Raw genomic sequence first — 56421 nt, forward strand, 5'->3', positions numbered from 1 at the left:
AAAACTCCCTCTCTGCGCATCTTTGAGAATTGCGCACACCGCTGCATTCTGAAATTTGGCTCATTGCTTCCCTTAGCTGCGCCGGGCGCTAAAGTCCGCGGGCGGCCCGAAGCCGGCATTGTGTTCTGCACGAAGTTGGCCGCTACGCGGACTCTGTTGCGGTTAGCCAATTGGCTAACGGCCTCGCGGGATTTCCGTTTTCAGGGCAGTTCCCAAGCCTCTGGTATATCGGGAAAGTGTCCCCAGTGACTCCAATTGCCCTTGCTTTGTGAACTAGGTCGGGACGCAAGACCCCATTCTGGTGGATCAGGAAAACCAAAATATAAATTTTGTATAAGTATCAGGTCTTCTCTCCCCAGTGACGCAACATAAGCGACGTCATGCGATTGAAACCAAGCCTTTTTCTCGCCAAATATGCCTTCTTCTGGAAAACTCTCCCAGTGCAGAGGCTTCCATCGAATGGAATATTCTGCTCGTTCCAAGAAACCACGTTTTTGCTTCTCGGCAGCCTTCAGTTCCATCCGCCACGGGGCAGGCTCCCAATCAGGAAGTACCTCTGTTGGGTATCTTCTTGCAAAAAGCCGTTTCAATACCATACGGAGTTCTATCGACATCAATAGTCGTATTTCAAGCGTCACTATGGCCTCAAACCAGCCTTTAACCCATTCTCAACAAACGACCGCCGTGCGCTCCATTAACGAGCAAAATCGGCATCGATGTACGTACAGGTTCTGTACGGCTTCTGTACGGCAGAAAACACCTTATTTGCTTTTGTTAGTGCGTCATTCTGCACCTCATCCCAGGCGACACGTTCGGGGCGTTGCGTCCTTCCCCTTCCCAAACCCCCCAAACTGCGTTATGGCGCGCAAATCTTGAGAGACCGGCGCCCGCATCCCAGCGCCTGACAAAGAAGATACCGGGATGAGGGGGAATACGCCCCCTACGCAAATGGGCCCAAGGCCCTGTTAGGAAAACATGATGTTCAACGAAGTGAAAAAATCGATGCAGTGGGGGCAGGAGACGCTCACACTGGAAACGGGCAAGGTTGCCCGCCAGGCCGACGGCACCGTCATCGCCACTGTGGGCGAGACATCCGTGATGGCCAACGTGACCTTTGCGAAGGCACAAAAACCGGGTCAGGACTTCTTTCCCCTGACCGTCCACTACCAGGAAAAATACTATGCCGCCGGGAAAGTCCCAGGCGGCTTTTTCAAGCGCGAGGCGCGTCCGACCGAGAAAGAGACGCTGACCGCCCGTTTGATCGACCGCCCGATCCGTCCGCTGTTTGTTCCGGGCTTCAAAAACGAAGTGCTGGTGATGTGCACGGTGCTGTCGCATGATCTGGTCAACGATCCCGACATCGTCGCGATGATCGCCGCCTCTGCGGCGCTGACAATCTCTGGTGCGCCGTTCATGGGTCCGATTGCCGCCGCGCGTGTTGGTTTTGTGGATGGGGACTATGTCCTCAACCCTGAAATCGACGACATGCACAATCTGCGCATGAACCCAGAACAGCGTCTCGATCTTGTTGTCGCGGGCACCAAAGACGCCGTGATGATGGTTGAATCCGAGGCCTATGAATTGTCTGAGGATGAAATGCTGGGTGCGGTGACCTTCGCGCATGAGCAGATCCAGCCTGTGATTGATCTGATCATCGATCTGGCGGAGGAAGCCGCAAAAGAGCCGTTTGAGTTCACGCCCCCCGACTACGCGGACCTCTACGACTCAGTCAAAGCGGCTGGTGAAGACAAGATGCGCGCTGCCTATGCGATCACCGACAAGCAAGAGCGCACGACCGCCGTGTCGGACGCCAAGGCAGAGATCGTCGCCGCACTGACCGAAGAGCAACAGGAAGACGAAAATCTTGGCCCGGCGATGAAAAAGCTGGAATCCAACGTGCTGCGCGGCGATGTCGTCAAGAACAGCCGCCGGATTGACGGTCGTGCGCTGGATGAGATCCGCCCCATCGTGTCCGAGACTGGCGTGTTGCCCCGAACCCACGGGTCGGCCCTATTCACACGCGGCGAAACCCAAGGTTTGGTGGTCACCACGCTCGGCACTGGTGACGATGAGCAGATGATCGATGCGCTCACCGGCGTCTACAAATCCAACTTCATGCTGCACTACAATTTCCCGCCCTATTCGGTCGGTGAAGTGGGCCGCGTCGGTTCGCCCGGTCGGCGCGAGATTGGTCACGGTAAGCTCGCTTGGCGCGCTTTGCAGGCCGTTCTGCCCGCACCGACTGACTTCCCGTACACCGTGCGGGTCGTCTCTGAGATTACTGAGTCCAACGGTTCATCCTCAATGGCGTCCGTCTGTGGCGGGTCGCTGTCGATGATGGATGCTGGTGTGCCTCTGAAGGCACCCGTTGCTGGTGTCGCCATGGGTCTCGTGATGGAAGAAGATGGCTCTTACGCCGTTCTGTCCGACATTCTGGGTGACGAGGATCACTTGGGCGATATGGACTTCAAGGTTGCCGGAACTGAAAACGGCATCACCTCACTGCAGATGGACATCAAGATCGCCGGCATCACACCTGAGATCATGAAAAAGGCACTCGAGCAGGCGAAAGCCGGGCGGATGCATATCCTGGGTGAGATGAACAAGGCGATTTCCGGTGCGCAGGAGTTCAGCGTCCATGCGCCGAAAATCGAAACGATGACTATCCCCGTCGATAAGATTCGCGAAGTGATCGGCTCGGGCGGAAAGGTCATTCGCGAGATTGTGGAAACATCCGGCGCCAAGGTCGACATCAACGATGATGGCGTGATCAAGCTGGCCTCAAACGATGCCGAGGCGATCAAGAAGGCCTACGACATGATCGATTCGATCGTGGCCGAGCCGGAAGAGGGCGTGATCTATAAAGGGACCGTGGTGAAACTGGTCGACTTTGGTGCGTTCGTGAACTTCTTCGGCAAGCGCGACGGTCTGGTGCATGTCAGCCAGATCGAGAATCGCCGTTTGAATCACCCATCCGATGTTCTGAAAGAAGGTCAGGAAGTTTGGGTCAAACTGCTGGGCTTCGATGATCGTGGCAAGGTGCGTCTGGCCATGAAGATGGTCGATCAGAACACTGGCGAAGAGATCAAAAAGGAAGAAGCTGCAGAGGGTTAAGCCCAAAACAGTTCACCTATGGGAAGGCCCGGCTCGTTGTAGCTGGGCCTTTGTCGTTCTTGCGCGTGGTTAAGACCTTCGAAAGGAACAGTGCGTATCTTCAATACTCGATTTCAGTTGGAGATTCCCATGATGCGTCCTGTCTTCACAGCAGCATTTGTCTTGATGGCGTCCAATGCATCAGCGCAGGAGCAGCCGGTCACAACCAATTCCGTCCTCAATGCCTCGCCCATGGAAGAGGTGGTTGTTGGGTTTGGTGCATCGACTTTGGGCGCGAATATCGAAACGGCCTATCGGATCAATCCAAACTATCGGGTGCGCGGCATCCTGATGGGGGGCATTGATGCGGATTTTGAAGAAACCGACGAAGATGGCGATTTCAGTGGCAACGTGACATTGGGTGGCGTTGCTATCATGGGCGACTTTTATCCGCTGCAATCAGGTTGGCGCGTTTCTGGGGGATTGCTTTTCTCCAACACCGAACTCTCCGGAACCGGTACTGCCGACGTTGAAGGAGTAGCGACCAGTGTGGATGCGGACGTTGCGGCACAGTTTTCGGGTGACATCACCCCGATGCTGACAACGGGCTATGACCTTGGCTTGGGCGGCGGATGGTCGTTGAATACCGAGGCTGGCGTCATCTTTACCGGCGGTATCGACGTTACTTTCACTGCCGAAGACCCCGCGCTACAGGCGGAATTGGACAACGATCCCGAACTGCAGGAGATCGTCGAAGATGCGAGCGAAATTCCGGTCTATCCTTATGCGAGTGTCACGGTATCATTTCGGTTCTGAGCCATCCGGCAACTTGTCAATCACCCGCGTACAAGGGTGATACTAAAGTCGCCCAACAGTGTTCGTCTCGTTGATTATTAAACATATCAATCCGACCACAGCCCAATCCTTCTCGCGGCGTCTCCGGCATATGGCGGCAAAAGCAGCACCAATGCCGCCAATTCGTGTGACGCATAGGCAAAGTTGATACATTCAGCGAATAACTTCACCGGTAACGTTGGTTCAAGCGCCAACGGATACTACTAACGAGTAGCGTAGTCTTTCCTGCGCGGATGTCCGAGAAAGGAACGGTTTATGATTCTGAGAGCCCTCATTGCAACCACAGCCCTGGCGACGTTCGCCACCACCGCGTTTTCCCAAGATGCTGGCGACATTGCCGTCGGCCTGGGCACGACGAACTTTGGCCTGTCTTTGGAAGGCGAATACACGATCAATCCACAGGTCCGGGTGCGTGGCTTGATCATGGGTGGGTTGACCATTGAGGACGAGTTTGAGGTCGAAGATGCCACCGTCGACGGTGAGGCAGAGTTTGGTGGCTTTGCGCTGATCGGCGATTACTACCCGCTTGGCAATGCATGGCGGATTTCTGGTGGCTTGTTCGTTTCAAACACCGAAATCACGGGTCTGGTTGAGGATGAAGGGCTCGAATACGAGGGCACTGTGGAGTTCGCAAACTCCGTCGCTCCAATGGTGGCGACCGGGTTCAGCACATCCTTCGCGCCCGGTTGGGCTGTCTCCGGTGATCTCGGGGTCATTATCTCGTCGCTGGAGGTATCATCCGACGACGTCAATCCGCTCGTGCAGGCCGATGTCGATGAATTGAACGACGATCTGGAAGACATCCCCGTTTATCCATTCGCCGGCGTGACGGTCAGCTACGTATTCTGATCAAGTAAGACGAAATTGGGCCCCGGAGAAATCCGGAGCCGTTTTAGAAGCTGTCACCTAGTCCTTAAGCTGCGTTGTCCGCAGATAGGGCAGAACAGTCGTGAAGTCGCCAAACTTCTCCTTCGCATCGGCATCGCTGACCGTTGCGGGGATGATGACATCGTCGCCCACGTTCCAGTTGGCCGGCGTAGCCACACCTTTGCCAGTTGATGTTTGCAGCCCGTCAAGGGCGCGCAAGACCTCGGCAAAGTTCCGGCCCACGGTCATCGGATAGGTCATCGACAGTTTCAACTGCTTGTCGGGCCCGATGATAAAGACAGACCGCACCGTGGCACTGTCAGCCGGGGTGCGCCCATCGGGCAGATAGGCCTCAGCGGGGAGCATGTCGAAAGCTTTCGACACTTCCAGTTTGTCGTCGGCAATAATCGGGAAACCGGCGGGCACTCCACCCACCTTTTCAATATCGCCCTTCCACTTCTTGTGGTCTTCTACGCCGTCGACGCTGACGCCAATCACCTTGGTGCCGCGCTTTTCCCATTCGGCGGCCAATTGGGCGACAGCGCCAAATTCTGTCGTGCAAACGGGCGTAAAGTCCTTGGGATGCGAAAACAGGATTGCCCAGCTATCGCCGATCCATTCGTGCAAGGAAAAGGTGCCCTGATCGGTTTCAACCGTCAAATCGGGGATCGTATCATTGATGCGCAGACTCATCTGTCATGCTCCTTGGTTACCGTGCAGCGCCGAGTATAATTCCCTCGCGTGGCAAGTGCCATGCTTGGCTTGCCATCGCACGGGACCAGTGCCAAAGATTGCGTCGGATCAACGGGGAGCGAAGCGATGATCGAGAACCGCAATTTCTATATCAACGGGCGGTGGGTGCCACCTGTTCAGGCGCGTGACTATCAGGTGATTGACCCTTCGACAGAAGAGCCATGCGCTATCATTTCCCTTGGCGATCAGGCAGATACCAATGCCGCTGTCGTTGCGGCAAGTGCCGCTTTCCCAGCATGGGCCGCCACACCACCGGCGAAGCGCGCCGAATATGTAAAGGCGATCCTCAAGCAATACGAGGCCCGTGTTGAGGAGATGGCGGAAGCCATCAGTCTCGAAATGGGTGCCCCCATCGACATGGCCCGCAGCAGCCAGGCGCCTTGCCTGCCATGGCATTTGGAAGGGTTCCTTGAGGCATTTGACGAAGTGGAGTGGATTCGCGAACTTGGCCCGCATGCCCCCAATGACCGCATCGCGATGGAGCCGATCGGTGTGGTTGGCCTGATCACCCCATGGAACTGGCCGATGAATCAGGTGACGCTCAAGGTCATTCCGGCCCTGCTCGCAGGCTGCACGATGGTGCTGAAGCCTTCGGAGGAGGCGCCGCTGTCCTCGCTTCTCTTTGCAGAATTCGTGCATGATGCCGGTGTCCCAGCTGGCGTGTTCAACCTCGTCAACGGTGACGGTGTTGGCGTCGGTAGCCAGCTTTCGCGGCACGAGGATGTGGCGATGATCAGTTTCACCGGATCAACGCGCGCGGGCAAGGCGATCTCTGCCGCCGCCGCAGAGACGCTCAAACGCGTGACGCTCGAATTGGGCGGTAAGGGTGCGAATGTCATCTTTGCCGACGCGGATGAGAAGGCGGTCAAGCGCGGTGTCCTTCACTGCATGAACAACTCCGGCCAGTCCTGCAACGCGCCAACCCGGATGCTGGTCGAACGTCCGATCTATGACCAAGCGGTTGAAACAGCAGCAGAAGTGGCAAGCAATATGGGCGTCGGACCGGCCTCCGAACCGGGCCGCCATATCGGCCCAGTCGTAAACCGGTCGCAGTGGGAAAAGATCCAAGACATGATCCAGGTTGGCATCGATGAAGGTGCCCGTCTTGTCGCAGGCGGTCCGGGTCTGCCTGAAGGTGTGAACCGCGGCTTTTTCGTGCGTCCGACAGTGTTCGCCGACGTCAACAACGACATGCGCATCGCTCGTGAAGAGATCTTTGGCCCGGTCCTGTCGATCATCCCGTTCGAAACTGAGGATGAGGCAGTCGAAATCGCCAACGATACGCCCTACGGCCTGACAAACTACGTCCAAAGTCAGGACGGCGCAAAACGCAACCGCATGGCGCGCGTCTTGCGCTCCGGCATGGTCGAGATGAACGGCCAGCCCCGTGCCCAGGGCTCACCCTTCGGCGGGGTCAAGATGTCGGGCCGCGCGCGCGAAGGCGGCGTCTGGGGCATCGAGGAATTCCTTGAGGCCAAGGCCATCTCGGGCTGGGCAGCTGAGTAATCTCATGTGCGCGCACGCACTAAATCCGTGCGCGCGCGTTACTTAAGTGCGCTGAAGAAAATGATATCTCTCCCTCAAATGATGATGAGGAGAGATACAATGCTCAATCAAGTAAAAGGACTGCACCACGTCACCTCGCTCGCCAGCAGCGCGCGCGAAAACAACGCCTTCTTCACAAACGTGCTTGGCCTGCGCAGGGTCAAGAAAACCGTGAACTTCGACGCACCTGACGTCTATCACCTCTATTATGGTGATGCCGCGGGTACGCCGGGAACCGTGATGACCTATTTCCCGTTCCCCAATGCCGCACCCGGTCGTCCCGGAGTGGGCGAGGTCGGGCGCACATCGTTCAGCATTCCTACAGGGTCGTCGCAGGCCTGGCTGGATCGCTTCAAGACCTTTGAGATCAAAGGTGTGTCAACCGATGAACGGTTTGGCCAGAAGCGGGTGCTGTTCGAAGGCCCCGATGGCGATCTGTTCGCGCTCGTTGAAAGCGATGATGACCGCGCGCCATGGACAGGAAATGGTGTGAGCGAGGCGATGGCCATCCGCGGTTTTCATTCCGCCGACATGCGGCTGCGCGACACGACTGCAAGTGCCGAATTGCTCCGCTTCATGGGTTATGAGCATCTTGACACACAAGGGGATGTCAGCCGCTACATCGTGCCCAATGGCGGTACGGCCAACATAATCGATCTTGAAGCTTTGCCAGACGCCCCTTACGCCGCGCAAGGTGCCGGATCGGTGCATCACATCGCCTTTGCGGTTGAGAATCGCGCGCGCCAGCTTGAAGTGCGCGAGGCGCTGCTCGACACCGGATATCAGGTGACACCTGTGATCGACCGGGACTACTTCTATGCGATCTACTTCCGTACGCCAGGCGGCGTGCTGTTTGAGGTCGCAACGAATGAACCAGGATTTGACCGCGATGAAGATACTGCCCATCTGGGCGAAGCGCTGAAGCTGCCTAGCCAGCACGAGCATCTGCGCGCCCGGCTGGAAGGTCTGCTAGAGCCGCTGAGCTAAATGCCATGGCTTATCATGCAAAACGCACCAAGGGGACGGCGGGCCAACCGCTGTTCCTGACCTTCCATGGCACAGGCGGGACCGAGGATCAGTTTCACGGATTTGCCCAGCAGCTTCGGCCAAGTGCTCATATCACGTCGCCGCGCGGTGACGTTTCAGAACATGGCGCGCTGCGGTTCTTCAAGCGTACGGGGGAGGGTGTGTATGACATGGCCGACCTTGCGGTGCGGACCGAAGCGATGGCCGCGTTTATCGCGGCTGAGCAAGCAGCAGTTGGTGCGTCGCGCACGATGGCTTTGGGCTATTCCAACGGTGCTAACATTCTCGCAGCGGTCGCGTTGGAGCATCCCGATCTGGTCGATGACATGGTCCTGTTGCATCCGCTGATTCCATGGAAGCCAACGCGACAGCCTGGTCTGGCAGGGCGACGCATTCTGATCACCGCGGGTGAGCGTGATCCGATCTGTCCTGCCCCGATGACAACTGCCTTTGCCGAGTATCTGCAAGGGCAAGGCGCCGAAGTAACGCTACATTGGCATCCCGGTGGCCACGAGATTGCGCAATCAGAGATCGATGCGGTGGCTGGTTTTGTCGGGTCTTAGAAAGGGCATTTCGCAGTGATACGCATGCCTTGACCACCATCGGGATGGCGAAACTGTAGCGTTTCAGAATGCAGCATCAGGCGAGGGTGGTCGCGTGCCACTCCCGTCGCATAAAATGGATCGCCCAGGATAGGATGTCGGATCGCCTGCATATGCACCCGCAACTGATGCGACCGGCCCGTGCGGGGCATCAGCCGCACTCGCGTCTCGGCCTCCGATGAGCGGACAACCCGCCAATCTGTCACTGCGTCCTTGCCGTTCTCATGGTCGACCATCTGCTTTGGCCGGTTCGGCCAGTCCACGATCAGCGGCAGATCTACGGTGCCGGTCTTTGGCGAAAGCATCCCCCAGACACGCGCAACATAGGTCTTCTTGGTCTGCCGCTTCTCAAACTGCAAACCCAAGTGACGCTGGGCGTGCGGGGTCAAGGCAAAGATCATCACGCCGGACGTGTCCCGATCCAACCTGTGCACCAAAAGCGCCGTGGGAAAAACATCCTGTACGCGCGCCAAAAGGCAGTCGGATAGATCCTTGCCTTTACCTGGCACCGACAAAAGCCCGCTTGGTTTATCGACCAGCAGCACCTCATGATCGTCATGAAGGATGGCAAGCGGATCTTGGGGCGGATTGTAGGCGTCGCTCACCCGTAATCCCGTTCGCCGAAAATGGCAGAGCCAACGCGAATATGCGTCGCACCAAGCGCGATTGCACGTTCAAAGTCGCCACTCATGCCCATGGACAGCCCCTGCAGCCCATTACGCGCCGCGATCTTGGCCAAGAGCGCGAAATGTAGCGACGGTTCCTCATCCACAGGCGGAATGCACATCAGACCGACAAGAGGCAGATCAAGTTCACGGACTTCGGCGATGAACTCATCCGCTTCGGTGGGCAATATCCCTGATTTCTGCGGTTCTTCACCCGTATTCACCTGAACGAAGAGGTCGGGGCAACTGCCCAGCTCCTGTGCCAACCGCGCAATGGTTGTGGCCAGTTTCAGCCGGTCGACCGTATGAATGGCTTGCGCCAGGTGCATGGCCTGACGCGCCTTGTTGGTTTGCAAGGGACCGATCAGATGCAGTTCGATATTCTCGTAGGTCTCGCGGAACATGGGCCACTTTGCGGCGGCTTCCTGCACCTTGTTCTCACCAAAAATGCGATGTCCCTCATCCAGCACAGACGCGACACGTTCGTTCGGCTGCACCTTGGAAACAGCGATGAGAGACAAGTCATCCATCGACCGACCAGCTTGATCAGCGGCTTTGGCCATGCGGGCTGTGACTTCGGACAGGGACATGTGTACCTCCTCTTTGCCGATCACTTGCAACACGGACGCACAAAAGAAAAGAGCGGACGAAACCGCCCGCTCTTTCAACTCGAATTCACGTAAGTGAATTAGAAGTCCATTGTGATGCCGAAGTCAGCCACGGCGTAGCTGTCGCCAGGGGTGTCTTCGTCGGATTGGCCAACACCACCTGCGAGCGCAACACCGCCGCCAAGGTCGTATTCAAAGCCAACACCGAAATCGACTTCATCGTCTTCGAGGTCAGTCGCACCAACGGTACCGATTACGGAAACATCGCCGAACGGATATACAACTGATGCACCGAAGCCAGCAACGCCCTCATCACCGTCACCGGGATCAACGAAATCTTGGTTCTGGTGGTAGAACAGTGCAATGTCAGCACCGCCTGCGGTCACTTCTGCACCGAGAGCGAAAACTTCATCTTCATTCAGTTCATAGTAAGCCGCACCAACGGAGAACGCACCTGCATCGTAGCTTGCGCCGACTGCATAATCGTCATCGGCTTCAGTGTCGTTCTCAGCAAGGTTGCCGGATGCAGCAAGCGTTACGGCACCGAGTTCGGCTTTGATTTGAACGTTTGCCGTACCGTCGTCCCAGAAAGTGGTCGCTTGGTCATCAATGCCGATCCCGTCGAAGCCAGGATCTTCCAGACCACCAATAACAACACCGTCTGCGCTGCCAACAGCACCAACGGTAACTGTTACGCCACCGGCAGAAATGAAGACTTCTGGATCATCAATGAAGTCCGACTGATTGCCTGTGTCCAGGTCGAAATCAAGCGATGCGCCAACTTCGATGCCACCATCAGTAGTGGTCGAACCAGCAATACCAAAGTCGAGCTCATAAAACAGCTCAGTGCTTTCAGAGTTGACTGCTTCATCAGCGTCCGAAAACTTCAGACCAGCGTTTGCGCTACCCGACACAGTGACTTCAGCAGCAGCGTAGCTTGATGCGAAAACCAGTGCGGTTGTAGCAAGGAGAACCTTTTTCATGGTTTAATTCCCTCGTGTTTATATTTGACTCAACCCGAGCCATCCCGAATTGATTGACAGTGGTTTCTGCCCGTTGATCGTCGATTGCAAGGCGCAGAGGTGCTGAGGGGGTATGGCAAACGGATTCTGGTGCAGCTTTGCCACAGTGGTTCGGGGTCCGGCATCGGGCTTCTGTCAGGGGAAACCGCTTGTGGACCAAAAGCCCAGTTGATAGGTAAACCCAACGCTTTATCCATCAGGGCCATGACAGTGACGAAACGAGTGCGATCCCTTGTTGCAGCGATCCTCATCGGGTCTTTGGCGGCCTGCGGTGGTGGACCGCCACCCACCCCATCTGGGGCGGAAAATGTTGCCGTGAATCGCTATCTTTGGGCTGCGTCCCTCGATGTGCTTAGCTTTCTGCCCGTGCAATCCGCAGATCCTTTCACAGGTGTGATCACAACCGGATTTGGCACCCCGCCGGGCGGCGGTCGCGCCTATCGCGCGACGATCCAGGTGAGCGATCCGGCGATGGATGCGCGGTCACTGAACCTGGCATTGCAAACTCGCAATGGCCCTGTGGCCGTTGAGACGCAGCGCGCTGTGGAAGATGCGATTCTATCGCGTGCGCGTCAGCTTCGCATTGCCGACGGCGCCCTATAGCCTTACGCAACCTGCCCGATTAAGAATAGCGCCGGGCCCCTAGCCCGGCGTTTGCATGTGAGACCTGATCCATGACCACTTACACACCCGCCGCGATTGAGCCGAAATGGCAATCCGCCTGGGCCGAGGCCGACACGTTCAAAGCTGTGCGCAGCGCGGACAAGCCCAAGTATTACGTGCTTGAGATGTTCCCCTATCCGTCGGGCCGCATCCATATCGGGCATGTGCGGAACTATACGATGGGTGACGTGATCGCCCGCTACAAGCTGGCAACGGGTCACAATGTCCTGCACCCGATGGGCTGGGACGCGTTTGGCATGCCGGCCGAGAATGCGGCCATGGCGTCTGGCGGGCATCCCAAGGATTGGACCTATCAGAACATCGCCGACATGAAGGCGCAGATGAAGCCGATTGGGTTGTCGATTGACTGGTCCCGTGAATTTGCCACCTGCGATCCGGAATATTACGGCCAGCAGCAGGCGCTCTTTATTGACTTTCTGGAAAAAGGGCTGATCTACCGGAAGAAAGCGGTCGTGAACTGGGACCCGGTCGATATGACCGTGCTCGCCAACGAACAGGTGATCGACGGCAAAGGCTGGCGGTCCGGAGCCGAGGTTGAGCGGCGCGAATTGGTCCAATGGTTCTTTAAGATCAGCGATTACTCCGAAGAGTTGCTGGACGCGATTGACGGCCTTGATAACTGGCCGGCCAAGGTCAAGCTCATGCAGGCCAATTGGATCGGGAGGTCGCGCGGTATCGAAATCCCTTTTGCGCGCACTGACGGTGGCAATCCGATTGTCTGCTATTCAACGCGGCCCGACACGATGCGCGGTGCGAGCTTCATCGCCATCTCTGCTGAACATCCGGTGTCACGCGCTATCGCTGATACCACCCCCGCCTTGGCCGATTTCATTGCCGAAACCCGCAAGATGGACACAACTGAAGCGGCAATGGAAAAGGCGGAAAAGAAGGGAATTGATACCGGCATCCGCGTCAAACACCCTGTCTATCCAGATCAAGAGCTGCCGGTCTGGGTGGGGAACTTTGTGCTGATGGATTATGGCACTGGTGCTGTCTTTGGCTGCCCGGCGCATGACCAGCGTGACCTGGATTTTGCGCGCAAGTATGATCTGCCAGTGCGGAATGCATTCTACATGCCCGGCGAAGAAGTCGAGGTTGAGAACACGGCTTTGGTCCCCACCAAGACGGAAAAGGTCGCCTACATCGACCATTTCGCGGGCGTGGGTGAAGTCACGAGTCAGGAAGGCATCGACGCGACCATCGACTATTTCGAGGCGAAGGGTCTAGGTAAGGGGCAGGTCAAATACCGCCTGCGCGATTGGGGGCTGAGTCGCCAGCGTTACTGGGGCTGTCCAATTCCCATCGTCCATTGTGACGATTGCGGTGCCGTTCCGGAAAAGAAAGAAAACCTGCCGATTGAGCTACCTTACGATGTCAGCTTTGACATTCCCGGCAATCCGCTCGACCGTCATCCGACATGGCGCGACTGCCCGTGCCCTGCTTGCGGCAAGCCCGCCAAGCGGGAGACCGACACGATGGACACATTTGTCGATTCGTCATGGTATTTTGCCCGGTTCACGGCACCAAAGGCGGCCACACCGACCGATCTGGAAGACGCGTCCTATTGGATGAATGTCGACCAGTATATCGGCGGGATTGAGCATGCGATCCTGCATCTGCTTTACAGTCGCTTCTTTGCGCGGGCGATGAACATCACGGGCCATTTGCCGCAAGGCACCCAAGAGCCGTTCAACGCGCTTTTCACCCAAGGCATGGTGACGCACGAAATCTACGTGACGCGTGATGAAAAGGACCGTCCCGTCTATCATCTGCCAGAGGATATCGAATGGACCGAAAGCGGCGCTCGTCTTGGCGCGACGGGTGAAGAGGTCGAGGTGATTCCATCGGCCAAGATGTCCAAATCCAAAAAGAATGTGGTTGATCCGGATGATATCCTTGTCCGTTATGGCGCGGATACGGCGCGCTGGTTCGTCCTATCCGACAGTCCGCCTGAGCGTGATGTGGAATGGACGGCAGCGGGGGCTGAGGCGACATACAAGCACCTGGCTCGGGTCCATCGCATCTGCACTGATATCGCGGCGATGGATGATGACACGGGGCCGGGTGACGAGGATCTGTTGCGGGCAATGCACAAAGCGGTTCACGACGTCACGATGGGGATTGAGACCTTTGGCTTTAACGCCGCCATCGCCAAGCTCTACGCCTTCACCAATGTCCTGGCAAAATCAAAGGCCGGTGGTAGGGCCAAACGTCAGGCCGCGCGCATTCTGGCACAATTGATGTCGCCCATGACGCCGCATCTGTCCGAAGAGAGCTGGCATATGTTGGGCGGAGAGGGGCTGATCGCAAATGCGCGTTGGCCCGTTGCGGATGAGGCGATGCTGGTTGAGGATACCCTGACCATGCCGATCCAGATCAATGGTAAGCGCCGGGCCGAGATTCAGGTCGCTGCCGATGCGCCGAAGGAAGATGTTGAAGCGATGGCTTTGGCGTTGGATGTGGTCCAGACCGCGCTGGCAGGCGCTGCGCCGAAGAAGCTGATCGTTGTGCCGGGGCGGATTGTGAACATTGTCATCTGACCGCATCTCTCGCCGTACCGCCTTTTTGGGCCTTATGGCCCTTGGCGGGTGCGGCTTTGCACCGGTTTATGGCGAAGACAATGCCTTGCGCAATCAGATCTCGTTCCGCACGCAAGATAGCGTGGCCGGGTTCGAACTGCGCGGTCGACTGGAAGAACGGCTGGGCGTCGCTTCGTCGCCCAGGTATGTCCTGTCGGTAAGGCAATCCAGTCGTCGTCGGACCGCCGCGATCACCGACGATGGGGACATAACGCGGTTTAACCTTCTTGGGACGGCCAATTGGGTTCTGTCTGACAGGAGCACCGGCACCAGAATCAAAGCGGGGCAAGTCCAGACCTTCACCGGTTATTCAGCGACCGGTGCGACAAGTGCGACGCAGGCTGCGGAGGATGATGCCGTGCGCCGACTGTCGGTTGCGCTGGCTGATTTGATCGTTACGCGGCTGCTTCTTCTCTCGTCTGAGCTTGAAGCATGAAACTCACCGGGGGCGCCGCGCAGGCGTATCTGCGTAAACCTGATCCGACTCATGCGGGCCTGCTTATTTTTGGCGCCGATCCGATGCGGGTCGCGACGCACAGGCAGGCTGTTATCTCTGCACTTGTTGGTCCGCGGGGCGAAGACGAGATGCGTCTGACCCGCATCGCCGCTTCAGACCTGCGCAAAGATCCCGCGCTTCTGGATGACGCGATCAAGGCACAGGGGTTCTTTCCGGGACACCGTGTGGCCTTTGTCGAAGATGCAGGCGACGGTCTTGCCAAAGTCGCCGCAGCCGCTTTGGAAGACTGGCAGCCCGGCGATGCACAGATTGTCGTCACCGCGGGGCAGCTGACGGCAAAGTCTGCACTTCGTAAAGTGTTTGAAGGACATCAGCAGACCGTCGCTATCGGGATCTATGATGATCCGCCAACGCTGTCTGACATCGAAGAGAGCCTTGCGGCCGCAGGCATCGGTCGACCGGAGCGGGACGTGATGGATACGCTCATGGTCCTTGCCAGCAACCTTGAACCGGGTGATTTCAGGCAGACGATTGAAAAGGTCAGCCTCTACAAACTTGGCGATGCGGCGCCGCTGACCATCGCGGATGTGATGGCAAATGCCCCGCAATCGGCAGAGGTTGATGTGGATGATGTGTTAGACGTAGTGGCGTCAGGGCGCGCCAACGACCTTGGGCCGGTTTTGCGCAACCTCTATGCGCAAGGTGTGACGCCGGTGACGCTTTCAATTGGGGCGATGCGCCACTTCCGCCGCCTGCATGTCGTGGCAAGTGATCCTGGCGGTGCCTCGGCAGGTGTCGCGAAACTGCGCCCGCCGGTTTTCGGCCCCCGACGTAACAAGATTGAGCAGCAGGCAAGTCAGTGGGGCCGTGCTCGACTAGAACGCGCGCTGACCGCATTGACGGACACCGACCTGCAGCTGCGCTCAGCTACCAAAGCACCGCAAACGGCGTTGCTCGAACGCACGCTCATACGTTTGGCCATGATGGCACGGAATTAGCCAAGGTGGATCATAATCCACCTTGTTCATGTTTAGCTTTAAGAGTGATGATTAGAGCAACGAAGCAGTGGGGGTGTCGTCGCTATCATCATCATCGTCGTCATCATCATTTAGCGCGGCGGCCAAAAGCAGGGCAGCGAGTACACCGATGATCACGAAGGTGGGATTGATGGACGTACCGGCAGGTGCCACTTCAGGCTCAACTGCCGCGACGGGGGCTTCCATGATTTCGTCCGACAGGCCACCTGCATGGACGACAAGGGCGGGGGCAGCACAAAGGGCAGCGGCTGCGAGTGTTGTTGTAAAGCGCATATCAGCATTCCAATTCTGTTGTCTTCACGCGGTTCTATAAAGCCACGCAGCTTTGACGTTAGGGCAATTTGCGCCGTCAGGCTAGAACCTTAACAAAAGGTAAACGTGGTATTTTGCGTGTTAACTGGCCACTGCAGCACAGTGGCAACAAAAAACAAGGCAGGCCAGTGGCCTGCCTTGTTTCTAGGTAAAACCACAAAAGCGGCTTTGCGCTTTAGTCGTCGTTCACCGCAGCTGCGATCAGCAATGCTGCCAGAACGCCGAGGATCACGAATGTCGGGCTGATGGATGTGCCAGCAGGTGCGGGCTCAGGCTCAACTGCAACAACGGGTGCTTCCATCACTTCATCAGACAGGCCGCCAGCATTGGCAGCGAAACCAGAAACGGCCAGTGCGGCCGAAGCTGCAAGTGTAGTTGTAAGGCGCATGTCGGTACTCCAATTAATGCACGTTCAGGCGGTAACCGAGCGGCCCGCCTCAGTTTTTCTTAAATCAGGGTCGCTCGAAAAAACCAAGAGGGCCAAATTAAGATCAAAAAACGTCGATTTGCAGGTATCCGGCCTCTGGCGAAATGGCCTGAAGGCTGCGCAAAAGCCGCCCATTGCGATTTATCCAATAAATATTGGTCAATTGGAGCCCTTCGCCCGCACATTTTTCCTCGAAACGCCTTGAATCAAGCGTCTGGCCCAGCCTTTGCACGATGTCAGGACCTTTCGGGGCGATGCTGCATTGCAACAGTTGTTGTGAAATTTGGTCGTCATCACCCAGGAATTCATGGATTCTTTGCGCATTTCCGCCGCCTGCGCGGATTGCTGCCCAAACCTGCCCGACATCAGCCCCCATGAGGTCGCGTGGCAGGCCCCTGGTCGCGACAACGATCCCGTTTTCAAGAGTGATCGTGTTGTTTTCGGTATCGACCCAGGTGATCCGTCGGCCGTTCTGTGCGGCCTGCGCCATCGTATCCCAGCGGTCCAGATCGCGGATATTGACACGCATATACTGGCCGGGATTGTTTAGGATTTCGTCTTGTGGCACGGCGATTGTGGCAGGCGCCGCGGCACCTGTTCGTGCGGTGATCAGCTCGGTCGCAAGGGCGCCGATCTGATTGCCAGTGCCCTCTTCCTCTATTGAGCCGCAGGCGGATAGCAGTGCTCCGACAATGCCCAACACCAGATACCGGATGTGATGTCTCATCGCCAGAACCGCCCCCATGTATCTGTCAGATCGCCCTGATGCGCGTCGCGCACGAACCCGTAAAGCCTGCCTCCGACATTGAGCCGTGCACCGCCATCGCCGACCCGTGTCCGGATCGTTGTACCATAGCTGCCGCGATTGGGCTGCCCGGTGATGAAGTCCTGCGGGATCGAGATTTGAACCCCTTTATTGAAAGACCCATCACCGAAATCGTCGTAAGAGATCTCGGTCTGCGTGACGTAGGCGCCGACCCGCACCCCGTTTTCATATTCACGGTCAATCGAGAGCGTTGCCCCCCAATCGCCTGCCAGATACCGCCCGACATCCAACTGCGTGTGATACCCATTTCCAAGATCGTAATAGGCCGAGACGTGACCGGTCACCACGTCGTAGTCAAACTCGTCAAACCCGAAAGCCATATCGCTGTCGCGCTGGACGGCATAGTTCAGTTCTGCCCCAAGCCCTAATCGGCTGTCGACCGGTTTCCATAAGAGTTCGGTCGACACACCGCCATACATCCGTTCCAGGTAACCTACGGTGACGCGGCTATAGAGATCTGTTGCTGGCCTTCCATAACTGGCAAGTGTCAGGCGTTGCAGGACGGGAACGCCGTCATCACCATAGGCACCGCCATCGGTACGGACATTGGGAATATCGTCCGTATCAGGTGACGGGTCATCCTTGTCCGCGGGCAGGACGCTCTGCGTAATGACGCCGCTCAAAACCGTGCGCGGCGTAATGGTGTAACTCGCCGAAAGACTGAGCCCGGCATCTACAGCAATTGAACCGTCGCTGCTGAAGGGATCGATTGTCAGATAAGGGCCCAATCCCCAGCGAAACCGTTCTTCAACGGCAATGCGGTTCTGTATCGGACCGCGCATCGCCGCGTCCTCGATCTCAACGCTGTTCAGAAGTTGTTCAGCCGCGCCGGGGCGGTTCTCAAGTCGCTCAAGATCACTGCGGCGTATGGTGACCGATGACAGTGGAATGCCGCGTGCCTCGGGTTCCAGAATGAATGTCTCAACTGAAGGTGGCATGACTTGTGTCATCATCCTCGCGACGCGCCCCATGGCCTGCGCATGCGATCGGTAGCGGCTGTTTGAATACCGGATCCGCGCCGTGCTGTCGGTAACGTCCAAACCGCGCAATGTCAGGCCCTCGATATCAAGCAACGCTTCCATAGCGGCACGGAGCCCGGCCGGCGGTGCCGTATCACGGTCCCAGGTGTCTTCACGCAATTGCGCGGCGCTGCGTGCATTGACGGGCGCGGGCGCCTTCTCCAACCCGCTCATTGCCGGGCGGTCATTTGCATTGAGCGTGAAGGTCCCCGAAAGGGCAATCTCACTGCCGTAAAGCGAAGCAAGTGACAATTGTGTGCCGGGGCGCGGGCGGTAGGTGACGCCAAAGTTATAAGGCGAATCCGCCTCCAGCGCCGGGCGACCGGTCGCGACAGGATAGTCAATTGAAGAATACTCTGCGACCAAACCCCATTTGTCGTTGATCTGATAACTTAACCCGCCAAAGGCTGCCGCATCGCCGCGGAACCAGAGATCAGAGCCCAGTTGCCCCTCACTTTCCGCATCATCGAAAACGGGGCGGTCGCCCAGATCCGAAAACGGATTGTCAAACCCATCGCGCAAACCCATCGCACCCCAGCCGATCCCGCCGGTGACGATTAGGTTGTCGCCGATGCTTTTGGAGGCGACGATGTATTCCGACGCAAAACGGCCCGGCGTAAAGGCATCACGGATCCCGATGGCAAAGGCGGGCAGATAGGTCCCTTCGTTGTTTAGCCGGTATTGCAGGTCAAAGCTGCGTTCAAATGCGCCTTCATCGATCTCGGTCGTGGGGCTGTCGTAGAGATCAACGATGGAATAGCGCGCGCTGGCCGACAGGCGCGGCGTGAGTTGAAAGGTCGCCGTCGCGCGGAAAAGCCCGTCCTGATAAGCAAGGCTACCCGCCAAGGTGCCCTCGGGTGCGCTTTGTGCTGTGGGCATCTCAAGCAACCCGGGCGTTCCAAACAGCGAATAATTGGTGAGGGCGTCCTGGGCCGACCCGATATTGCCGGCCATCAGCGCAAGCGCGGATGTCGTCGCGAGGATGACGCGTTGCAAATTCTTGTTCTCCACACTTCCCGTCAGCGATGTCTAACCTGCCGGGAAGGGCTTGAAAATGGTTGAAAACTTCCGCGTGGATGGATTTGCATGAATGCACGCTATACGTGTCAACCAATTGTTAACCTTAATCATACAGGTTGCGATTATGTTAGTGTCACATCGTTACCAGTTCATCGTTTTCCCCGATCCTTTGGGCGCATGCCCCTGGATTTCGCGCGCGCTACAGCCCTGGCTGGATCAGCCGATTGTCGGCATGCGCGGCGCCATGCCCCAATCAAATTTCTTTCGGGATATGTCCCCGGCAGAGGCAGAGCTTGCCTTTGATCTGGCGGGATTTGCATTTCGCAAATATACGCGCATCGCCGTCATCCGGCATCCGGCCCAGAAGATGGTGCAGCTTTATGACCGGATTTCGAAGACCAACAAAATCTGGCGCATGCGACGCAGTGTAGGTGTTGGTGATCCGGGCTTCACGCGCTGGCTGGCGTCGACCCGCCCCAACGGATATGGTGCCGCTCCCTTCGGTGGGCCGCGCTGGCGACGCTTTGGCGCCTGGTCGGGTGAGGCTTGGTGCGGCGACTATGTTTCTCATGTCGTGCGGGCGGAAAATGCGGAAGAGGAACTGAGCGAGATTTTCCATCAGATTGGCATCTCACCCAGCTTTGGCGGTCATTCCCTCGATACGTTGACGCTGATGAAACCGACGCAGTCGCGCTACAATGCCGAGGCGCGCACGATCCTGCGCAATCGCTATGCTTGGGATCTGAACCTCTATGGCCATGAGGCTAAAAACCTGCAGTTGGTGGCTTAACGAAGCCTTTGGCCCGCGGAACGGGCGGCAGCGTCTTTGCGCTCCGGTCAGGATGAGTTCATGACCCCGGGGCCATCAGTCTCGCGGATCGATATCCTTGGCAAAGTCCAAGGCGGCATGCGCAGCATGTCTGCCCGTGGCAAGGCAACCGGTGATCAGATAGCCGCCCGTCGGCGCCTCCCAATCGAGCATTTCGCCGGCGCAAAACACGCCGGGCATGTCGCGTAGCATCAGGCCATCGGTCAGTTTGTCGAACATGATGCCGCCCGCAGTTGAGATCGCCTCATCCATTGGGCGGGGGCCAAGATGGCGTATGGGCAGGGCCTTGATCAAAGGCGCGAGATTATCGGGGTAGGGGCGCCCAAACTCCGCCAGCAGCGCCAGCCGCACCGGATCAAGCCGCAGCACCTTGCGCAGATGATTGGACAGGCTGGCTTTGCCACGCGGTTTGGCGAGGGCCTCCGCAATACGCTGCTCTGACCAGTCCGGCAACAGATCAAGCGTGAGCGCAGCACCTTCGCGCATCGCTCGCGACACTGCATAGACCCCGCCACCTTCGATGCCTTTTTCCGAGATCACGCATTCGCCCCGCGAGACCTGATCCCCAGCCCGCAAAGCGACAGACTTGATCGGCGCGCCGAAATGGCGGGCCATGTGGTCGCTCCACGCCACGCGAAATCCCATATTTGCGGGTGCAAAGGGCGCGACAGCGCCTTCGAAATGCCGTGCCCAATGCCCATTCGCACCCAGCCGTGCCCAACTGGCACCGCCTAGGGCAAGAACGGTCACATGAGGGCGCAACAATCGGCGGCCATCGATAGTGTCAAATGCCAGCGCATCACCGTCCCACCCATCCCAGCGCCAACGCGTCCCGATGCTCACACCCAAATCCGCCAGCCGGGCTAACCACGCACGCAGCAAAGGCGATGCTTTCATCACGGTCGGAAAAACGCGGCCAGTGGACCCGATGAATAATTGTTGGCCCAACCCTTCGGCCCACGCGATGACCTCATTCGGGCCAAATTCGCTCAAGGCTTTCTGCATGGCTGGCGGTAAGGGGCCAAAGGCCGCGAGAAATTCGGCTTCAGGCTCCACCTTCGTCAGGTTCAGCCCGGATTTGCCTGCCATCAGGAACTTGCGACCGACCGATGGCATCGCATCAGTCAGGATCACCCGAAAACCGCCGCTTGCCAGTACATCGGCCGCCATCAGCCCAGCGGGCCCCGCGCCAATCACGACCGCATCCGCCATCTGCGGCACCTCTTCGCCGGGGTTCAGTGCAAGTCCGCCATATGCTTGATGGCCGCCACATGGCCGAGATCGGCTTTCAGGACATCTGCAGCGAGTTCTCTGGCGCGGTTCATCAGGGCGTCGGGTTCGACGATCTCGTCAATCAACCCCCAAGCCAGCGCATCCTGTGCTGTCACCTTTTGCCCGGCCATGAGGATCATCTTGGACCGCGACGCACCTGCCAGCCGGGTCAGCCGCACCGGGTCAGACGGCTGCGGCAAAAACCCCAGCTTCATGACCGGATAGAAGAACTTTGCACCTGGCACAGCGATGCGCAGATCACAGGCCAGCATCATCCCAAACGCCCCACCCGCAGCCGTCCCGTTAAGTGCCGCAATGGTGAGACCGGGCAAGGCTGCAACCGCCCCCGATAACCGCTCCCATGCCGGATCAGTGGCCAAACCGGCCTTCGCCGCATCAAGGTCGGCACCTGCGCTAAAGACCTTGCCGCTGCCGGTCAGGATCACCGCCTTCGCCTCTTGCGCGGCAGCCGCATGATCGGCCAAGGCGTTGAGCATATCCGCCGTCAGGGCACCAGCCTTATCGGGCCGGTCAATTGTGAGGGTCCACAGATCGCCGTCCTTGTCACAGCGGATCATGTCAGGCCGACCTTGGCGCGAACATCCTCGTCGCGCAGGCTCACGTCGGTTCCGAGGTATTCGTCGGCTTCTGGCGTGCACATCCACAAAAGCGCCTGCGCTGGCCATTCAGGTGGGATATGCACCGACCAGTCCAACTGGCTGACAGGGTTGATCCCGGATTCCTTGATGTCGCGTTGCATCTGTGTGGCAACGGTGCCGGGCGACAGCCCCAATATACGCAGCCCCTTTTCACGCGCCTCTTTGTCGGCGGCACGGGTCAGCATGTACGCCCCCGCCTTGGAACTGCAATAGGCGGTCCACCCTTCAACAGGTCCATGGGCTGCGCCGGATGAGATATTGATGATCGTGCCATGCCCCTGTGCAATCATGCCGGGCATGGCGGCCCGCATCCCATACATCACGCCTTTGAGGTTGATATCAATGACACGTCCCCACGCCTCCGGATCGGTCTCGACCAGATGCCCAATCGGATCGATGGCACCGGCATTATTGATCAGCACATCAAGCCCGCCAAACGTGTTGGCCGTCGCCGCGACAGCCATCTCAACCTCGGTATGGCGCGAGACATCACAAGGAATTGCCAGCGCCTGATCACCAATCTCGCCCGCGATTTCAGCGATAGCGTCGGTGCTGCGCGCCACAAGTGCCACATTGGCACCAGCATCAGCAAAGGCCCGCGCCGCCGCCGCACCAATCCCGCGACTGGCCCCGGTCACCAGCACGGTTTTTCCGGCCATGTTGATGTTTTTCACACTGATCCCTTTCGATTTGGTCCCTGGGTGGCTACTTAGTGAATCGCAACATTCGTCCCGGCCCGTATACTACGAACGCTCGGCGCGGTTCGAAAGACAAGACTGAAGAAAGGGATTTGGGATGAAGACGACCACAAAACTGCAGAGTGCGGTTTGCCTCGCAGCGTTGGTAGCTGGCGGCGCGGCGCAGGCCGATGTGACCGCAGCGCAAGTGTGGGAAGACTGGAAATCGCAGATGACGCTTTACGGCGACGACAGCGTTTCCATCGGTGGCGAAGAGGTGTCCGGCGGCACAGTTACTGTACGCGATCTTGCCGTGAGCATCGACGATCCCGAACTCGCGATGAGCGCCGAGATCGGAGACCTTGTTTTCGAAGAACAGCGCAATGGCACCGTCCTTGTGACCATGGAAGAAAGCTATCCCATCACGCTCACCGGGGCGGACGGCGTTGTAGTCAGTCTGACCGTTGCGCAAGACGCGCTTGAGATGATCGTCAGCGGTGATCCTGGCGCGATGAACTACGAGATCAATGCCAATAGCTACAGCATTGCGCTGGACGAAGTGGTTGACGGTGACATCACCTTTACCGGTGATGCACAGATCGTGGCTAACGATCTGAACAGTGTTTACAACACAACCACGTCTGATCTGCGCGAAATCGCCTATGAGGGCAGTGTCAGTTCAATCGACCTGCTGGTTGATATTCAGATCCCCGGTGGTGAGGGTGAATACATCACGGGTGGTGGCAAGATCGAAAACATGGCGCTGAATGGCAACATGTCCGTGCCCATGGATGCGAATTTTGACGATCCCGACACGATGATGGTTGACGGGTTCAGCTTTGCTGGTGGCTACAGCCTCGACAATTCTGCTTACATTTTCGATATCAATGCAGAGGGCGATCAGGCATCCGGTTCGGTCAGTACTGGCCCGACGTCGTTGGAAGCTGAACTGAATGCCGATGTCGTTTCCTACAACACCAGCACGACGGATCTTGCGGCCAATATCTCGGCTAGCGAGTTGCCTTTCCCGGTCGAGTTGTCGCTCAGCGAATATGGCATTGGATTTGAGATGCCGACATCGAAAAGCGATACGCCCTCTGACTTCGGGCTCAGCCTGGATTTCGTTGACCTGACGCTGAACGACATGGTCTGGAACCTGTTCGATCCCGGCAGCGTTCTGCCGCGTGATCCGGCGACGATTCAGTTTTCGCTCGCAGGGATGGCCAAGCCGCTGTTTGACCTGATGGATCCCTCGCAACAGGCTGCGATTGATGCTTCCGACATGCCGTTTGAACTGGCCGAGCTGAACCTTGAAAGGCTGCGCATTGCGGCTGCTGGGGCGTTGGTGACAGGCACCGGTGCCTTTACCTTTGATAACAGTGATATGCAGTCCTTTGCGCCGCTGCCCAAGCCCGAAGGTGACGTGGTTGTTGAAATCAGCGGCCTGAACCGCCTGATTGACAATCTGATCTCGATGGGCATTGTCAGCCAGGAAGATGCGATGGGTCCTCGTATGATGATGGGCATGTTTGCACGGTCTACTGGCGATGATCGCCTAGAGACCAAGCTTGAAGTTACCGCCGATGGCCGTGTGCTGGCGAACGGGCAGCAAATCCGCTAACCTTTTCAAAGCCTTTCAGAATGGCGCGGTATGATCATATCGCGCCATTTTTCATGGCACTTGCGGGCATTATGCCGTCGCACTAGGTCTCGCGCAGTACAAAGGATATCCGATGACTCAATCCCTTGCCGATCTGTCTGAGCAGATGCTGGATGCCGCCCGCAAGGCCGGCGCCGATGCTGCTGACGCCATCGCCATTGATGGAACCAGCCTGTCGATCACCGTTCGAAATGGCGCGCTTGAGCAGGCGGACCGGTCTGAAGGGATCACAGCGGGGTTGCGGGTACTTGTGGGGCAACGTCAGGCCTGCGTGTCATCATCCGATACCGCCCCTAGCACGCTGGCAGAGATGGCAGAACGGGCCGTCGCCATGGCCAATGAGGCGCCCGATGACCCGCATATTGGCCTTGCAGAGGCCGACCAACTTGCCACACAAACCGACACGAGCACATTGGAACTCTTCGATCCCTCAGAAGAGCCTGATCCGGCCGCATTGCAAGAGGATGCGACCCGCGCCGAAGCTGCGGCGCTGAAAAATAAAGGCATCTCGCAAGTGCAATCGGCTGCTGCCGGTTACAACAGCCGCCGCATTCATCTGGCGGCAACCAACGGGTTTTCCGCCGGTTTCGCACGCACGGATCGCGGATTGTCTTGTGTCGCCATTAGCGGAACCGGTACCGAGATGGAGCGGGATTACGACTTTGACAGCCGCGTTTTCCAAAGCGATCTGCGCGATGCTGCCGAGATCGGCGCATTGGCTGCGGCCCGCGCGGTGGAACGGTCAGGTGCGCGCAAGCCAGGTACCGGCGCGTTCCCGGTTCTTTTTGACGAAAGGATCGCCAATTCTCTGATCGGCAGTCTTCTGCAAGCCGCCAATGGTGCCGCAATCGCCCGTGGATCAAGCTGGTTACGCGATGCTGTCGGTGAACAGGTCTTGCCCAAAGCTTTGTCGCTGATCGAAGATCCGCACAGGCCGCGGGTCACCGGTTCGCGACTTTTTGATGCGGAAGGTCTGCCGACACAGCGGCGCGCCATCGTTGAAAACGGTATTCTCACGGGCTGGACGCTGGACCTTGCAAATGCGCGCAAACTGGGGCTGGAAAGCACCGCCAATGCAGGCGGCAGCCCCGGCGCGCCGCCAAGCCCCAGCCTGTCGAATGTCAGCCTGACCCAAGGCACGCAGACCCGCGATGATCTGATCAACGAGATGGGAACGGGGCTTTTGGTCACATCTATGATCGGCTCCACCATCAACCCCAATACTGGTGACTATTCGCGCGGAGCCTCAGGCTTTTGGGTGGAAAACGGTGAAATCACCTATCCGGTGAATGAATGCACTGTGGCTGGCAATCTGCGCGACATGTTGAAAACTATTGTGCCTGCCAATGATGCCCGCACGCATCTCAGCCGGGTTGTTCCGTCGCTCCTCGTCGAAGGTCTCACCCTTGCCGGCGACTGACCTTGCGCTCTTGACAGATGCCGCGCGGGAGGCGGGGGAGATTGCGACGCGCTACTTCAAAAACGCCCCCGATGTGACCCACAAGCCCGATGGCGCAGGTCCGGTGACAGAGGCGGATCTGGCCGTCAACGCGATGTTGGAGCATGAATTGCGCGCCGCCCGGCCCGATTACGGCTGGCTGTCGGAAGAGACCGAGGATAGCACCGCGCGGCTTCATACCAAGCGTCAGTTTGTCATTGATCCCATCGATGGCACCCGCGCCTTTATCGACGGGGCAAAGGATTGGGGCCACTCGCTGGCCATCGTCGAGGAAGGGGCTGTAGTCGCGGCTGCAGTGTATCTGCCCGTGCGCGACCAGATGTTTGCCGCATCTCTCGGCGAAGGTGCCACCTGCAATAACGAGACGATCCGCTCGACTGATGCGCGTTTGGGTGAATCGACGATCCTGACCGCCAAGGTGAACCTGCAGCCGCGGTTTTGGAAAGACCAGCAAGTGCCTGCCATCAAGCGGACGTTTCGCTCATCCCTCGCCTATCGGCTGTGCCTCGTGGCGGCAGGGCGTTTTGACGGGATGATGACTTTCCGGCCCAGTTGGGAATGGGACATCGCCGCTGGTGCCCTGATCGCATCCGAGGCCGGTGCGACCATCACCGATCAATATGATCGGGATCTACGGTTCAACAATCGGCACCCGCAAGTTCCCGGGGTGCTTGTCGCTGGCCCAGAACTCCACGCCGATTTTGCCGCCCGGCTTGAGCCACCGTCGCCAAGCGCTTAAGCTACGGCAGATTTGAAACTCACGCGAAGGTTTTCCCATGACGCAACGCTTGCACCTGGTCTTTGGGGGCGAACTGGTCGATCCATCCAAGAACGTGTTCAAGGATGTCGATGACATTGATATCGTTGGCATGTTTCCCAATTACGAGGCGGCTTACAACGCCTGGAAGGGGGCCGCGCAGCGGACTGTCGATAACGCGCATATGCGCTATTACATCGCCCATATCCACCGCTTGCGTGATGAGGAAACCGCGGCCTCTTCAACTGAAGAGCTGGGTTAAGCGCGGACCCGTAGGACCCGAACCATGGCACGATCCCTTTCCATTGCGGCCTATCTGGCCAATCTGGGCGTCGCGGATCGCAGTTTCGGCCCCAACGATCATCCACCGCGCCCTGCTGGCACCATCATCTGGGCGCGGTGCAGCGCGCCGGACCAGCTGACCATTGTCGAAACGCTCGGTCGCAAACTGGCAGAAGACGGCGATCCGATCCAGATCATCGCCACCTTGCATAACTGGCACAAAACCCGCTCGAACCGCGCGCTGCCGGAGCCGCAGGGGAAAGAGACCATTCGCAGTTTCCTCGACCATTGGCAGCCATCAATGGTGATCTGGGTGCGCGGTGATCTTGATCTGGTGATGCTGGATGAAATCCGGTCGACCCGGGTTCCGACCATCCTTGTCGATGCAAATGGAGAGGGGCTTGATAACGTGGTCGGTGGCTGGGTGCCGGGCGCCATGCGCTCTGTCTTGGCCCAGTTCGAGGCGATCCTGACCATTGATCGCGGCGCTGCCGAACGGTTGATCCGAGCGGGCGCGCCTGCCGACACCGTGCTCATTGCGGGAGCGATGGAAGACAGCGACCCGGCGCTCCCGTGTGACGAGGAAGAGCGACAGGAACTCGCCAAGGCGATTGGCACGCGGCCGGTCTGGCTGGCCGCCGCGGCACATCTTGGCGAATGGCCCGATCTTTGTCTGGCCCATCAGGATGCCAGCAGGACGGCGCACCGGCTTTTGTTGATCATCGCACCGGCCGACATCCGTCAGGCCAATGATTTTGCCGACATGATGCGCGGTCAGAATCTGAGTGTCGCGTTGCGTTCCGAACAGCACGATCCCGAAGAGACCACCCAGGTTTTCATCGCGGACACAGAAGAGGAACTGGGGCTGTGGTACCGCATTGCCCCCATCACCTATCTCGGCGGCAGCCTTTATGGCGGCGGGTGCCGCGATCCGTTTGAGGCCACGGCATTGGGCTCAGCAGTGCTCTACGGCCCGCAAGTCTCTCCCTATCAGAAACATGCGGCACGGCTGAACGCGGCGGGTGCGTCGCGTCTGATCCGGTCCACAAATGATCTGGGTGCTGTGGTCGAAACGCTCTTGTCGCCTGATGTTACCGCCGAGATTGCCCATGCCGCTTGGGATGTCACCTCGCGCGGGGCCGATGTGACAAACCGGATCGCCGCTTATATCCAAGCGCGCCTGGAAGAGTTGGAAACCTAGCATGCGCGCGCCGCTCTTCTGGTTTCTGCCGCCGGACAAGCCGGGCATCCTCGCACGCGTTCTGGCACCTCTTGGCGCGATCTATGGTGCTCTCACCGCCCGCAGGGTCAGACAGCCCGCCAAGATCAAGGCCGACATCCCGGCGATCTGCATGGGCAATATCAATGTCGGCGGCACTGGCAAGACACCAACAACCATCGCGCTGATTGAGCGGCTCTTGGCCCGTGGGTACCACCCCCATGTCGTCTCACGCGGTTACGGCGGCACGCTGGACGGGCCGCTGCGTGTCGACGAACGCGCCGACAAAGCCAGCGAAACCGGTGATGAGCCGCTTTTGCTTGCGGCCTTTGCCCCCACATGGGTCGCCAAAGATCGCGCCGCAGGTGTGCGGGCGGCGCAAGACGCCGGTGCCGACGCGATCTTGCTGGATGACGGCTTTCAAAACCCTGATGTGGCCAAGGACCTTTCCATCGTCGTGGTCGACGCGATGCGGGGCTTCGGCAATGGACGTGTGCTGCCCGCCGGACCCTTGCGGGAGACTGTGGCTGCGGGCCTCAAACGTGCCGATTTTGTCCTGTCGATTGGCCCGCCTGCCGCGCAAGAACGGTTCGCCGCGCAATGGGACCTAACCGTGCCGCATCTTGTTGGCCATCTCGCCCCGTTGCCGACGGGCATGCCCTGGCGCGACCTCAAACTCTTGGCCTTTGCGGGCATCGGTCATCCAGAGAAGTTCTTTGTCACTTTGCGGGATATGGGCGCTGATCTGGTCGGGGCAGAGGCGCTGGGCGATCATCAGCCTCTGACCGATGCGCTGATGAGCAGGCTTTCACGCGATGCAAAGGCGCTCGGCGCGCAGCTTGTGACGACGGAAAAGGATGCCGTGCGATTGCCCGACCACTTTCGCATGAAAGTGCTCACTTTGCCTGTTCGTCTTGCGCTTGTGGATTGGGCGCCGCTTGACGCCGCGCTCGACAAAATCGGGCTCGCGGGCAAGACTTAGCCCCACAAACAAAACAGCCCCGGAAGTCATCCGGGGCCGCTCATGACGTCTCAATGGATCCGGGGCTTAACCCAGTTTCCCGTCAAGCACTTCAGCGAATTCATCATAGGCCATGTTGGAATAGCCGCGCCCGTCAATGATGAAGCTGGGGGTCGAGTTGATGCCATCCCGCTGCGCATTGTCCTGATACCAGGTATAAAGCGCCTCGGCCTTCGCGGCGTCGCTGAGCACCGCATCCAGCGTCGCATCATCCAGCCCGGCCGTCTTTGCCAGGGTCCGCAACTCCTGAATGATCTGCGCAGGATCGCCACTGGCCAGCCATTCGCGCTGGCGCTGATAGAGGATGTCCGAGAACGCAAAGAAGAAATTCGTATCATTCGTGGCCCGCGCAATCATCGAGGCCCAAAGACCCGGACGATCAAAATAAACCTCACGATAGACGAATCTCACCTTATCCGTGTCGATATAATTCTGCTCGATCAGCTTGAACTGGTTGGCATGGAACGACGCGCAATGCGGGCAGGTGTAAGAGGCATATTCGATCAGCTCCACCGGCGCCTCGGGATTGCCTTTAACCATCTCGATGATCTCTGGCGCGCTGCCATCCGTCGTCTGCGCATTTGCGGCACCGGGCAAGAGGCCTGTTGCGGGGTCGGGCCGCGTCAGTAACCATCCGGCACCCAAGGCCACGACAGCGCCGCCACCTGCGGCCAAAAGTGTTCTGCGTTTCATATCTACCTCTTGTCAGGTCTTTTGTTTCATCAAGACATTTTCGCCCAAAGCCGCCAATGCTTTGCGCAAGTCATCACTTTGCACGCCTTCAGATAGGGTGCGCGCCGCTTTTTGCACAGCCGGATCGCGCATTTGTTTGGGCTTTGGTGCCGGTTCAAAGGCCACCCGCCCTTCTGCAAAACCGGTTGGCGCCGTCTGCGTAATCCGAACCCGGGAAATAGCGCGATAACCGTAGCAGGCATTTACGCGCTCGCGGATCTGCTCCTTTTGCATCTCCAGCATTGGTGCCTGCGCGCCGGTCGTCAGCAAAGTGAGGGTCGCCCCCATCCCGCCTTGACCGTAGCTGACATTCACCGGTGTTGCGACTTGAGCGGTTGCGGTCCCGACAATCTCCGCCCAATGGGTTAATAGGCGCGTCACGGCAAAGCCCCGCGCCTCGCTTGCCTTGCGAATGCGCGTCTGCACCAAGGTCGCCGCGCGCGAAAAGCCGCGGGTCGTGTTGGTATGACGTGTCTGTTTCATCTCTGCGCAATACCCTAAAACACTTTGACGGGCGAGTCAGTGTGGCAACAAAACCGGGACATAAATATTGCGTGACCTCAGTGCGGCATTATTGGAATGGTACGACGTTCATGCGCGAAAGATGCCATGGCGCGTTCCGCCCGCTGATCGCAAGAACGGAATCCGCCCCGATCCTTATGCCGTGTGGCTGTCGGAAGTGATGTTGCAGCAAACCACGGTCGCCGCAGTCCGTGATTATCATCAGAAATTCATGGCGATCTGGCCAGGCGTGGCGGACCTTGCCGCTGCCGATGATGCTGATGTGATGGCAGAATGGGCGGGGCTCGGTTATTACGCCCGCGCGCGCAATCTTCTGAAATGCGCGCGGGCGATTGTCACCGATCACGACGGCATCTTCCCTGACACCTATGATAGCCTGCTGACGCTGCCGGGCATCGGGCCCTACACGGCCGCAGCGATTTCCGCCATCGCCTTTGACCGCCCCGAAACCGTTGTGGATGGCAATGTCGAACGGGTGATGGCGCGGCTTCATGACATCCACGACCCATTGCCAGGGTCAAAACCCTTGCTGACGGAACATGCGCAGGCCTTGACGCCACAGCGACGTCCCGGCGACTACGCGCAGGCGGTAATGGATCTGGGTGCCACGATCTGCACCCCGCGCAACCCAGCCTGTGGGATCTGCCCCTGGCGAGATCCTTGCGTGGCGCGCGCGGCTGGGACGGCTGCTGAACTGCCCAAGAAAACCCCGAAAAAGAAGACGCCCACGCGGTTTGGCATCGTCTATGTCGCCTGCCGCACAGACGGTGCCTGGCTGTTGGAGACACGGCCTGAAACCGGGCTTTTGGGGGGCATGCTGGGTTGGCCCGGCTCTGACTGGTCCGAAAAACCGGAGCCCGCGCCGCCGCTTGATGCCGACTGGGCGGAACTGGGGGAAGAGGCGCGGCACACCTTTACCCATTTTCATCTGCGGCTGAAGATCATGACGGCGCGGGTCGCAAATGACGCGATACCCCACCGTGGGCGCTTTATTAGCCAGTCTGGATTTCGTCCCGCAGCACTCCCCACCGCCATGCGCAAAGTGTTCGACCTCGCTGCCGTGACGCTACGCGATAATTGAGATTTTAACGCGAAGTGACTAGCATTTGTGCAAAGGTCGGGAGGATTATCATGACCGCAATACCAGGTGCTCCGAAAATCGCACGTCTTGGTGCAGCGCTGCCTTTCTGGATCTCGTTGGGCCTCGTGCCATTGGCCGTGCTCGTTGCGAACTTGGGTGGCTGGTGGATCCTCCTTTTGCCGCTATCAACCTGGTATCTGTTCACTGGGCTCGACTATTTCATTGGTCTCAACACCAAAAACCCCGACCTTGATACGCCGGAAGAACAGCTTTTCTGGTACAAGCTGATCACGCTGCTTTGGGCCCCAATCCAATTGGCCACGATCTTTGGTCTGATGATCTATGTCGTCCAGACCGACCATCTGAACCGGGTTGAGGAATGGACGCTTTTTGCCGGTCTCGGCATCCTTTCTGGGACCGTCGGCATCACTTATGCGCATGAGCTGATGCATCAAAAGCCGAAGGCCGAACGCTGGATGGCTGACATTCTGATGGCGTCTGTTCTCTATTCCCATTTCCGGTCAGAGCATCTCCTGGTCCATCACCGTTACGTTGCAACCCCGCGCGATCCGGTGACTGCGCGCTATGGCGAAAGCTTTTATCGCTTTTTCCCGCGTGTGCTGTGGCAATGCTGGTTCTCTGCCTTCAATGCCGAAAAGGCAATGCTCGCCCGGAAGGGTCTGAACTGGTATCACCTTTCAAACCCGTTCTGGCTTTATTGGGCCCTTCAGGGCGGCTTCATTTTGCTTGCCGCATTGATCGGCGGTTGGTGGGGTGTGTTCCTGTTTTTGGTGCAGGCGTTCTGGGCGATATTCCAACTCGAACTCGTCAACTATGTTGAGCATTACGGGCTTACCCGGAAGCATCTGGGCGACGGGAAATATGAACATGTGCAACCGCGTCATTCCTGGAATGCTTCACAACGGGCTTCAAACTGGCTGTTGATCAATCTGCAACGCCATTCGGATCATCACTACAAGCCAAGTCGCCGGTTTCCGCTCTTGCAGACCTATTCCCAGGATGAGGCCCCGCAACTCCCCCACGGTTACCCGGTGATGACGATGATGGCTTTGGTGCCCACATTGTGGAAAAAAGCTATGAACCCCAGGGTCAAATCGTGGCGCGACCGGTTCTATCCCGAAATCACCGATTGGGACGCGTACAAGCGTGGCACAAATCCGTTGCCGCGATAGGACCCTGTTTCTGAATAAAGGTATTCTCTCTCAGCTGCCTTACCTTCTGGGAGGACTACCAAGCCGGGAATTCGTCGCGCGCATGCATGAAACGGCTGAGGTCGCCCGATGTCCGCTGGTTCAGCGTCTGTCAGCTGTAGATGAAAGATCTGCGCACATCTTACTATGTCGCGAGCGATCATGGGTTTGCGTGGTGTCGAAATCTTAGAACCGCGATAGCTTTCACGCTAGTTTGCGCTCGGTGATGCGGGTCTTTCGCTTAAGCAAAACAAGTTGCCGGCCCACAAACGACAGGGCGCTCATCTCTGTCGGGCAGCGGCACTGCGCAAACTGCAGTAGAAAGAAATTACCTGCCTCTAGTCTCCATCAAGGCAAAACTGCGGGCAGTATTACCCGCAGTTCCGAGCGACTCATTACGCCGCAAAATGTGCTGTGGCCGGAGTTGCTGTTGAGGTCGAGAACACGCTCGCCTGATGTTGAAGCGTTTTGGTATAGGCATGTACGTCGGCCACGGCGGCAGTTGTTTCTTCAACCATTGCTGCATTCTGCTGCGTGACGCCGTCCAGATTCGCGATGGCGATGTTGATCTCCGAGATGCTCTCAGCCTGGTTGGCCGCATCGGTGCGGATGTTGTCCATCACGCCAGCAGCCTTGTCCACCGCGACAACGATATTTTGCAAGGCATCACTGGTTTCACCGGCAAGCGTTGCGCCCTGCTCAATTTCGGTACGGCTCGAATGGATAAGGTTCTTGATGGTTCCCGCCGCCTCGCTGGCATTTTGCGCGAGACTGCGTACTTCGGATGCGACGACAGCGAAACCCTTACCAGCTTCGCCCGCCCGCGCGGCCTCCACCCCGGCATTGAGCGCCAGCAAGTTGGTCTGAAAGGCGATGTCATCAATGGTCGCAATGATCTGTGTAATCTCTTCCGACCTCTTCTTGATCCGATTCATGGCATTGACGGTGCTTTCAATGACTTCGCGCCCGGTCTCGGTTTGCGCGCGCGCCTCTTTCACCTCGCGATCGGCTTCTACCGTATTTCGTGTTGTCGCATCGACGTTGTCCTTGAGTTGCGACATGGCCGACGCCGTCTGGTTGAGCGACGCCGCCTGATGTTCGGTCCTTTGCGCCAGCTGTTCAATCGAGGCGTTCAGGTCGGTGACGGCATTGCCCATGCTGTCGGTTCCGGTTGTCACGTCCAGCAGCAGTGTCTCAAGCTTCGCTGTTGCCTCGTTGAAGTTCTCGATAAGTGCCTCGAACCCGTGGTCGCCGCCATTCCTCAGCCGCACCGTCAGATCGCCTTCCGACAATCCTTGCAACGCACCGTTCAGCTGCGACAGCACATTTTGGATATCAGCCTCGCGCTGCGCTTCTCTTTGTGCAACGTCACGCCGTTCTTTTTCGCCTGCCCTGAATGTAATCAATGCCTGCGACATACGTCCCAATTCATGCTGATGTTCGGCACCCGTGATTTCGACATCAAGATCGCCCCCAGCCAGGCGCTCGGTCGTTTTGACGAGAGAGCCGAACTGTCGTTTCATCGTCAGCATTACCGCGAGCGACAAAAGAATGACCAGAGTTGTGAGGACCGCACAGATCAGGAGGACCTGCCACGTCGCTGCTCCCTTTATTTCGGAAAAGCGGTTCTTTAGCATGGTCTGCTCTTCTGTGAGCCGGTCCAACTGAGCTTCCGTCGCCGTCTGGACCGCCGCGCCAATCTGATCGAGTTGGCCAACCGCAATCGCCTCTGCCTGAGACAGTGCTGATGAAAGCTGGGCCAAATTTTCGACAAGCTGATCAATCTTCTCGATGACATCACTTGCCAATGTTCTTCTGCGCGGGTTTTGCAATTCGCGCAGAAGGCTCTGCGTGTCCGATTGCGCGCGCTGCAATTCGGCATTCGCGCGGTCAAAATCTGCCGGCGCACCACCGATCGCGTAACGTATCAAATAGTATCGACCGAGCATCAGGCTTTCCTGTGCAATACCGGACCGATACGCGGCCTCGATATCCGCATCAGCATAGGCTGTTTCGCGGATCTCGCTAAGGCTCTGACGTGCGGAAAGCCCGATAGCCGCCGCATTCTCCAACACTGATGCAGCCATTCGATCGGTCTGGATAAGTTGTTGAAAAGCAGCCTGATACGCGCGCATCTGATCGCTGTTTTCGGAGGCCATGCGCTGAAGCGCCGGATCTGGTGATCCCAAAGCCATAACAGCGCCAGCCTCTGTGATTTCGGCGACGTTTGCATCCACCTCTTGTTGCAAGGCGGTGTCATCGGTTGCGCGGTATTTGAGCGCCGCCAGACGCGCCTCAAACAAATCCTCGAAATCCGCATTGATTGCGATGACTTTCTCGGATGCGCTGGCCAGACGTTTGAACTCCGCGTCGAGCTTCTGAACGAGATTGTAACTCAGCAACCCTACCGCGATGAGTGCAATGCAGGCCAGCACATTGCCCGCCGCGACCACGCGGCTGATAGAAAACGATTCAAAGAAGCTTCCAATTTTCCCGTTCATGTTTACCCCGATCACTAAGATTTCACTCAACACCGTCACGTTGGGCTAAGGCAAAAGTGTTAAGCTTTGGTTGCGAAGCAACCGCGCAGCTTATGAGGACAGGACCGGCAAGCCCAGTAATACAAGCGTTCCGGACGGGTCACTGACGATGGCAAAGCCACCGCCTGACTGCTCGCAAAAGCCCTTGACCATTGGCAAACCCAGTCCCGTTCCTTGGCCGACATCCTTGGTCGTAAAGAACGGCTCGACCACTTTTGGCAAAAGATGTTTCGGGATACCTGGGCCGTTGTCACGCACTGTGATGATCCCGAATGCGCCATCCTTGTCCAAACCAAGATGTGACAAGTCAGCGGGCGTTGCCTGACGACAGCCCACCCAAACCTCGCCGCGTTCATCCATGGCATCACGCGCATTGATGATCAGATTGATCAGCGCGACCTCTAGCTGATTGACATCGCAGTAAAGCGTTTCGGGCTCTGACTGAGGCTCCAGATGGACACGTATTTGCGCTGACGTGATGCGCGGGACAATCGTTGCAAAGTCGCGCCAGAATTGATCAAGATTGATGCTCGCGGCCTCTAGCCGCGCCTTGCGCGACAACGACAAAAGCTGACTGGTCAGCGCATCTGCCCTGTCGGCGGCCTTGATAGCGTCGTTCAGCCGCGCCTGGGATTCCGAAGTACCTTCGCTAAGCTGCGCAAGTTCGATGTTGCCACGAATGACCGTTAGCAGATTGTTGAACTCATGGGCGACACCGGCGGTCAGTTGCCCTACGGCCCGCATCTTTTGCGTTTGCACAGCCTCTTGCCGGGATGTCTGCAGTGCATTGTGGATCTGGATCTTTCGGATCTGGGCTATGACGTAGTAGCTGCACACCCCTAATGTGGCGATGACGATGATCATTTGCTCGGACAGATTGCCGTCCACTTTCCAAAGGCTCGACAATCCGAAAAACAGCCCGGCCAGCGCCACGACAGCCGTATCGAAAATCGCCAATACATCACTTTGCCGATGACGTGAGATGTTGAACAGCGCCTGAGCCGTCAACGCGGCCAAGGCAGTGGTAACAAATGACGGCGTGCCGACCAGAAAGATGTAAACCGCGCAGGACGTATAAAGCGCGACTGAGAGCATGAAAAGCGCCTGCAGCCCCAAATAGGTCTGGGCTGAAACAGGGGTGGCGACCTTCGAAAGCCGCCAACTGTAATAGCCGTTGGTCAGCAAAAAGATGATCAGCCAAAGGGCAATCGCGCGCTGTTCGGTGGCGATGATCAGGAACAGCGCCGTAAACCCGACCACAAAGAACCGCAAAAGCAGTTCAGTTCTTGAGCCGATATCAGCTTCGATCATCGATTCCACAACGGGCCAATTATCCCGCGTCGTTTCGCCTGACCTGACGCTGGCGCGGTGAAATAGCAACCGCTGCATTATCGAAAATGAACTCTGCCTACTGAACACGAGGATCATATTGGCACGTCATCCCCGTTTGACCCACACCTTTATGAAGAATTTAAGGAAATAGTCTGTCGCTAAGGATGTATGGCGTCGCCTTGTGCATGATCAGAAAAAACCCCGCCATCATTGCGATGGCGGGGATAAAGTTAGTGCATGCGGACCCTTCCACCATGGTTGGGCTTGCCACAGGCACCGGCGGTATCAACTTTGGTGAAGTATCAGTGCTTCGCCATCTCTGCGCGGATCTGCTGACGCAGCAGATCAATGGGCACCTTCTGCCCGTCGCGTTTAAACTGCCAATAGGTCCAGCCGTTACAGCTGGGCGCGCCTTCCAGATGCGCCCCGACCTGATGAATTGATCCTTTAATATCGTCGCCAATGAGCGTGCCATCGGCGCGCACCTTGGCCTTGTGCCGCCCGTTGATCGACCATAGCTCTTCGCCCGGGCGCAGCATGCCGCGTTCGACCAATACGCCGAAGGCGACGCGCGGCTCGGCCCGTTTGGAGGCAGAGACCTCAAGCGCCTCCTTATCGAACTTGCGCGTATTGGCGATCCGCTTTTCAGCGACCTTGCGGTATTCTTCTTCCCGCTCAATCCCGATGAAATCGCGGCCCAGCATCTTGGCGACCGCGCCCGTTGTGCCGGTGCCAAAGAAAGGATCCAGAACCACATCGCCCGGATTTGTGGTGGCCACCAGAACACGGTGGAGCAGCGATTGTGGTTTCTGGGTTGGGTGTGCCTTGTCGCCTGCATCGTTTTTCAGGCGCTCATGTCCGGTGCAAATGGGCAGAACCCAGTCAGAGCGCATTTGCACACCTTCGTTCAGCGCCTTCAGCGCCTCGTAATTGAACGTGTACTTGCTCGCCTCCTCTTTGGAGGCCCAGATCATAGTTTCATGCGCATTGGTCAGGCGCTTGCCCCGGAAATTCGGCATCGGGTTCGATTTGCGCCAGACGACGTCATTGAGGATCCAGAACCCCTGGTTCTGGAGCTCAGCGCCCATGCGAAAGATGTTGTGATAGCTGCCAATGACCCAGATCGCGCCATTGGGTTTCAGCAAGCGCCGCGCGGCTTTCAGCCACGCCTTTGTGAACTGATCATAGGCCTTGAAGCTGTCAAACTGGTCCCAGGCATCATCCACCGCATCGACGCGTGAATTGTCGGGCCGGTGCAATTCACCCTTAAGCTGAAGGTTGTAAGGCGGGTCCGCAAAGATCAGGTCAACCGAACCGACGGGCAGGTTGTTCATGACCTCGATACAGTCACCATCAATAATCGTATTCAAAGGAAGCACACTCGCCCCCCTACGCGTCGTCTTGGTCGTCATCACTTGCCTCAAAGCCCCGGCGGGTTGGCCCGCTCATTTGCTTGGCTCTAATGTGAGTCAGAGACGATTCGCTGTCAAAAACTTTATTGAATCAATTACTTACGTTTTTATCTTGATACAAGATATTGTGTATCGGCTTGAATGAACATCTATGATGTGGGGTGACGCCAAAACGCGCGAGGCCCAGTTTATGTTGGGCCGTGGGGTATCCCGCGTTCTTTTCCCAGCCATAGTGGGGGAACTGTTGCGCCAAATCCACCATGTGTCGGTCGCGCCACACTTTTGCGACGATGGAGGCGGCCGCGATTGAGAGGCTGCGCCCGTCCCCTTTGACGATGGTTTCGGCTGAGAGGGTCAGGTCGCGCGGGACCATGTTCCCGTCGATCAGAGCGTGATCCGCCGGTTGCCTGAGGCCACCGATCGCCCGGACCATCGCGATATGGCTGGCACGCAGGATGTTGTGGGTGTCGATCTCTGCGACGCTGGCTTGCGCGATTGAGACATCCGCATCGGCCATCAACGCGTCATACAGCGCGTCGCGGCTTTTGGCGGTCAGCTTCTTGCTGTCATTCAGCCCGGTGGGGATGCGCTTTGGGTCCAGAATGACCGCAGCCGCGACAACTGGCCCCGCAAGCGGCCCGCGCCCCACCTCATCGACTCCAGCCACATGGGCAAAGCCGTTCTGGTGGGCCAGCGTTTCGAAACTGAAATCAGGTTGGGACATGGGGCCACTCAGCAGAGCACGACTGGGACTGCAAGCGAAATCATTCGGCCGAACGGGATCAACTTTTCGCGCGTTGCTGCATTTCGTCCGAAGACCTGTTCGCCGTTTCGGCAAGCTGAGCTAGTATCTCTGGCAACAGACCACCTGACAGGAGATTGCCCAATGACCCTGAATAGACTGACCCGCCGCACCCTGATTGCTGGCGCCGCGGCGACAACCCTGATCCGTCCCGCAATGGCACAAGGCGTTGCACCAACCCCGTCCATGCGTGGCGGGTCCAACAACTATCGCCCTGGCGCGCCGATTGTGGAACGGATCGGCGGCGGCGGGTTCTGGATGACCGGGACCGTGCGCCGCGCGGGCGACGGCGCCCCCTTGCCGGGGCAACGTATCCAAATCTGGGCCCATACGACCGAAGGCCATGAGCGTGATGCGCGCAGTCACGGCGCGACGCTGACTGATGCCAATGGCGAGTTTCGCTTGGAGATGCCGCAGATCGTGCCTGCATTCGGGCAGGCCCATGGGCATCTGGCCTATGACAGTGATGAGTTTGAAACAGTGTTTCTGCGCCCCCTAATGAGCAGCCCGAATGACACTACGCTCGCCGCGCATTTCGTTCTGCAACCTGCCTGAGCGCGATGCGCCCTGTCTTGATCTGGGGCGCATTGATCGCCGTGATCCTGTGGCCCGTCGCGATGGCGCTGGGCTCTCCACTGCTGCAATGGCGTGAGCCTGTCTATATTGTCGCGGGCTTTGCGGGTGTTTTGGCGATGGCATTGCTGGTGATGCAGCCTTTACTGGCGGCGGGGCTTTTGCCGGGGCTGCCCGCCATGCGAGGCCGGCTTGTGCATCGCTGGGTCGGTGGCGCGCTTGTTCTGACCGTTCTGATCCATGTGGGTGGTTTATGGATCACCAGCCCACCGGATGTGGTCGATGCGCTTCTGTTTCGCTCGCCCACACCGTTTTCGGTCTGGGGTGTGATGGCGATGTGGGCGGTCTTTGCCACGGCAACCCTCGCGATCTGGCGTAAGCGCCTGCGTTTTCGCACATGGCGCGCGGCGCATATGGCTCTGGCTGCAATCATCGTGCTGGGTTGCGTGATCCATGCGCTGCTGATCGAAGGCACGATGGAAATAGTCTCGAAGGTCGCGGTTAGCATCATTCTGATTACGATTGCGGGAATTGTTTTGCTGCGCCCCTATCTGCTCATCACCAAACGCAGGGTCTAAGCGCATAGATGGGAGCCATCCCGCAGGGAACACGCTAGCAGTGCTGACTCGTATTCGGCTTACGATACCCCTTACGCAGCCCGCCATGAGATTGTCCGCAGCGCAGTAGCTTTTAGCACAACGCCAGCGATCTGATCGCGCTACCCCAATCACAGATCGATTAATCAGGAGCGTCGCATGGCAGTAAATGGAGTAGGAACAACCACCGGTGCGGAACTTGCCGGAACGATTGATCGCATTGCATCGGGTTCTGCATCGAAAACGCGTGCAATGATTGGTGTTAACGAATTTGAGGCTTTCGACAGCGCAACGCCGCCAACTCCACCCAAGTCAATGCGTGCTCGGGTTGAAAGCTTCTTCAGTAGTATTGCCGCGAAGTTATCAAACTTTATGCAGTCGTTTTCGCCGTTCAGCCGATCAACATCATCAGACAAAGAAGAGGCATTGTCGCAAAAAGTGGCGGACGTGAAGAGCACAAGTGACAAAGTAAAGAAGCTTGGCGACGACATGTATAAGAACTTAAACAAGTTGCAAGAACTCAAGCCGCCATCAAGACGCGACTACATGAGGTCTGGGTCGGATCGATTGGCAGGGTCGATTTCCTCACCCAACCGTCAAATTTCACAGAGCATGATTACGCGTCCTCCATCGGCGCCCGGCACCGCAGGCACGGAACGCTCGGATGCCAAATTTCCTGCAAATGGCATCACATTGGAAAAGCTGACAGCAAACATCGATACTTTAAGTGACATGATGCAAGTGAACTCGCGTGATCTCTCGAAGGACGCGAAGAACACCATTATTCAATCGCCGACACTGGTGAAGTATTTGGACGCATTGAAGCAAGCGGGGTGGCATATTGATGTTCAGCGCGAGGCTGACACACCAATATCATCCGACGGGAGTGTTCAAATGGTGGACGTCTCCACCAAGACTTTACGTCTGTCCAACGACATCATGGTGCGGAACACAGAGGAATTTTTGGAAAAATTTGCTACCATACTAATGCTCGACGCAGGCAAGGCGCTGGGGACACCGGAGGTCTCGCTTGCCAAGCAAAACAAGTACATCGCTGATCTTCATGTTATAAAAGATGAGATGTCGCAGGCGCGCAGGGCCATGCGTTGATCCATGCGCCTTTGTGGACAACCTGGTCACGCAAATCATCAAAAAAGGGGCAGAGAGCCATGTCCAACCTCTCTGCCCCTGTCGGGCTTTGCGTCTCTCTTGGTTAGGGCTTTCTTATCTGAGACAGCATCGCCCGATTCTTGCGCGGTAACCGGGGCAAAGTGCCCGCGCATCTGTCTGACGGGTTAAGCGTCAGTCAGCTCGGTAGCCGCGTTCGCGCAGGCAAAGCGGATCGAAGCCGCGGCGAGGACCGTCATCGGTGTAGACGCGCACGGCGCAGCGGCCCGGCAGGCTGTTTACATAGCGGTAGTTCCGCTCAAGACAGCGTTGGCCGAACATGCGCGTGGTGCCAAAGCGGGTTTCGACATTGCGAAAGCACTGGCGCGGCAACACATGGCGGTTTCTGCTGTTGTGGTTTGACCAATCATTGCGGTTTCCGAGGTCAGACCAGCTGTTGTTGCGGTTGATGCCGCCACTGTGGTTGTCGTGAACGCGCGTGCCGCTGTCACGGTCGCGGTTCTCCTCGATCGCGGCGCCAATCACGGCCACTGCGGCGAGCCCGATCAGGAGTTTGCCAAGATCCTCGCGGTCGAAGTTCTGGGCGGTTGCGGGTGACGCGCCCACCAGCGACAGGCTGGCAACTGCTGCGATCAGGTGCTTTTTCATCATGTTTCCTTTCAACACGTGCTGGGGACGGTGATTGGGGACAGATTGGCGGGAACCTGATCAGCCAAACAATAACGAGGGATGGTTATGCGATGTCAGGCGCGATAACATGAGACGTTATTGAATATCATGGTGCGCGTGGGCCAACTGAGATCATGAAAAAGCTTTGTTCCACATTTCTGATCTTTTGGCTGAGCGCCGGTATGGCCCACGCCGCCTGTTACGCCGATTACAAGGCCAAGCGGGACAACCCGTTGCGCCTACATTACGGCGTTGTTGAGGTGCGTGGCGATTGCAGTGCCCGCAATGCCGCAGATCAGTTGCGTTCAGCGCTCGCCCGTGATGGATGGCAGCTGTTGAATGTTGTCAGCGTCTTTGATGATGCTGGTCTGGATCAAAGAAGGGACAGCGCAGGTGAATACTTCCTCCGCTACTGAAGCACGTGAAATTGGCAGCCGAATCGTCATTGCCGGGATTGCGGCGATTGTCGCGATCCTGGCCATTACCGCGGTACTTCTGTTTATCAACCTGCCGGACGCCAATGCCTTTAATGCCAGGGTTGAGCGGTTGTTCATCGAAAACGACACGCTGACCGGCAATGCGGAAATCAAGCTGCTCGAAATTCTCGCGCAATCAGGCACGGCGTTCTCAGACACGCTCGTGTCGTACCGCTTTATCATTTTTGTTCTGCTGGTTTTTGCGACAGCCCTGCTGATTGCTGCTGTTGCGTTTCTTGTGATGCTGATCGCGTTGAACCGCCGTATGGGTCGGATCGAACGGCAGGGGATCGAGGTGAACTCACTAACGATCAGTCGCGACCAGAAGGCCGTCTATCTGAACGATTTTGAGTTCAAACTGACTGATGCCGCGATTGAGACGTTGGCCGTGCTAGCCGAGGCGCGGATGGATGATGAAGTGCTGACGGGGGCCGAGATCGAAGGTGTGATCTCGGGCCGCAATGCCGCCGATTGTGACGAAGCCGCCGGAGCCACGCGAATCAAGCGGCTGCGTGATACACTGGGAAATCAGATGATGAGCGAACTTTTGGTCAAGAACATCGCCCGAAAGGGTTATGTTCTGGCGATCGATAAAGATGTCATTCGTATGATCTGAGGGTTGACGCTACAAATCGGCAGCGTGATCAGCGGGTTGATACTACGCCCCTATCTCTCGTCTCCTCGTAATCGAATTGTTAACTTTATCGCAACTTTTTCGCTTGTTGCCCCTGTATTGGAAAAAATTTGCCCAAATTTGTGCACAATTACTGAGCCATAAAGATACAATGTAAACAGTTGAACCCTGGGTTGCGGGATGTTCCTTGGCTGTCGCAGTCACGAACCAAAGCTCCAACACCCCGGATAGGAGTAGATGATGACGAATAAGTGGAACAGTACTGCGCTGGGCATGCTGACGCTGGTTGGTGCCCTGACGTTTTCAAGCGTAGCGGTCGCCCAGGAAGTCACACTGAGATCCAGCGATGGCACGGTCAACATGACAGGTGAGTTCGTCGATTTTCGCGACAACTCCTACGTCATCGCGACAGCACTGGGCGAGCTGCGGGTGTCCGCCAGCCGCGTACAGTGTGAAGGGGCGGCCTGTCCTGATTTGGGCGGCGGTGACGCTGACGTAAAAATTGGTGGTTCGGATACCGTTGGCCTTGGTCTGATGCCTTTGTTGCTGGAAGGCTATGCAGGTTCGATCGATGCCGCCGCGACGCTGGTGAACACCGGTAACGGTGACGATGTGATCGCAGAGCTTGTTGGCGATCAGGGGTTCGGGGATGAGCTTGCTTCGATCCTCGTGAACTCGACCGGATCAAGCGACGCATTCTCGCAGCTTCTTGATGGTGAAATCGAAGTTGGCATGTCGTCACGCCGCATTGTTCCTGACGAGGCGCGGGCGCTTCGCAGCGCAGGCGCGGGCAACATGGTTAGCCCATCGCAAGAACATATCGTTGCAATCGACAGTCTGGTGATGATTACCAACCCCAGCAATCCGGTTGAGACGCTGACCACAGAACAGGTGCGTCAGGTCTATTCGGGGCAGGTGACGAACTGGTCTGAACTTGGCGGGCCAGACATGCCGATCACGGTCGTCGCACGGGCTGAAGACACAGGTACGCGTGCCGTTTTTGAAGAGCGTATCTTTGGTGAAACTGGCCTGGCGAACCCAGCCGGTCTGGTGATTGCCGGAACGAACAGTGAAGTTTCGCAAATCGTCAATCAGACCGATGGCGCGATTGGCTATGTCGGTTACGCGTTCCAGCGTGGCGCAAATGCGCTGAGCCTTGTGAACGAATGTGGGATCGCGATGGCGCCCGACGCCTTCTCGGCACGGACCGAAGAATATGCGCTGCAGCGTCGTCTTTATCTTTACACCCGTGAAGACACCGCGTCGGATCGCACAACCGATTTCATCAACTATGCGACCTCTGAAGAGGCCGACAGTCTGATCGGTAAAGCAGGCTTTATCGGCTTTGCCGTTGACCGCCGTCCGCAATCCTCTGATGGGGATCGGGCGCGTGCACTACTGGATGCGGCTGCTGACCCTTACGAAGCAGGCATCATGCGCGACATGCTGGACCTGATGGTAGGCTATGACCGTCTGTCGACCACCTTCCGCTTCCGTACCGGCTCTTCTCAACTGGATGAGCGTGGACGTATCGATAAGGACCGTCTGATCGATTATCTGGCAGCACAGCCCGCAGGAACTCAGGTCATGATGGTTGGCTTTACCGACGATGTTGGCCAGTTTGACGGCAACCTTGACCTGTCGCGGTCGCGTGCTGCGCAAGTCGCTGACGAGGTGCGCGAGGCTGGCGGTAGCCGCCTGTCCAACGTGACATTCGCGTCTGCAGGCTACGGCGAAATTGCACCCTCTGGATGCAATACCAGTGACGAAGGTCGCCGGATCAACCGCCGTGTAGAAGTCTGGATCCAGTCTCCAGCATAAGACTAATAGCCTAGCCCAAATAACCCCGTATCTGCCTTATGATATGGGGAAACGACCTGGCAGATAGAGGCGTACTCACGCTTCTGTCTTGCTGTTTTTAACTCTGATCGAGTGACCAAATTCCAAAAGGAATGGATATGTTAAATCTGACACGACGTTCGCACCGCATCCATGATGGTTTGCGGTATTTCTTCGCTTTGACACTGTTTCTTTGTGCCTCGACGCAGGTTGCGGCACAAAACATTGCCGCAGATGTCGGCGCGAGCGAGCGCATCAACGTTGCCGGACAGCTTGGAACGCTGAGCCAGCGCATCATCAGTTCCGCCTGCAATGTGCATTCTGGCGTGACGGTCCGCGAAAGCCAGGCCGTGCTCCAGATTTCGGCCGACCAGTTCGACCGCATCGGTGATGCATTGCTTTACGGTAACCGCAGGCTTGGTATCCTTGGCGAGGAGACGCGGCCGCGGACATTGCAGACGATCAACAAGCTCAACGAAGCTTGGGTGCCGCTGCTTGATCAAGCGCGGCAGATCCAGGTCTCTGGCAATGACGCGTCTGTGGTTGCAACGCTTGCATCGCAAAGTGATCCACTCCTTGAAACGGCGAACATCCTTGTCTCCGAGATTACGGGTCAGTACGCTGATCCAGTATCGCTTTTGCATGCCGATGCATTGCTGATCGATCTTTCCGGTCGGCAGCGGATGCTTGCCGCCCAGATGTCGAAGGACATGTGCCTCATTGCGGCGGGCATCAACGTTGATACCGCCAAGGCCGATCTTGCGGAGGCGAGCGCCCTGTTTGGTGACACACTGACTGCGCTCCGCAATGGATTACCAAGCGTGGGCGTGCGTCCGCCGCCAACCGAGAGAATTGCCGAGGGACTTCAATTTGTTGTCGAAGAATGGGCGGCAATTCAGCCTTTCATCGCGCAGGCACAGGCCGGTGAGGTTATCAGCGCGGCTGACCGACAGCGTGTCTATTTTGCATTCTTGGGCATTGAGGCACGGATGAACAACGTCGCTGTCGCCTATGACCGGAACTCGAAACTCGGGCTATGACAGTGGGCCGTCGCGCCCTTGGCTTCAGGTTTGGTGTTTGGTGCGACGCAACGTGTCGCCCGGTGAAAGGGTAGGGTCCAATGCGATAATTGGCCCCTCTCCGGTGTCTTCACCTTTGTTGCGGGCCGCGATCACTTGTGCGGCCTTCACCCCGATATCTCGGCGGCAGGCGTCCATCGTTGCCAATTGCCGCGGCAGGCCATCAAGCAATTCGACACCGTTAAAGGCGGCCAAACCAACCTTGCCAGGCACGTCGATACCTTGTTCAAGCAGGTACAAAAGACCGCCCGCACCAATCATGTCGTTGGAGTAATAGAGAAAATCCAGATCCGGGGTCCGGGCAATCATCTTGGCTGTCATCTCGCGCCCTTTGGCCAATGCGGATCCGCCGGAGTAAAACTCCTGATCGGCGATCTCGATCCCGGCCTTGGCCAGTGTGCGGGTAAACCCTTCGAACCGTTTGCGCGCGCGATGGTCAAGCGGCATCTTGGTCCCCATGAAGCCGATGCGTTGATAACCGGCTGCAATGATTTCTTCTGCCATTTTGCGTCCGGCCCGGCGGTGCGAAATGCCCACGCAGGTGTCAATCGGTTCGCCATCAATGTCCATGATTTCGACGACAGGAATGCCGGCTTGCTGCAGCATGGCCTGCGAGGCGTCTGAGTGTTCAAGCCCCGCGATAATCACGCCAGACGGCCGCCAGGACAGCATCTCGAACAGGACCTTCTCTTCCTTTTCGGGAAGATAATCCGTCACGCCAACAACGGGTTGCAGGCCGGTGTTTTCCAATGTTTCCGAGATGCCTGATAAGACTTCGGGGAAGACCATGTTACCCAAAGACGGGATGATGACCGCGACAAGATTGACGCGTTGCGACGCAAGTGCTCCGGCGATCTTGTTTGGGACGTAGCCAAGACGCTTGGCGGCATCCTGCACCTTTTGACGTGTAGCGCTGCTGACATCACCCTTATTTCGCAGCACTCGGCTGACCGTCATCTCACTCACGCCAGAAGCTTCTGAAACATCCCGAAGCGTCAGCGGGCGCCTGATCTTGCTGCTCACGTTATTGTCCTGTTCATTGCCAGGTTATTCATATCCGCGTTCGCCCAGCTTGGCCACAACGTTTGCAGCTGCCCAAAGCTCGTGCGAGGTCGACTTGTGCTTTCGTCTGAAACACCAGGGTCGTTGACCAGCACACAAAACCCGGGCATTCAACGCGGGCACGGCCCCGTGGCTCAACTGGATAGAGCAGCCCCCTCCTAAGGGGCAGGTTGCAGGTTCGAATCCTGCCGGGGTCGCCAGCAAGCCGTACTCCTGTCCGAAATGCACTCGCTGGTTATGGGTGTGCTGCGGGTCGCTGGATCGGCTCAATAGTTTTCAGGATCCTACAGCGCGCAAATGAGTGACAGGAAATAGGAACCGTTTTGACCAAAACCGAAGTGACTTATGCAGTTTGTTCTCTGACGGTCTTAAGGGCAAGGATTGATATTGCCGCAACTTCTCGGCGGTAATTGAATTTCTTTCGCGTTGCTCCAACCTTTCATTTCAAGCGGGCAACTGCAATATGAGGCGTAATCTCGCCAATTGGGACTTGTGAGATCCGTGCATGTCGGTCGATCGTGCTCTGTCCTCTAGCGGACAATGAACTCCGCGTGCAGCGCGCCGCTTGCCTTGATGCTCTTGAGAATGTCAATCATATCACGAGGCGCGACACCTAGCGCGTTCAGCCCTGCCACAACGTCGCTGAGAGATGTGCCTTCGCGGATTTCAGCGAGCCCGATGCCTGGCTCTTCAATAATGTTTGCATCTGTACGGGGTACAACGACGGTCTCTCCGGGAGAGAAGGGGTTGGGTTGCGAAACCAGCGGTGTTTCCTGAATGCGGAGCGTCAGATTGCCCTGGCTGACGGCAACGCGATCAATGCGGACATCTTCTCCCATGACAATTGTGCCGGAGCGCTGATCCACAACGACCCGGGCGCGTCGTTCGGGTTCAACCAGGATGTTTTCGATACGTCCCAAAGCATGTGCGGGTGATCGCATTTGCGTCGCGACGATGTCGAGCTCCACGGTACCCGCATCCAGCATAATGGCAACGGGCCGTGTGAAGTTCTGGTTTATGGCCTGTTCAATTCGCGCGGCGGTGGTGAAATCAGGCGTGCGGAGTGCAAGGCGTAAGTCGGTCATATTTGAGAAGTCGAACGCAACCTCTCGCTCAACGGTGGCACCGGACGGTATGACCCCCGATGTTGGTACACCTTGTACGACCGCTGCACCATCTCCCGCGGCGGCCGCTCCGCCTGCAATAATCGTTCCTTGAGCAACCGCATAGATGTCGCCATCAGCCGCGTTTAGCGGTGTCATGATCAAGGTTCCACCAAGCAGGCTACTGGCATCGCCTATGGCGGAAACGGTGACATCGACGGGACTGCCCGCCCTTGCGAAGGGCGGTAAGCTCGCAGTGACAAGGACCGCAGCGACGTTTCTGGGGCGAAACTGTTCCCCGGTAACATTGACGCCTAACCGTTCAAGAATGTTGCTCAGGATTTCCTCAGTAAAAGGCGAGTTCCGTAAGCCGTCACCGGTGCCGTTCAACCCGACAACCAAGCCATAACCGACCAAATCATTGGAACGCACGCCATCGAATTCGACGAGGTCCTTGATGCGGATGGGCGTGGCTGCGCTCAGCGTTGGAATTGCCATCAACGCGCTGAAAACAAGGGCCAAGAGCAAACGCATCAGATGAACCTCAGTAGGCTCAGCTGTGATAGCCGGGTCGTGACGCTGTAATGTGTTTCGAGTTGGATCTGGACACTTTGTAGCTGAGATGCAGTCTCAAACGGATCCGCGAGCACAATGTCGTTACGCGCAATCTGAAGTGCGGATAGCTGTGCGTTTGTCTCTGTCTGAGATTGCTCAACTTCTGCTTCTGCAGTCCCGATGCGTGATTGCAACGATACCAGGTCGCTGGCCGCTGAGTATAAGCCTCTGCCTGCCTGTTCTAACATTGCGGCTTTCGTGTCGCGATCCAGGCCGGGCAGGCTGTCGGCCAAAGCTGCATAGGCGGCTGACTTCAGCGTTTCTCGGATGGCCGGATCATCTGCCCGCGCCTCAATCGGAATGGCTCTGGTGTCGGAGATGCGTTTTTCAACGGGTGCGCCTGTGTCGGCCAGATAAGCGTTTGTTGCAAACCCTCCCGCCGGGTCATCGAACCAGGTCGTAATGGCTGCGTCGATTGTCGCAAAGTCCGTGGCACCTCCGATAGTTGCCTGGAGGTCCGTCAGCATGACATCTGCTGTTGCCAAGGGCGCGCCGGTAACGTCGGCGCCGCCAAGAAGCGCACGATCAGCGACCTGTGTGTTCAAGGTTGTGACCATGACAGAGAATGCGCGCGCGCCATCTCTCGCTGCGTTGTCGATTTGGTTAATGGTACTCTCGCCATTGATGAGGAGAAGCTGCGCGCTGCTGTCACTGCGCAGAGTATCAAGCCGCCCTAGAACATTCTGAATGTTCGCGAGTGTTTGACTGGTTTCTTCTGCCGCTTGGGCGTAGCCGCCAAGCTGCTCCAAAGAGTAGTTAATGCCCGAAAGACGTGTTGTGTCACCATCCAGTGTTTCGGTGACGTCACTGACCAAACCGTTTGACAGGCTTTCCGACAGGCGGGCGAGCTCTGTCTTGATAGTGCCTCCATTTCGCATCGAAATGAATTGCTGGGACATGTCGCCCACTGAGACAACTGGCATGGCTTAGATCTCCGTCAGGCGCTGTAGCATGAATTCGGCTGTCTGAATTACCCGTGCATTTGCGGCGTAAGCTTGTTCAATCCGCAAAAGCATTTGCAATTCCAGATCTGTGTCGACCCCGTTGGCGAGTTCTGCCTCGCGCAGGGTGTCCCAACGTGCTGCGGTGAAACTGAGCTGTTCATCGGCGGTCAGACGTGTTGCACCAAGTTGTGCAGTAAACACTGCTGCCCGCCCAGCTGCTGTTTGTGTGGTTGCGCCTGGTAAATCGGCGCGAGGAACATCGAGTGCAGCTATCCAGTTATTGAGCTGCGCGCTGTTTCCGACTGGTCCCGGTGCCACTGCATTGAGGCCGTCGCGCAGAAGTGTTGGGTCGCCGCCGGCGGCTGGGTCAATTGCCGCATTGACGGTGATCCGGCCAGCAAGTCCTACGGTGTCGGTGAGATCAAGCACCCCACCTGAATCTGTTAACACGCCCAAATCACCCGGGTTGAGTGTTGGGTCATTTGCGGGGTCCTGAAACCGCGCGATGAGGTCGACTGCAATGCTGTCAAGCCCGTCTTGCACATCAACAAGTGTTTGATCGCGCATGGCAAACGACGCGCCAAGCGAGCCGCCGTCCAGACCTCTGACCCCTGTGGTCGCATCAAGTGGGATTCCATCGCGTGAGATACCCGACAGCGCCCCGGATGCGAGGCTCATGTCGGCGGTGATCGTGGGTGTTGGCGTGAATTCGAAAACGACCGGTTGCCCATCGAGAAGTGTCGTTCCAGAGGTGGTGATAAGGCCGATTGCGCCGCTGTCGCGCGGTACTTCGCGGATCGGAACGATGCCGGCGATCTGATCTACCACGTTTTGGCGGGCGTCAATAAGGGCAGACGGATCATTGCCGCTGCCGATGAGTCGCGTGATATCCGCATTCATCGCGGCGACTTGCTCCAACGCGCTGTTGAGCGTGTTGATATCACGGGCAATGGCAGCGTCCGCTTCTTGGCGCATGGCCTGGATGGTGCGTGTATTGTCCTGCAGAGTTTGGGTGACATCTTTCAGCCGATTTACTGCTGTGGTCATACGCATTTCTGAGGCAGGGTCACTGCTGGCACTGATGAGCGCATTTTCAAATGCGGCGATACGCGCGCCGATGCTTGTCGGATCTTCCGGCCCGCCAAGTATCTGCTCGAGGCGGTTCAGGGCGCTTGTGCTGCGTTCCTGACCTTGCAAAGAAGCATCCGCCAGCCGCCGATCCGCCAGCAGACCGGCATCCGAAAACCGTGTGATCCCATCAACTCGCACGCCGCCGCCGCGATTGCCGGCCTGAATGGACGACAGATCCACGGAACGCCTTCCATACCCATCCGTGAGCGCATTCGCGAGGTTTGAGGACGTCACCTCGGCAATGCGCGCATTTGCGGTCAGGCCGGAAACGGCGTTGTTCAGGGCGCTTGAGATGCTCATGGCCTGGTTATCCGATCAATTGTTAGCGTTTGATGTTTGTGGTTTCCTGCAGCATCTCATCGACGGTCTGGATTACCTTCGCATTGGATGAATAGGCCCGCTGGGTCTGGATCAGTTCTGTCAATTCACCGGCAACATCAGTTGCGGATTCTTCCCGTGCGAAGCTCACAATGTCACCGGTCGGACCATCGCCCGCATCCCAGAGGAAGAATGTGCCGCTATCCGGTGTGACGCGGTAGCTTTGCTGGTCAAGCGTCTCTAGCCCGTTCACATTGGGCACATCGACCAGCGGGATTTGATAGAGGACGCGGTTGATGCCGATATCAAATGAGGCGCGAACAAATCCGTTCTGATCGACCTCAACCGAGGTCAGGCTGCCCACCGGTGTGCCGTTCTTCGAAATTGAAACAGGTGCAAAGGCATCAGACAATTGTGTCAAACCGATGGAACTGCCGATCTCGCCGATGTTGATTTCCATAGGGCCGCCATCAACAGCAATTGTCAGAATACCGGTAGCCGGATCATAGGGACCGCCAATGCCTGCAGCAGTGTTGGCCACCGCGGCCAGCGTACCGCCACCACCGCGTGTAGCATCAAAGGTCAGAGTATACTCGCCAACCACATCAGGAATTCCGTTGGCGTCGACATCGGATTCACTATCGCGGATTTCCATGGTCCATTCATTAGAGGCGCCGTTGGCCGGTACAGTTGGCGTGAAAGTGAAGCTAAGGTTCGATGACGCGCCGAGATTGTCGAAGTATTCCACAGAGAGCGATTCACTGTCCCCCGGAGCCCCCTCACGCGTGGAGGTCGCTGGCAGGTTGACAGAAAGATCAACGCGGGTTGTTGCCTCGCCAGCAAACTGGTTTGCATTGATCTGAACCGGAACAAGGCCATCAATGGAATCGCGTGGATAGTTAGGGATGGATCCATCCGCCAGTGCCGGAACACCCAGCAGTACAAGCCCGCCCGGACTGCGTAGGTAACCTTGCGCATCAGGACGGAATGAACCGGTAGTCGTCAGAAACAGCGGGTTTTCACCGTTGGCAACGGCAACTGATGTCTCAGATGTCACTGGCAACATACCGCGGCCGCGCACGGCTAGATCCGTTGGATTGGAGGTTGAAACCAGCGCGCCCCTTTCATCAATCAGGCGCGACGTCGTGGTGCGGACACCGCCGGCAGAGTAGGTGCCGCGCCCGCTTTCAATCACCATCGACTCAAAGTCGGTCACTGCACGTTTGTACCCAAAGGTCGATGAATTCGAGATGTTGTCCGAGATCGTCGCGAGACGAGACGCATTCGCTGCCAGCCCTGCAACACTCGCATTCAAAGAGGAGGATATCGTCATGTAGTTGAGCCTTTCTGCGCCAGATGATGATGTATGTTTCTCTCCTTCTACGCGCGCAGGCTTAACGTCCGGCTAATAGCTAAAATAATAGCTACTTCGCTTAACGATCAGCGCGGAGTAGAACGACCTCCAGCCGATTGTTGCGTGGGGCGGTTGCATCGCGCACGGCTGGATTGCGGTCGCCGCCACCCGAGATGCGCGCGATACGCAATGGGTTCAGTCCGCCATCTTCAAGCAAAAGGCGCATTTGCGTGGCGCGCCCCATGGACAGTTCCCAAAGCGGGTTTTCAACGTGGACGACAGATTTGGCGCTAAGGTGGCCGGTCACCGTGACCTCGTTGCTGACGCTTTGGAAAAGGCGCGCAAGGATGTTGGCAACCTCGACTGTGACGGGGTTGGGGACAACGCTGTCGGGCGGAAACAGCGTTGCATTTGGCAGATCAAAGATTTCGATGACCAATCCTTCATCCGTCAGGCGGGTCACGATGTGACGCAGTGCCTGCTCTGACAAAAGGCTTTCGCCACCGACGCCAAGCAACACCGCCTCGATATCGCGTAGCGCAGCCACCTGCGCGGCTTCGGCTGCATCGGCGGCCGCTTGCTCTGCCGTCACTGGGTTCATGCCGATTGTAGGTTGGTTGATGCCCGTGCCGCTTTGCGCAAGTTGCTGTTCGGTAAAGATGTTGTCGCCGCCAAAAGCATCCGATCCCCCGCCCGAGACGCGGCTGATCGAGATGGTCGGCGCAAAGTAATCGGCAATGCCCTTGCGCTGCTGTTCGGTCGTGGCGTTCAAAAGCCACATGAGCATGAAAAAGGCCATCATCGCGGTCACAAAATCCGCGTATGCCACCTTCCAGGCACCGCCGTGATGACCATCACCACCGGAGACCTTCTTCTTTTTGATAATGGTTGGCGCGTTTGATCCAGCACTCATCCTTGACCCCTCATTCTCACCCAGGATCGAGATCTAAAGGATGAGGCGTGAAAGGAGGCTTAAAGAAACAATTCAACCCAAATGCAGGGGAATTCTTGGGGCAGGCGCGGGTATGCAGTGTTTAGATTGGCTAACCCGGAACGTCATGCACGACGATGTTAAAGCCTTCATCCGGCGTTGGTGGCTGGAAATGCTTCGTGACCTTCTCAAAATCTGACGTGGTTACGTGAAAGGGATGATCACCTTTCGCGTTGCGCGCTTTCAGCCGCGCAAGGCAGACGTGATCCGGGGGATCAAGCAAGTGCAACTGATGGTCGGCGCCTGATTGCGCGATGATCTGTCGTATCCAGGTGCGCGCTTCGACCGTATTCGCGGCAAAATCCAGGACCACGGACAGTCCCGCCTTAAGCAGATCGATCACATGAGGCGTCATCGCCTGCCGCAACTTTGCAGAGCAGCGCACAAAGTCCGCAATCGTCTTCATCTCATCGCTGTAGAGGGTGTGTAGCCACTGATCCTCGGACACCAGAATAGTTCCGCCCGCTTGGGCGAGATGGGTGCATAGCGTCGATTTCCCCGCAGCAATTTTGCCGCAAACAAGATGGAGCGTCGGTGTGTCAGGGGGCATCGGATATCTCGCTTTCAGATGCTTTCATCGTCAAGGTATCGGTTGATCAGCAGCAAGGCGGCAATTGCGGTTTAGCTCCGACTGTTGCGGGGTTCTCCTCAAGCTACCTTCACGGCATCCACAAATCTTTCAATTTCATCTGCCGTGTTGAAGTAGTGCACCGATGCCCGCGTCAGCGCCTGTAGATCTCGCGCCTCAAGATCAAGACGGGCGCAGGTAATGGGCGAGACGGAGACGTTGATCCCACCAGTACGCAACGCGTCGGCGAGGGCTTTGGGGGTGATCCCATCCTTGGTGAAGGTCACAATGCCGCATTTGCGTTGACCCAGATCGTGCAGTTGAACCCCTGCAACGTCACTGAGTGCGGCCCGCAGGTCTTGCGCCAGTTGCGTCACACGCCGCTCGATATTGCCGAGACCGACATGTCTGGCATATCGCACGGCCTCCATCAGTCCCACGCGGCCCGCGACATAGCTTTCCCAGTTCTCAAACCGTTTCGCACCGGCGGCAAATTCAAAACTGTCCGTCCCGGTCCACTGCGCAGAGTGAAGATCAATGAATGGCGGGTCAATCTGATCGAGGATCCCGCGCCGGACGTAAAGAAACCCGGTGCCGCGTGGACCGCGCAAGAACTTGCGCCCTGTGCCTGACAGAATGTCACAGCCGATCTCGGCCACATCCACATCAATTTGCCCGACCGATTGGCAGGCGTCGAGCAAGTAGAGCACATTGTGATTGCGTGCGACCCGCCCCACTTCTGAGGCCGGGTTCACAAGACCACCTTGTGTTGGCACATGGGTGATCGCGATCAATCGGGTCTGCGGGGTGATCATATCCTCAAGCGCGACCACATCGATCTGACCGGTTGGATCAGAGGGCACCAGATCAATCTCAAAACCCAGCCGTCGCGATTGTTGCAAAAGGGCCAGATAGTTGGAGGCATATTCGGAGCCGTGGGTGATCACCCTGTCGCCCGGTTTCAGATACAGTCCGTAAAACGCCATGTCCCAGGCGCGGGTGGCGTTTTCGACAAAGGCAATCTCATCAGGTTCAGCGTTCAGAAGTGCTGCAAACTCGGTATAGAAGGCTTGGATGTCGTCCTGCGCGCGCCGTTCGGCCTCGTACCCGCCGACCTCATTTTCGTCACGCAGCACCCTCTGGAGCGCGTCAAAAACCGGCTTCGGCATGAGCGAGGCGCCCGCATTGTTGAAATGCAGGACGTTTCTGCAACCCGGCGTGTCGGCGCGGAGTTCGTCGATATCAAGCACGTGCTAGATCCCTTGTTTTGGTCGCAACAAAGCATGGCTATGCGAGCATGGGAACCGGTAACGCACCTTTTGCCAGTATGGCGGGTGGCCCCCGATTGCGATCTGCCCTCTGGTCCCGATACAATCCCGCAAGACTGATCAAGCAGCCTCTGTGCCATTAGTGCAGAACCGGGTTGTGAATGTCGCAGGGCACAAAGAGATGTCGATCCTGAACAAACTCATCTGGCAGGTTGAGATGCGGTTGCACCAACCGGTCGGCCTGCGTGATCTGGCACAGGTTTGTGCGGTCAGCCCGTATCATATGGCGCGCAGCTTTCAGATTGCTGCGGGGCTTTCGCCCATGGCCTATTTGCGGGCACGACGGCTGAGTGTTGCGGCTGGGTACCTGGCACGGGGTGATCAGGATGTGCTCTCAATCGCGCTTGATGCGCAATACAATTCCCATGCGGCTTTCACACGTGCCTTTGTCGCCTATTTCGGGGTGACGCCCCAAAGTGTGCGACATGCGCGATCTGTTCACAACCTGACCTTGATGGAGCCTTTGAAGATGCAAAAAGAGATGATCGTTGACGTCCCGCCGCCGGTGACCAAAACGCGGCCAGCTTTTCGTGTGATCGGCCTCGGCAAACAGGCGAGCTTTGATGACAATGCCGCGCTGGCAACGTTGTGGCAGCAGTTTAACGCGCGTGAAGATGAGATCGGCGATATCATTGGGGATTGCGCCTATGGCGTGTGCTGTGCCGCGGGTGAGCAGGGACATTTCAGATATGTTGCGGGTGTCGCGGCACCTTCTGATGCGGGTATTCCGGCCGGGATGGAAGAGATCGCGTTGCCGGACGGCAAATACGCGGTCTTCACCCATAAGGGCCATATCGCGGACTTTCCCAAGACAGTCTACACGATCTGGAACAAGGCGCTGCCAGATGCGGGGTTAGAGCCGCGACCGGCGCCGGAGTTTGAGCTTTATGACAAAAGGTTCGATGTCGAAACGGGCCGGGGTGAGGTTGAGGTCTGGATTCCGATCCAGTGATCCTGCCGGCGCGTGACGGTCTAGGCCATCACGCCTCAGCCACCAGAACATGTTGCGCCTCATGATAGGGGCAGGCCACGAAGTGACGGTCGCCAATGTCTTCCAGTGCGGGGCGTGCTTCCGCGCAGGAGGGCTGCACCTTGGGGCAACGCGTGCGGAACACGCAACCTGACGGCGGGCGAAGCGGTGAGGGCAGT

General features: G+C 57.5%; 55 protein-coding genes and 1 tRNA gene (1 of these 56 only partly in view). 28 read left to right on the forward strand and 28 right to left on the reverse strand.

The window, feature by feature from the left end:
* Positions 1-200: 200 nt before the first annotated feature.
* Positions 201-614 (reverse strand): hypothetical protein, encoded by a 414-nt coding sequence (locus tag SLH47_RS21940; RefSeq protein WP_320242677.1) that lies wholly within the window; start codon positions 612-614, stop codon positions 201-203.
* A gap of 364 nt (positions 615-978) precedes the next feature.
* On the opposite strand from SLH47_RS21940, the gene pnp reads away from it, so the two are divergent.
* The 3 genes from pnp (at position 979) to SLH47_RS21955 (ending at position 4797) form a co-directional block, all read left to right on the forward strand.
* A complete protein-coding gene (pnp, locus tag SLH47_RS21945) occupies positions 979-3114 on the forward strand; it encodes a polyribonucleotide nucleotidyltransferase (protein WP_320242679.1) in 2136 nt (711 codons plus the stop codon).
* Between the two features lie 129 nt (positions 3115-3243).
* On the forward strand, positions 3244-3909 hold the full coding sequence (locus SLH47_RS21950; protein WP_320242681.1) for a hypothetical protein: 666 nt from the start codon (positions 3244-3246) through the stop codon (positions 3907-3909).
* Between the two features lie 294 nt (positions 3910-4203).
* Entirely contained in the window at positions 4204-4797 is a 594-nt protein-coding gene (locus tag SLH47_RS21955) for a hypothetical protein (RefSeq protein ID WP_320242683.1), read from the forward strand.
* Between the two features lie 57 nt (positions 4798-4854).
* Here the strand turns inward: SLH47_RS21955 and SLH47_RS21960 are convergent, their stop codons facing one another.
* The gene (locus tag SLH47_RS21960; RefSeq protein WP_320242685.1) at positions 4855-5508 is read right to left on the reverse strand and encodes a peroxiredoxin; all 654 of its coding nucleotides are present in this window, start codon (positions 5506-5508) and stop codon (positions 4855-4857) included.
* A 126-nt stretch (positions 5509-5634) separates the two neighbouring features.
* Here SLH47_RS21960 and SLH47_RS21965 point away from each other — a divergent pair, with 126 nt between their 5' ends.
* From SLH47_RS21965 to SLH47_RS21975, 3 genes are all read left to right on the forward strand, one after another.
* A complete protein-coding gene (locus SLH47_RS21965) occupies positions 5635-7074 on the forward strand; it encodes an aldehyde dehydrogenase family protein (protein WP_320242687.1) in 1440 nt (479 codons plus the stop codon).
* Between the two features lie 99 nt (positions 7075-7173).
* Positions 7174-8100, forward strand: a complete 927-nt coding sequence (locus SLH47_RS21970) for a VOC family protein (RefSeq protein WP_320242688.1) — start codon at positions 7174-7176, stop codon at positions 8098-8100.
* 5 nt (positions 8101-8105) lie between these two features.
* Positions 8106-8702: an alpha/beta hydrolase gene (locus SLH47_RS21975; RefSeq protein ID WP_320242690.1), complete on the forward strand. Its 597-nt coding sequence runs from the start codon at positions 8106-8108 to the stop codon at positions 8700-8702.
* Here SLH47_RS21975 and SLH47_RS21980 read toward each other — a convergent pair.
* The 3 genes from SLH47_RS21980 to SLH47_RS21990 all read right to left on the reverse strand — a co-directional run bounded on the left by SLH47_RS21980 (position 8699) and on the right by SLH47_RS21990 (position 10997).
* On the reverse strand, positions 8699-9346 hold the full coding sequence (locus tag SLH47_RS21980; protein WP_320242692.1) for an RluA family pseudouridine synthase: 648 nt from the start codon (positions 9344-9346) through the stop codon (positions 8699-8701). The genes SLH47_RS21975 and SLH47_RS21980 overlap by 4 nt on opposite strands.
* Complete coding sequence (locus tag SLH47_RS21985; protein ID WP_320242694.1) at positions 9343-9996, reverse strand: YggS family pyridoxal phosphate-dependent enzyme; 654 nt, start codon at positions 9994-9996, stop codon at positions 9343-9345. Before SLH47_RS21985 ends, SLH47_RS21980 begins: the two co-directional genes overlap by 4 nt.
* Positions 9997-10094: 98 nt before the next feature.
* Positions 10095-10997 (reverse strand): porin, encoded by a 903-nt coding sequence (locus tag SLH47_RS21990; RefSeq protein WP_320242696.1) that lies wholly within the window; start codon positions 10995-10997, stop codon positions 10095-10097.
* A 243-nt stretch (positions 10998-11240) separates the two neighbouring features.
* Between SLH47_RS21990 and SLH47_RS21995 the strand changes: the two genes are divergently transcribed.
* The 4 genes from SLH47_RS21995 to holA all read left to right on the forward strand — a co-directional run bounded on the left by SLH47_RS21995 (position 11241) and on the right by holA (position 15754).
* Positions 11241-11639 carry a DUF3576 domain-containing protein gene (locus SLH47_RS21995; RefSeq protein WP_320242698.1) on the forward strand — a complete coding sequence of 133 codons (399 nt, stop codon included), beginning with the start codon at positions 11241-11243 and terminating at the stop codon, positions 11637-11639.
* A gap of 71 nt (positions 11640-11710) precedes the next feature.
* Complete coding sequence (gene leuS, locus SLH47_RS22000) at positions 11711-14260, forward strand: leucine--tRNA ligase (protein WP_320242700.1); 2550 nt, start codon at positions 11711-11713, stop codon at positions 14258-14260.
* Positions 14250-14735 (forward strand): LPS assembly lipoprotein LptE, encoded by a 486-nt coding sequence (gene lptE / locus SLH47_RS22005; protein WP_320242702.1) that lies wholly within the window; start codon positions 14250-14252, stop codon positions 14733-14735. Before leuS ends, lptE begins: the two co-directional genes overlap by 11 nt.
* Positions 14732-15754: a DNA polymerase III subunit delta gene (gene holA, locus SLH47_RS22010; protein WP_320242704.1), complete on the forward strand. Its 1023-nt coding sequence runs from the start codon at positions 14732-14734 to the stop codon at positions 15752-15754. The genes lptE and holA overlap by 4 nt, the downstream gene beginning before the upstream one ends.
* 51 nt (positions 15755-15805) lie before the next feature.
* Here holA and SLH47_RS22015 read toward each other — a convergent pair whose 3' ends face one another.
* The 4 genes from SLH47_RS22015 to SLH47_RS22030 form a co-directional block, all read right to left on the reverse strand.
* The gene (locus SLH47_RS22015; protein WP_320242705.1) at positions 15806-16066 is read right to left on the reverse strand and encodes a hypothetical protein; all 261 of its coding nucleotides are present in this window, start codon (positions 16064-16066) and stop codon (positions 15806-15808) included.
* Positions 16067-16280: 214 nt separating this feature from the next.
* Positions 16281-16493, reverse strand: a complete 213-nt coding sequence (locus SLH47_RS22020; protein ID WP_320242707.1) for a hypothetical protein — start codon at positions 16491-16493, stop codon at positions 16281-16283.
* Positions 16494-16596: 103 nt separating this feature from the next.
* Positions 16597-17259: a YjbF family lipoprotein gene (locus SLH47_RS22025; protein ID WP_320242709.1), complete on the reverse strand. Its 663-nt coding sequence runs from the start codon at positions 17257-17259 to the stop codon at positions 16597-16599.
* The gene (locus tag SLH47_RS22030; protein ID WP_320242710.1) at positions 17256-19373 is read right to left on the reverse strand and encodes a YjbH domain-containing protein; all 2118 of its coding nucleotides are present in this window, start codon (positions 19371-19373) and stop codon (positions 17256-17258) included. The genes SLH47_RS22025 and SLH47_RS22030 overlap by 4 nt, the downstream gene beginning before the upstream one ends.
* Before the next feature lie 154 nt (positions 19374-19527).
* Here SLH47_RS22030 and SLH47_RS22035 point away from each other — a divergent pair, with 154 nt between their 5' ends.
* A complete protein-coding gene (locus SLH47_RS22035; RefSeq protein ID WP_320242712.1) occupies positions 19528-20187 on the forward strand; it encodes a hypothetical protein in 660 nt (219 codons plus the stop codon).
* Positions 20188-20262: 75 nt separating this feature from the next.
* Here the strand turns inward: SLH47_RS22035 and SLH47_RS22040 are convergent, their stop codons facing one another.
* The 3 genes from SLH47_RS22040 to SLH47_RS22050 are packed head-to-tail and all read right to left on the reverse strand — an operon-like array spanning position 20263 to position 22822.
* Positions 20263-21438, reverse strand: a complete 1176-nt coding sequence (locus SLH47_RS22040; RefSeq protein WP_320242714.1) for a TIGR03862 family flavoprotein — start codon at positions 21436-21438, stop codon at positions 20263-20265.
* A 23-nt stretch (positions 21439-21461) separates the two neighbouring features.
* Entirely contained in the window at positions 21462-22076 is a 615-nt protein-coding gene (locus tag SLH47_RS22045) for an enoyl-CoA hydratase/isomerase family protein (protein WP_320242716.1), read from the reverse strand.
* On the reverse strand, positions 22073-22822 hold the full coding sequence (locus SLH47_RS22050; protein ID WP_320242821.1) for an SDR family oxidoreductase: 750 nt from the start codon (positions 22820-22822) through the stop codon (positions 22073-22075). The genes SLH47_RS22045 and SLH47_RS22050 overlap by 4 nt, the downstream gene beginning before the upstream one ends.
* A 130-nt stretch (positions 22823-22952) precedes the next feature.
* Between SLH47_RS22050 and SLH47_RS22055 the strand changes: the two genes are divergently transcribed.
* The 6 genes from SLH47_RS22055 to lpxK all read left to right on the forward strand — a co-directional run bounded on the left by SLH47_RS22055 (position 22953) and on the right by lpxK (position 29193).
* On the forward strand, positions 22953-24455 hold the full coding sequence (locus tag SLH47_RS22055) for a DUF2125 domain-containing protein (protein WP_320242718.1): 1503 nt from the start codon (positions 22953-22955) through the stop codon (positions 24453-24455).
* A gap of 112 nt (positions 24456-24567) precedes the next feature.
* On the forward strand, positions 24568-25914 hold the full coding sequence (locus SLH47_RS22060) for a TldD/PmbA family protein (protein WP_320242720.1): 1347 nt from the start codon (positions 24568-24570) through the stop codon (positions 25912-25914).
* On the forward strand, positions 25901-26692 hold the full coding sequence (locus tag SLH47_RS22065) for a 3'(2'),5'-bisphosphate nucleotidase CysQ (RefSeq protein WP_320242722.1): 792 nt from the start codon (positions 25901-25903) through the stop codon (positions 26690-26692). Before SLH47_RS22060 ends, SLH47_RS22065 begins: the two co-directional genes overlap by 14 nt.
* Positions 26693-26729: 37 nt before the next feature.
* The gene (locus SLH47_RS22070; protein WP_320242724.1) at positions 26730-26972 is read left to right on the forward strand and encodes a DUF4170 domain-containing protein; all 243 of its coding nucleotides are present in this window, start codon (positions 26730-26732) and stop codon (positions 26970-26972) included.
* A gap of 24 nt (positions 26973-26996) precedes the next feature.
* Positions 26997-28193: a 3-deoxy-D-manno-octulosonic acid transferase gene (locus SLH47_RS22075; protein WP_320242726.1), complete on the forward strand. Its 1197-nt coding sequence runs from the start codon at positions 26997-26999 to the stop codon at positions 28191-28193.
* A 1-nt stretch (position 28194) separates the two neighbouring features.
* Positions 28195-29193 (forward strand): tetraacyldisaccharide 4'-kinase, encoded by a 999-nt coding sequence (gene lpxK / locus SLH47_RS22080; RefSeq protein ID WP_320242728.1) that lies wholly within the window; start codon positions 28195-28197, stop codon positions 29191-29193.
* Between the two features lie 66 nt (positions 29194-29259).
* On the opposite strand, the gene SLH47_RS22085 is transcribed toward lpxK, so the two are convergent.
* Together SLH47_RS22085 and SLH47_RS22090 are read right to left on the reverse strand one after the other, a co-directional pair.
* Positions 29260-29925 (reverse strand): DsbA family protein, encoded by a 666-nt coding sequence (locus tag SLH47_RS22085; RefSeq protein ID WP_320242730.1) that lies wholly within the window; start codon positions 29923-29925, stop codon positions 29260-29262.
* A gap of 12 nt (positions 29926-29937) precedes the next feature.
* Entirely contained in the window at positions 29938-30447 is a 510-nt protein-coding gene (locus tag SLH47_RS22090; protein WP_320242732.1) for a DUF721 domain-containing protein, read from the reverse strand.
* Positions 30448-30568: 121 nt separating this feature from the next.
* On the opposite strand from SLH47_RS22090, the gene SLH47_RS22095 reads away from it, so the two are divergent.
* Together SLH47_RS22095 and SLH47_RS22100 are read left to right on the forward strand one after the other, a co-directional pair.
* Complete coding sequence (locus SLH47_RS22095) at positions 30569-31567, forward strand: A/G-specific adenine glycosylase (protein ID WP_320242734.1); 999 nt, start codon at positions 30569-30571, stop codon at positions 31565-31567.
* Between the two features lie 50 nt (positions 31568-31617).
* Complete coding sequence (locus tag SLH47_RS22100; protein ID WP_320242736.1) at positions 31618-32760, forward strand: alkane 1-monooxygenase; 1143 nt, start codon at positions 31618-31620, stop codon at positions 32758-32760.
* Between the two features lie 413 nt (positions 32761-33173).
* Here SLH47_RS22100 and SLH47_RS22105 read toward each other — a convergent pair whose 3' ends face one another.
* From SLH47_RS22105 to SLH47_RS22120, 4 genes are all read right to left on the reverse strand, one after another.
* Positions 33174-35309, reverse strand: coding sequence for a methyl-accepting chemotaxis protein (locus SLH47_RS22105; protein ID WP_320242738.1), 2136 nt, complete (start codon positions 35307-35309; stop codon positions 33174-33176).
* 60 nt (positions 35310-35369) lie between these two features.
* On the reverse strand, positions 35370-36629 hold the full coding sequence (locus tag SLH47_RS22110) for a sensor histidine kinase (RefSeq protein ID WP_320242739.1): 1260 nt from the start codon (positions 36627-36629) through the stop codon (positions 35370-35372).
* 323 nt (positions 36630-36952) lie between these two features.
* Positions 36953-38062: a site-specific DNA-methyltransferase gene (locus SLH47_RS22115; RefSeq protein ID WP_320242740.1), complete on the reverse strand. Its 1110-nt coding sequence runs from the start codon at positions 38060-38062 to the stop codon at positions 36953-36955.
* Between the two features lie 91 nt (positions 38063-38153).
* The gene (locus tag SLH47_RS22120) at positions 38154-38786 is read right to left on the reverse strand and encodes a ribonuclease HII (RefSeq protein WP_320242742.1); all 633 of its coding nucleotides are present in this window, start codon (positions 38784-38786) and stop codon (positions 38154-38156) included.
* Between the two features lie 162 nt (positions 38787-38948).
* On the opposite strand from SLH47_RS22120, the gene SLH47_RS22125 reads away from it, so the two are divergent.
* From SLH47_RS22125 to SLH47_RS22135, 3 genes are all read left to right on the forward strand, one after another.
* A complete protein-coding gene (locus SLH47_RS22125) occupies positions 38949-39419 on the forward strand; it encodes a twin-arginine translocation pathway signal (RefSeq protein WP_320242744.1) in 471 nt (156 codons plus the stop codon).
* Between the two features lie 5 nt (positions 39420-39424).
* Positions 39425-40015 carry a ferric reductase-like transmembrane domain-containing protein gene (locus SLH47_RS22130; protein WP_320242746.1) on the forward strand — a complete coding sequence of 197 codons (591 nt, stop codon included), beginning with the start codon at positions 39425-39427 and terminating at the stop codon, positions 40013-40015.
* A gap of 177 nt (positions 40016-40192) precedes the next feature.
* Complete coding sequence (locus SLH47_RS22135; protein WP_320242748.1) at positions 40193-41143, forward strand: hypothetical protein; 951 nt, start codon at positions 40193-40195, stop codon at positions 41141-41143.
* 192 nt (positions 41144-41335) lie between these two features.
* Here SLH47_RS22135 and SLH47_RS22140 read toward each other — a convergent pair whose 3' ends face one another.
* Positions 41336-41809, reverse strand: a complete 474-nt coding sequence (locus tag SLH47_RS22140; RefSeq protein WP_320242750.1) for a hypothetical protein — start codon at positions 41807-41809, stop codon at positions 41336-41338.
* A 155-nt stretch (positions 41810-41964) separates the two neighbouring features.
* Between SLH47_RS22140 and SLH47_RS22145 the strand changes: the two genes are divergently transcribed.
* The 4 genes from SLH47_RS22145 (at position 41965) to SLH47_RS22160 (ending at position 45819) form a co-directional block, all read left to right on the forward strand.
* A complete protein-coding gene (locus SLH47_RS22145; RefSeq protein WP_320242751.1) occupies positions 41965-42246 on the forward strand; it encodes a hypothetical protein in 282 nt (93 codons plus the stop codon).
* Positions 42191-42922, forward strand: coding sequence for a hypothetical protein (locus SLH47_RS22150; protein WP_320242752.1), 732 nt, complete (start codon positions 42191-42193; stop codon positions 42920-42922). The genes SLH47_RS22145 and SLH47_RS22150 overlap by 56 nt, the downstream gene beginning before the upstream one ends.
* A 258-nt stretch (positions 42923-43180) precedes the next feature.
* The gene (locus SLH47_RS22155) at positions 43181-44761 is read left to right on the forward strand and encodes a phosphate ABC transporter substrate-binding/OmpA family protein (RefSeq protein ID WP_320242753.1); all 1581 of its coding nucleotides are present in this window, start codon (positions 43181-43183) and stop codon (positions 44759-44761) included.
* A 137-nt stretch (positions 44762-44898) separates the two neighbouring features.
* Positions 44899-45819 (forward strand): type IV pili methyl-accepting chemotaxis transducer N-terminal domain-containing protein, encoded by a 921-nt coding sequence (locus SLH47_RS22160; RefSeq protein ID WP_320242754.1) that lies wholly within the window; start codon positions 44899-44901, stop codon positions 45817-45819.
* Positions 45820-45843: 24 nt separating this feature from the next.
* On the opposite strand, the gene SLH47_RS22165 is transcribed toward SLH47_RS22160, so the two are convergent.
* Positions 45844-46881, reverse strand: a complete 1038-nt coding sequence (locus SLH47_RS22165; RefSeq protein ID WP_320242756.1) for a LacI family DNA-binding transcriptional regulator — start codon at positions 46879-46881, stop codon at positions 45844-45846.
* Between the two features lie 162 nt (positions 46882-47043).
* Here SLH47_RS22165 and SLH47_RS22170 point away from each other — a divergent pair.
* A tRNA-Arg gene (locus SLH47_RS22170) sits at positions 47044-47120 on the forward strand.
* A 330-nt stretch (positions 47121-47450) separates the two neighbouring features.
* On the opposite strand, the gene SLH47_RS22175 is transcribed toward SLH47_RS22170, so the two are convergent.
* The 7 genes from SLH47_RS22175 to SLH47_RS22205 form a co-directional block, all read right to left on the reverse strand.
* Positions 47451-48557 (reverse strand): flagellar basal body P-ring protein FlgI, encoded by a 1107-nt coding sequence (locus tag SLH47_RS22175; RefSeq protein WP_320242758.1) that lies wholly within the window; start codon positions 48555-48557, stop codon positions 47451-47453.
* Positions 48557-49561 carry a flagellin gene (locus SLH47_RS22180; protein ID WP_320242760.1) on the reverse strand — a complete coding sequence of 335 codons (1005 nt, stop codon included), beginning with the start codon at positions 49559-49561 and terminating at the stop codon, positions 48557-48559. The genes SLH47_RS22175 and SLH47_RS22180 overlap by 1 nt, the downstream gene beginning before the upstream one ends.
* A 3-nt stretch (positions 49562-49564) precedes the next feature.
* Positions 49565-51013, reverse strand: coding sequence for a flagellar hook-associated protein FlgK (gene flgK, locus SLH47_RS22185; RefSeq protein WP_320242761.1), 1449 nt, complete (start codon positions 51011-51013; stop codon positions 49565-49567).
* A gap of 22 nt (positions 51014-51035) precedes the next feature.
* A complete protein-coding gene (locus SLH47_RS22190; RefSeq protein ID WP_320242762.1) occupies positions 51036-52364 on the reverse strand; it encodes a flagellar hook-basal body complex protein in 1329 nt (442 codons plus the stop codon).
* 100 nt (positions 52365-52464) lie between these two features.
* Complete coding sequence (locus SLH47_RS22195; RefSeq protein WP_320242764.1) at positions 52465-53298, reverse strand: flagellar motor protein MotB; 834 nt, start codon at positions 53296-53298, stop codon at positions 52465-52467.
* 130 nt (positions 53299-53428) lie between these two features.
* Positions 53429-53926 (reverse strand): ATP-binding protein, encoded by a 498-nt coding sequence (locus SLH47_RS22200; protein ID WP_320242766.1) that lies wholly within the window; start codon positions 53924-53926, stop codon positions 53429-53431.
* 98 nt (positions 53927-54024) lie between these two features.
* A complete protein-coding gene (locus SLH47_RS22205) occupies positions 54025-55194 on the reverse strand; it encodes an aminotransferase class V-fold PLP-dependent enzyme (protein ID WP_320242768.1) in 1170 nt (389 codons plus the stop codon).
* 151 nt (positions 55195-55345) lie between these two features.
* Here SLH47_RS22205 and SLH47_RS22210 point away from each other — a divergent pair, with 151 nt between their 5' ends.
* Positions 55346-56224: an AraC family transcriptional regulator gene (locus tag SLH47_RS22210; protein ID WP_320242770.1), complete on the forward strand. Its 879-nt coding sequence runs from the start codon at positions 55346-55348 to the stop codon at positions 56222-56224.
* 28 nt (positions 56225-56252) lie between these two features.
* Here the strand turns inward: SLH47_RS22210 and SLH47_RS22215 are convergent, their stop codons facing one another.
* Positions 56253-56421 carry the 3' end of an oligopeptide/dipeptide ABC transporter ATP-binding protein gene (locus tag SLH47_RS22215; RefSeq protein ID WP_320242772.1) on the reverse strand. The gene runs 839 nt beyond the window's last position, so the window shows 169 of its 1008 coding nt (coding positions 840-1008); the start codon falls outside the window, past its right edge — the gene reads right to left on this strand; it ends in the stop codon at positions 56253-56255.

Source organism: Cognatiyoonia sp. IB215182 (genome assembly GCF_033963905.1).
Lineage (GTDB): Bacteria > Pseudomonadota > Alphaproteobacteria > Rhodobacterales > Rhodobacteraceae > Yoonia.

Excerpts from the sequence above, each read along its gene's own strand:
- SLH47_RS21955 (WP_320242683.1), top strand. The coding sequence starts at position 4,204 with ATGATTCTGAGAGCCCTCATTGCAACCACAGCCCTGGCGACGTTCGCC.
- SLH47_RS21970 (WP_320242688.1), top strand. The coding sequence starts at position 7,174 with ATGCTCAATCAAGTAAAAGGACTGCACCACGTCACCTCGCTCGCCAGC.
- SLH47_RS22140 (WP_320242750.1), bottom strand. The coding sequence starts at position 41,809 with ATGAAAAAGCACCTGATCGCAGCAGTTGCCAGCCTGTCGCTGGTGGGC.
- SLH47_RS22190 (WP_320242762.1), bottom strand. The coding sequence starts at position 52,364 with ATGACGATATCCTCCTCTTTGAATGCGAGTGTTGCAGGGCTGGCAGCG.
- SLH47_RS21975 (WP_320242690.1), top strand. The coding sequence starts at position 8,106 with ATGGCTTATCATGCAAAACGCACCAAGGGGACGGCGGGCCAACCGCTG.
- SLH47_RS22175 (WP_320242758.1), bottom strand. The coding sequence starts at position 48,557 with ATGCGTTTGCTCTTGGCCCTTGTTTTCAGCGCGTTGATGGCAATTCCA.
- SLH47_RS22095 (WP_320242734.1), top strand. The coding sequence starts at position 30,569 with ATGCCATGGCGCGTTCCGCCCGCTGATCGCAAGAACGGAATCCGCCCC.
- SLH47_RS22155 (WP_320242753.1), top strand. The coding sequence starts at position 43,181 with ATGACGAATAAGTGGAACAGTACTGCGCTGGGCATGCTGACGCTGGTT.
- SLH47_RS22045 (WP_320242716.1), bottom strand. The coding sequence starts at position 22,076 with ATGATCCGCTGTGACAAGGACGGCGATCTGTGGACCCTCACAATTGAC.
- SLH47_RS22075 (WP_320242726.1), top strand. The coding sequence starts at position 26,997 with ATGGCACGATCCCTTTCCATTGCGGCCTATCTGGCCAATCTGGGCGTC.
- pnp (WP_320242679.1), top strand. The coding sequence starts at position 979 with ATGTTCAACGAAGTGAAAAAATCGATGCAGTGGGGGCAGGAGACGCTC.
- SLH47_RS21950 (WP_320242681.1), top strand. The coding sequence starts at position 3,244 with ATGATGCGTCCTGTCTTCACAGCAGCATTTGTCTTGATGGCGTCCAAT.
- SLH47_RS22125 (WP_320242744.1), top strand. The coding sequence starts at position 38,949 with ATGACCCTGAATAGACTGACCCGCCGCACCCTGATTGCTGGCGCCGCG.
- leuS (WP_320242700.1), top strand. The coding sequence starts at position 11,711 with ATGACCACTTACACACCCGCCGCGATTGAGCCGAAATGGCAATCCGCC.
- SLH47_RS22085 (WP_320242730.1), bottom strand. The coding sequence starts at position 29,925 with ATGAAACGCAGAACACTTTTGGCCGCAGGTGGCGGCGCTGTCGTGGCC.
- holA (WP_320242704.1), top strand. The coding sequence starts at position 14,732 with ATGAAACTCACCGGGGGCGCCGCGCAGGCGTATCTGCGTAAACCTGAT.
- SLH47_RS22040 (WP_320242714.1), bottom strand. The coding sequence starts at position 21,438 with ATGGCGGATGCGGTCGTGATTGGCGCGGGGCCCGCTGGGCTGATGGCG.
- SLH47_RS22130 (WP_320242746.1), top strand. The coding sequence starts at position 39,425 with ATGCGCCCTGTCTTGATCTGGGGCGCATTGATCGCCGTGATCCTGTGG.
- SLH47_RS21960 (WP_320242685.1), bottom strand. The coding sequence starts at position 5,508 with ATGAGTCTGCGCATCAATGATACGATCCCCGATTTGACGGTTGAAACC.
- SLH47_RS22120 (WP_320242742.1), bottom strand. The coding sequence starts at position 38,786 with ATGTCCCAACCTGATTTCAGTTTCGAAACGCTGGCCCACCAGAACGGC.
- SLH47_RS22025 (WP_320242709.1), bottom strand. The coding sequence starts at position 17,259 with ATGAGACATCACATCCGGTATCTGGTGTTGGGCATTGTCGGAGCACTG.
- SLH47_RS22020 (WP_320242707.1), bottom strand. The coding sequence starts at position 16,493 with ATGCGCCTTACAACTACACTTGCAGCTTCGGCCGCACTGGCCGTTTCT.
- SLH47_RS21985 (WP_320242694.1), bottom strand. The coding sequence starts at position 9,996 with ATGTCCCTGTCCGAAGTCACAGCCCGCATGGCCAAAGCCGCTGATCAA.
- SLH47_RS21940 (WP_320242677.1), bottom strand. The coding sequence starts at position 614 with ATGTCGATAGAACTCCGTATGGTATTGAAACGGCTTTTTGCAAGAAGA.
- SLH47_RS22070 (WP_320242724.1), top strand. The coding sequence starts at position 26,730 with ATGACGCAACGCTTGCACCTGGTCTTTGGGGGCGAACTGGTCGATCCA.
- SLH47_RS22090 (WP_320242732.1), bottom strand. The coding sequence starts at position 30,447 with ATGAAACAGACACGTCATACCAACACGACCCGCGGCTTTTCGCGCGCG.
- SLH47_RS22015 (WP_320242705.1), bottom strand. The coding sequence starts at position 16,066 with ATGCGCTTTACAACAACACTCGCAGCCGCTGCCCTTTGTGCTGCCCCC.
- SLH47_RS22100 (WP_320242736.1), top strand. The coding sequence starts at position 31,618 with ATGACCGCAATACCAGGTGCTCCGAAAATCGCACGTCTTGGTGCAGCG.
- SLH47_RS22110 (WP_320242739.1), bottom strand. The coding sequence starts at position 36,629 with ATGATCGAAGCTGATATCGGCTCAAGAACTGAACTGCTTTTGCGGTTC.
- SLH47_RS21990 (WP_320242696.1), bottom strand. The coding sequence starts at position 10,997 with ATGAAAAAGGTTCTCCTTGCTACAACCGCACTGGTTTTCGCATCAAGC.
- SLH47_RS22115 (WP_320242740.1), bottom strand. The coding sequence starts at position 38,062 with ATGACGACCAAGACGACGCGTAGGGGGGCGAGTGTGCTTCCTTTGAAT.
- SLH47_RS21965 (WP_320242687.1), top strand. The coding sequence starts at position 5,635 with ATGATCGAGAACCGCAATTTCTATATCAACGGGCGGTGGGTGCCACCT.
- SLH47_RS22055 (WP_320242718.1), top strand. The coding sequence starts at position 22,953 with ATGAAGACGACCACAAAACTGCAGAGTGCGGTTTGCCTCGCAGCGTTG.
- SLH47_RS22060 (WP_320242720.1), top strand. The coding sequence starts at position 24,568 with ATGACTCAATCCCTTGCCGATCTGTCTGAGCAGATGCTGGATGCCGCC.
- SLH47_RS21995 (WP_320242698.1), top strand. The coding sequence starts at position 11,241 with ATGACAGTGACGAAACGAGTGCGATCCCTTGTTGCAGCGATCCTCATC.
- SLH47_RS22135 (WP_320242748.1), top strand. The coding sequence starts at position 40,193 with ATGGCAGTAAATGGAGTAGGAACAACCACCGGTGCGGAACTTGCCGGA.
- SLH47_RS22160 (WP_320242754.1), top strand. The coding sequence starts at position 44,899 with ATGTTAAATCTGACACGACGTTCGCACCGCATCCATGATGGTTTGCGG.
- SLH47_RS22145 (WP_320242751.1), top strand. The coding sequence starts at position 41,965 with ATGAAAAAGCTTTGTTCCACATTTCTGATCTTTTGGCTGAGCGCCGGT.
- SLH47_RS22150 (WP_320242752.1), top strand. The coding sequence starts at position 42,191 with ATGCTGGTCTGGATCAAAGAAGGGACAGCGCAGGTGAATACTTCCTCC.
- flgK (WP_320242761.1), bottom strand. The coding sequence starts at position 51,013 with ATGAGCATCTCAAGCGCCCTGAACAACGCCGTTTCCGGCCTGACCGCA.
- lpxK (WP_320242728.1), top strand. The coding sequence starts at position 28,195 with ATGCGCGCGCCGCTCTTCTGGTTTCTGCCGCCGGACAAGCCGGGCATC.
- SLH47_RS22200 (WP_320242766.1), bottom strand. The coding sequence starts at position 53,926 with ATGCCCCCTGACACACCGACGCTCCATCTTGTTTGCGGCAAAATTGCT.
- SLH47_RS22180 (WP_320242760.1), bottom strand. The coding sequence starts at position 49,561 with ATGCCAGTTGTCTCAGTGGGCGACATGTCCCAGCAATTCATTTCGATG.
- SLH47_RS22195 (WP_320242764.1), bottom strand. The coding sequence starts at position 53,298 with ATGAGTGCTGGATCAAACGCGCCAACCATTATCAAAAAGAAGAAGGTC.